Origin of the sequence: Micromonospora sp. DT229 (assembly GCF_049844505.1) — a bacterium.
GTDB lineage: Bacteria > Actinomycetota > Actinomycetes > Mycobacteriales > Micromonosporaceae > Micromonospora.
This window is the reverse complement of the sequence record NZ_JBNCLD010000018.1, coordinates 57,672-111,961: the sequence shown is the minus strand read 5'-3', so window position 1 is coordinate 111,961 and position 54,290 is coordinate 57,672. Positions and strand designations below refer to the sequence as shown.

The following is a 54,290-nucleotide window of genomic DNA, read 5'->3' as shown; positions in this document are numbered from 1 at the left end:
GATGGTGAAGGCCAGAAAGAGCAGCAGGAAGCCGTAGATGGCACGTAGTACGGCCGCGCCGACCAGGTTGGAGATCACCAGACGGCCGGCGGGTCGGCCCCGTCCGAGCGGGCGGTCGCCGGTGGCTCGCCGCAGAGCCCGCAGCGGTCGGGGTACCCGCTCCGGCGGTTCGGAGTCGGCCTTGGGCGGCAACCGTAGGGCGATCACCATGCCGACCAGGAAGATGATCGAGGCGACCCGTAACGGCCACTGCGCCCCGAACCAGAAGGCGGCCAGCCCGATCGGCGCGACCAGGGCACCGGCGACCGTGCCGTACACGCTGGCCCGCGCGCCGACCTGGGACAGGCCGAGCCCTTCGGGCAGCAGCCGGGGGACGGCGGCGGAGCGGGCCACCCCGTACGCCCGGGACAGCGCCAGCACCCCGAAGGCCGCCGGATACAGCCCGAAGCCGTGGATGTAGTCCGAGATCATCCAGGCCAGGAAGGCGCGGCCCAGCATGGTCGTCGCCAGGGCGTACCGGCGGCCGTGCCGGAAGTGGTCGAGCAGCGGACCGACCACCGGGGCGAGCATGGCGAACGGCACCATGGTCACCAGCAGATATAGGGCGACCTTGCTGCGGGCCTCGCCGAGCGGCACGTTGAAGAAGATCGTTCCGGCCAGGCCGATGGCGATCAGGGTGTCCCCGGCGCAGGAGACCGCGTGCAGATCGAACATGCGGACCATGCCGGTCTCCCCGCCGGCCCCCCGGGTCCGCGCCCGGGCGGCGCTGCGGGTCACCCACCGGCCCCCGCTGAGGGAGCCACGGAGCAGCAGCCGAATGGCACGGATGCCGGTGCCGACGGTCCGCCCCAGGAGGGACCGCTCGGAGTGGGAGGACAGCGGCATGGCACCCATCCTGACCTATCGGCCGCCCGGATGCCGCACCACCTTCGGAGAACACCTCTGGGGAGTGCCTCACGGTCCGGCCCACCCATGGGGAACAATGGTTGGGTGACCAGGCCTGTCTCCGCCCGCGCCGCTCGTCTCGACCAGGTCTGCGCCGCCGCCGTAGAGGTGGCGCGTGCCGGCATCACCGAGGTGGAAGCCACCGAAGTCGGTGAACATCTCCAGGCTGTCGCCGAGGGCGATCGGCTCGTCACCCACTACTTCGAATGCCTGCTGGCCGGCTATCGCGGCTGGCGGTGGGCGGTCACCGTCACCCGGGTGCCGCGCAGCCGTACGGTGACCATCTGCGAGGCCGTGCTGCTACCCGGGCCGGATGCGCTGCTGGCACCCGGCTGGTTGCCCTGGCAGGAGCGACTCAAGCCGGGTGATCTCGGTCCCGGTGATCTGCTGCTCACGCCCCCGGACGACGAGCGGCTCCAGCCTGGCTATCTGCTCTCCGACGACCCGGTGGTGGAGGAGACCGCCTGGGAGTTGGGGCTGGGCCGGGCCCGGGTGTTGTCGCGGGAGGGGCGTGCCGAGACGGCCCAGCGCTGGTACGACGGCGACCATGGCCCGACGGCACCGATCTCGGTCTCCGCTCCGGCCGCCGCCCGCTGCGGCACCTGCGGCTTCTACCTCCCGCTCGCCGGGCAGTTGCGGCAGTGCTTCGGGGTCTGCGGCAACTTCTACGCCCCGGACGACGGCCGGGTGGTCAGCACCGACCACGGCTGTGGCGCCCACTCGGAGACCTTGATCGAGGCCGAGACGGCGGTGGAGGAGGTCCCCGCCATCTACGACGACAGCGCGGTGGAGCCGATGTCGGTGTCACGGGCACCCGGGTCGGTCGAGTCGGGTGAGCCCTCGGAGCCGTACGGCCACCCCTGATCGGGCGGGCCGGAGCGGTCGGTCGCGGTCAGCCGGTGGCGCGGCGGCGGCGTCGGTGGGCGTCGTGCCGCATCATCGCGGCCAAACCGGGGAAGCCCCACAGGAAACCGGCCAGGCAGATCCAGAGCCAGTCTTCGTGACCGCTCGCGGCCAGCCGGTCTCGGAACAACAGCAGCACCAGACCGGCCACTGCCCACGCCGCCATGCCGACCAACGCGAATGGAACCATCGGCGGGTCTAGTGGTTCAGGTCTGGGCTGCGGCTTCGGCACCTGGTCAGGGTACGCGACCGACGTTTGCGGGTTGCCGATCATCTGGGACGATGCGCGCGACGACCTGATCATCCGCTGTGAGGTTTCTGATGGCAGTAGCCCCGCTCGACAACAGCACACCCCCTGACCCGAGTCAGCCGCGCAACGGCTTCGACCGGTACTTCGAGGTCACCGCCCGCGGCTCGACGATGAGCCGCGAGGTACGGGGTGGTCTGGCCACTTTCTTCACGATGGCGTACATCGTGGTGCTCAACCCGCTGATCCTCGGTGGTGCCGTCGACGGTGACGGCAAGGCCCTGGCCATTCCGGCGATCGCCGCGGCGACCGCGCTGGTCGCCGGTCTGATGACCATTTTGATGGGCGTGGTCGGCCGGTTCCCGCTCGCCGTCGCCGCCGGTCTAGGCGTCAACGCCCTGGTGGCGTACGAGATCGCGCCGGAGATGACCTGGGCCGACGCCATGGGTCTGGTGGTCATCGAGGGTCTGATCATCGCGGTGCTGGTGTTGACCGGCCTGCGTACCGCCGTGTTCCGCTCGGTGCCGACCCAGATGAAGACCGCGATCGGGGTCGGTATCGGCCTGTTCCTGACCATCATCGGTCTGGTCGACGCCGGCTTCGTCCGGCGGATCCCGGATGCGGCGAACAGCACCGTGCCGCTGGGCCTGGGCATCGGCGGCAAGCTGGCCAGCTGGCCGACCCTGGTCTTCGTGCTGGGTCTGCTGCTGACCCTGGTGCTGGTGGTACGCCGGGTCAAGGGCGCGATCCTGATCGGCATCTTCGCCTCCACCGTGCTGGCCATGATCGTTGAGGCGCTGGGCAACATCGGCCCGTCCTTCGTCAACGGGGAGCCGAACCCCAAGGGCTGGTCGCTGAACGTCCCGGTCCTGCCCAGCAATCCCATCGACGTGCCGGACCTGTCGCTGCTCGGCCAGTTCAACGTGCTCGGCTCCTGGGAGCGGGCTGGCTGGCTGGTCGTGTTGATGTTCATCTTCACCCTGCTCATCACGGACTTCTTCGACACCATGGGCACGATGGTCGCGGTCGGGCAGGAAGGCAGCATGCTCGACGAGCAGGGCACTCCGCCGCGGACCAAGGAGATCCTGCTGGTCGACTCGATCGGCGCGGCGGCCGGTGGCGCGGCCAGCGTCTCCAGCAACACGGCGTTCGTCGAGAGTGCCGCCGGTGTCGCGGAGGGCGCCCGGACCGGGGTGGCCAACCTGGTCACCGGGACGCTGTTCCTGCTGGCCATGTTCCTGGCCCCGCTGGTCGTGGTCGTACCGTTCGAGGCGGCCTCCGTCGCCCTGGTGGTGGTCGGTTTCCTGATGATGACCGCGGTACGGACCATCGACTGGGCCGACTACGAGATCGCCATCCCGGCGTTCCTCACCATCGTGTTGATGCCGTTCACCTACTCGATCTCCAACGGCATCGGCGGCGGCTTGATCGCCTACGTGGTGATCAAGCTGGCCAAGGGCAAGGCCCGTGAGGTCCACCCGTTGCTGTACGGAGTGGCGGCACTGTTCGTGGTGTACTTCCTGCGCGGTCCGATCGAGGCGCTGGTGTTCTGACATCCCAGGCTCGGGCCGGGTGTGGGTTCGCCACACCCGGCCGGGGTGGGGTGAGGGTGGTCATATTCCCTGCGGTCCGGCCAGCTCATTAGTTAGGCTAACTATCGTGACGGAGCGGACGGTGACGGCGCAGAGCATGCCACCGGCGCAGCTGGCCCATCAGCTGCGTGATGCGATCACCCGGCTCAACCGGCGGGTCCGCCAGGCCCGGCCGGTAGGTGACCTGACGGTCACCCAGTTGTCCGCGCTCACCAGCATCCGGCTGGGCGGAGCGCTCACGCCGCGGGAACTCGCCGACGTCGAACGGGTGCAGCCACCGACGATGACCAAGATCGTCGCGAAGCTGGAGGAGCGCGGCCTCGTGCAGCGCACCCCGCACCCGACCGACGGGCGGCAGGTGATCCTCGCGGTGACCGCGGGAGGTCAGGACGTGCTCGACCAGTTCGAGCGGGTCCGAGACGAATGGCTAGCCCGCCGGCTGACCGAGCTGAGCGATACCGACCGGGAGACCCTGCAACACGCCGCAGAGATTCTCCAGCGACTCTCCCGCGCCTGACGCCGCACACCCGGTGTGCGCCGCGCCGTCCGACGACGACGACGCGTACCACCGCGAGGAGGCGCACCGAGAGTGCAGGCACGGTTGAGCACGATGTTCCAGTCCCTACAGGTCCGCAACTACCGGCTTTTCGCATCCGGGCAACTGGTCAAACTGATCGGCGTCTGGATGATGTTCATCGCCCAGGACTGGCTGGTCCTCGAGCTTTCCGATGATTCGGCCACCGCCCTCGGCGTGGTGGTCGCGCTCCAGTTCACCCCCGTACTGCTGCTCACGCTGATCTCCGGCCGGCTGGCCGACCGGTACGACAAGCGGATGCTCCTGTTCGTGGCCAACGCCTTCTGGACCGTGCTGTCCCTGGCGATGAGCCTGCTGGTCGTCACCGGCCTGGTGCAGCTCTGGCACGTCTTCGTCTTCGCCGCGCTGCTCGGTACGGCCAACGCGGTGGAAACCCCGGTTCGGCAGGCGTTCGTCTCCGAACTGGTCGGCACCCGACTGCTTCCCAACGCGCTCTCCCTCAACGCGGCCGTGTTCAACTCGGCCCGCATCGTCGGGCCGGCCGTCGCCGGCCTGGCCATCGCCGCCTTCGACGTCGGGCCGGTCTTCATGGTCACCGCGCTCAGCTCGATCGCACCCCTGGTCACGGTGGTGCAGATGCGAAGCTCCGAGCTGCACCGCGCACCCCTGCTGCCGCGTGAGGAGCGGGCCGCCGCCACCGTGCTGGACGGACTGCGGTACGTCGGCCGTCGCCCCGACCTGTTGCTGCCGATGGTGGTGATGTCGGTGATCGGGATGGCGCTGTTCAACTTCCAGCTGACCCTGGCGGCGCTGGCGAAGACCGTGTTCAACACCGGCGCGGCCTCCTTCGGCCTACTCAGCACGACCCTGGCGGTCGGTGCCCTGGTCGGCGCGCTGGCCGGTACGGGTCGGCGTAGTCGCCCGTCGGTCTGGCTGGTGCTCGGCGCCGCCATCGCCTGCGCGGTCTTCGGCACCCTCGTCGGGCTGGCACCCACGTACTGGATGGTCGTGGCCCTGCTGCCGCCGACCGGCTTCTTCATGGTCTACTTCGCCCAGGCCGCCAACCAGCGGGTCCAACTCGGCACCGACGCGGCCTTTCGGGGACGGGTCATGGCGCTGTGGGTGCTGGTGTTCCTCGGCACCAACCCGGTCGGTGCGCCCGTGATCGGCTGGATCGCGGAGACCTTTGGTGCCGGTGTCAGCATCTGGGCCGGCGGCCTGGTCTCCCTGGTCACCGCCCTGCTCGCGCTGGCCTGGCAGCTCCGCCGCGACGGCGCCCGACTGCGGTTCCGGATCCTGCCCATGCCGCGCTTCTATGTCACCGAGGTCTGAGCGCCCGGGCGGCCGGATACTGGAAAAACAGCGACGTCACTGTCCGAAGCGGCATAACTTCGTTGGGTGGAGGTCCTGCGCTTACTGCTGCTGTCCCTGGCCCTGATCGCCGTGGTCTTCGTACCGGTGCTGATCGCGCTCGTGGTCTGCACCGACGAGGTCCTCGCCCGCTTCACCTGCGGATTCGACGAGTGGCGCACCCGGCGACGGGAACGGCGCCTGATCCGACAGCTCGATCAGGCGGTAACGGCCGGCGGGGAGGCCCTCGACGCCCTCGACAGCCCCGACCGGCGTCCCCTGGAGCAGCTCGCGGCGGATCTGCGGTGCCTGCGTCGGAACCGGCTGGGCGGCGCCGCCGTAGTGTGGCACAGCAGCGTGCTCGACGCGTACGACGACCGGCTCCGGCGGGCCTGTCGGGCGCTGGGCATCACCGAACACCTGGTCGAGTTGACCGGTATCGACCGGCAGCTCGAACGGGTCCGGATCGAGGGTGAACTGGACGCCGCCGGTCTCCGCCTGCCGGCCGCCCGCCCCGGCCAACATCAGCGCCACCACTAGCCCGGGTGCGCCGGGGGCCGGGCCTGCGGCCTGAAATCCTGCGTCGATGCGACTCTTCATCGCGGTCTACCCGCCCGCCGAGGCGATCGGACACCTGTTCCGTACGGTCGCCGGGCTCAGACTCAGCGCGGCGGCAGCCGCCGGGGCGAAGGTACGCCTGGTCGCCCCCGACCGCGCCCACCTCACCCTCGCCTTTCTCGGTGAGGTCGACCCCACCCGGCTGCCGGCCGTGCAGCAGGCGCTGCGGCTAGCCGTCGACATGGTCCATAGCGGTCCACCCGTGCTCCGGCCACCCGTGCTCCGGCCACCCGTGCTCCGGCTCGGCGGCGGTGGTCGGTTCGGCCAGGGCCGCAGCACGGTGGTCTGGACCGACGTCCACGGCGAGGTCGACGGCCTGGTGACCTTGGCCGGTGCGGTCCGCGCCGAACTGGCCGCGATCGGGGTGCCCACTGACGACAAGCCGCTGCGGCCCCATCTGACCATCGCCCGCCCCGGTGACCGACTGCCCCCCACCGACCTGGACGCCGACCTGGCCACCCTCGACGGCTACCGTGGCCCACCCTGGCCCGTAGCCGAACTGGTGCTGGTACAGACCTGTCCCGGCCCTCCCCCCACCCACCACCCCCTAACCACCCACCCCCTCTAACCCACCCACCCCTGCGCCCTGCCACCCGCCCCCGCTGCCGCCGCCCTCGACCGCCCGCCGATCTTGCACTTTCGGTCGCCGATTCGCACCGGTATGCGCGTTTTGCGGGGACAGAAAGTGCAAGATCGGCGCGGCGTGCGCTCGACGCGGCGTGCGTTCGGCGGGCGGGGTGCGGGTGACGCCCGGGTGGGTCAGGAGGATTCGCGGGCGGCGGGGCCGGTGCCGAACAGGACGTCGTCCCAGCTGGGCAGGCGCTTGCGCGGCTTGCTGCCGGCCTCGGTCGACTCGGCGGCACCCGCGGCGGGCGTGCTGGTGCGACGAGGACGCAGCACCGCCAGCGAGGGTACGGCCGGCACCTCCTTCGGCGCGTCCGCGTCGTCGTCGAAGGCGGAGCCCTGACCACCACCGAGCAACGCCGCAGCGCCACCGGAGACGGCCCGCTGCCGAGGGGAATCCGGGGTGCCGGCCAGCGCGGCCGGGGTGCGGGGTTCGAGGCCCCGACCCGAGGTCGAGCCGAGTGGCCGATCGAGGGAGGCGAGCAGGGCGTCCCGGCCCGCGCGGATCGGGTCACGACCAGCGCGGCCCGACTCGGCCGGTGCCGGCAGCCCGTGGCCACCCCGGGTGGGCTCGCCGCGCGAGGGACCGGGCAGCCCGTGGCCGCCCCGCTCCGGTGCCGGCTCCTGCCCGAGGATCGGGGTGGGGCGTTCGGCGCAGAGGTACTGCGCCATGTCGTCGTGCGGGGTGACCGACTGGCGGGTCTTGTCCAGATCCCAGACCGCCTGGGCGGTGGCCTTGCCGGACGGCCAGGTGGCGACGATCCGCCAGGTGCCGTCGTCGCGACGCCATGCGTCCCAGGAGATCTTCTCGGTGTCGATGCCGTGCTGGGCGAGTCGCCCGTTTACCACCTCGGCCAGCGGGGTCGGCTTGTCGGCACCCTTGAGTCGGGTACGCCGGGCGTGCTGGGCGAGCATGGCCCGCTCCTGAAGCACCGGACCGGCGTAGCGGAGCACCCGGTCGACCGGAACCCCCGCGATGCGGGCGACGTCCTCGGCGGACTCGCCGGAGCGGATCCGGGCCTGAATGTCCCGAGGGGACAGGGACGGAATCGGATCGGCGGTGGTCGGTGCCACCGTCAGCGTCGGTGCACCCGGCTCGGCGTGCAGCACTCCGGCGACACGCTCGTCGATGGGCAGGGCGAGTAGCCGCCCGACCTCGTCGGCGAGCACCAGGGCCTGGCCGTCCTCGGAGAGGGCGACGAAGCGTACTGGGCGCATCGCGTTGCCTCCGTCCCGCTTCGCTGGCCGTTACGCCACGAGCCGGCCACCCGGGGCGTTGAGGACCACGGTACGCCCATCCGGGTCCAGGTGGGAGACGCCACGCCCGAGCAACTCGTGCTGAGCAGCCTTGTCCGGTGCTGGTGGGGGCTGTGCGGCCGGTCAGTCGCCAGGGGCCGACAGGGGCGGTTCGACCCCGACGGTACGACCATCGCACGGCCGGTCCGTTCAGCGTAGCGGGCCCGGCCGACCGCGCAGGGTCGACCGGGCCCGGTGTCTCAGCGGCGGGTCAGAGCCGCTCGACCACGTAGTCGATGGAGGCGGTCAGGGCCTCCACATCGGCCGGCTCGACGGCCGGGAAGAGCGCGATGCGCAGCTGGTTGCGGCCCAGCTTGCGGTACGGCTCGGTGTCCACGATGCCGTTGGCCCGCAGCGCCTTGGCGATCGCGGTCGCGTCCACCCCGTCGGCGAAGTCGATGGTGGCGACCACGTTGGACCGCAGGGCCGGGTCGGCGACGAACGGGGTGGCCACGGCGGAGCGCTCGGCCCAGCCGTACACGATCCCGGCGCTCTCGGCCGTGCGCTTGGCTGCCCAGGCCAGCCCACCCTGGGAGTTCATCCAGTCGGTCTGCTCGGCGGCCAGGAAGACGGTGGCCAGCGCCGGGGTGTTGTAGGTCTGTTCCAGCCGCGAGTTGTCGATCGCGGTGACCAGGTCCAGGAAGGCGGGGATGTACCGGCCGGAGGCCTTGATCTCGGTGGCCCGCTCAAGGGCGGCCGGCGACATCAGGGCCAGCCACAGGCCACCGTCGGAGCCGAAGCACTTCTGCGGGGCGAAGTAGTAGACGTCGGTCTCGCCGACGTTGACCTCCAGGCCACCGGCGCCGGAGGTGGCGTCGACCAGCAGCAGCGAGCCCGGGTCGGCGTCGGCCACCCGGCTGATCGGTACGGCGACACCGGTCGAGGTCTCGTTGTGCGGGGTGGCGTAGACGTCCACCCCGGCCTCGGCGACCAGGGTCGGGGCGCTGCCCGCGTCCGCCTTGCGGATGGTGGGCTCGCCCAGGAAGGGGGCGTCCTTGACGGACTTGGCGAACTTGGCCCCGAACTCGCCGAAGCTGGCGAACTGGGCCCGGTCGCGGATCAGGCCGAAGGTCGCGACCTCCCAGAAGGCGGTGGCGCCCCCGTTGCCGATGATGACCTCGTAGCCCTCGGGCAGGGAGAAGAACTCGGCGATGCCGGAGCGCAGCCGGGCCACCTGGTCACGGACGGTCTTCTGCCGGTGCGAGGTGCCCAGGTAGCTGGTGGCCACCTCGGCGAGCGCGGAGACCGCCGCCGGACGGACCTTGGACGGCCCGCAGCCGAATCGGCCGTCGGCGGGCTTGATCTCGTCGGGAATCCGGATGGTCGGAGCGTCAGCCACGGTTTTCAAGATCCTTCCGCATGGGTCGGGGCCCGAGTGAGCAGGTGGGAGTGGACCGATCGGCGGGCGCGTGCTGGGTGGACCGTGGAGCCGGTCGAACCCACCGGCGGCGCTGCCGGCCTTCATCCTCGCACCCGTCGCCGCCGCTCCGGGCGTTCGTCATGCCCCGAACCGTGAGTCGTCTGCCACAGCCCGTGGCCTGGCCCACACCGGAACCTTTTGCGGTACGTCGACCTTCGCCGACCCGGGGGCCCGAGTGTTAACAAGGGGCCCCTGCTCTACCGGAAACGTTAAGCAGGGGCCCTTCCTTACACCTCAGACGCCGTGCGGGACGGCGTCCCAGCCTTCGACCTCGTGCGGCTTGCGGGGGCTCGGGCCGACGTAGCGGGCGGAGGGCCGCACCAGGCGCTGGAGCTTCTTCTGCTCCAGGATGTGCGCGCTCCAACCACCCATCCGGGCGCAGGTGAACATGGAGGTGAACATGTGGGCCGGAACCTCGGCGAAGTCGAGGACGACCGCCGACCAGAACTCGACATTGGTGGCCAGCACCCGGTCCGGCCGGCGGGCCTGCAACTCGGTCAGCGCCGCCTTCTCCAGCGCCTCGGCGACCTCGAACCGGGGTGCCCCCAGCTCCTTGGCGGTACGCCGCAGCACCCGGGCCCGGGGGTCCTCGGCCCGGTACACCCGGTGGCCGAAGCCCATCAGCCGCTCACCCCGGTCGAGGACGCCCTTGACGTAGCTCTCGGCGTCCCCGCTGCGCTCGACGGCTTCCAACATGCTGAGCACCCGCGACGGCGCTCCGCCGTGCAGCGGGCCGGAGAGGGCCCCGATGCCCGAGGAGATGCAGGCGGCGGCGTCCGCCCCGGTGGAGGCGACGATCCGGGCGGTGAAGGTGGAGGCGTTCAGGCCGTGCTCGGCGGCCGAGATGAAGTACGCGTCGACCGCCTTGACGTGCCGGGGGTCGGGCTCCCCGCGCCACCGCTTCATGAAGCGCTCGACCACGGTCGAGGCCTTGTCGATCTCCTTCTGCGGCACCGCCGGCAGGCCGAGGCCCCGGGCGGACTGGGCGACGAAGGACAGCGCGGTGACCGAGACTCGGGCGAGGTCCTCGCGGGCCTGCTGGTCGGAGATGTCGAGCATCTGCTGGAGCCCCCAGTACGGGGCGAGCATCGCCACGGCGGACTGCACATCGACCCGGATGTCACCGGAGTGCACCGGCACCGGGAACGGCTCGGCCGGGGGCAGACCGGGCCCGAACCGACCGTCGACCAGCAGGGCCCAGACGTTGCCGAAGGAGACCTGGCCGATCAGATCCTCGATGTCGACCCCGCGATAACGCAGCGCACCGCCCTCGCGGTCGGGTTCGGCGATAGCGGTTTCGAACGCTACGACGCCTTCGAGTCCGGGTTTGAAATCGGCCATCTCACTACTCCTGGTGTGTGGTCGGTGCGCCCGCCCGGGCTCGATGACCCGGCCCCGGCCGGGTGAGCGCCTTAGGCGACCCTCAGGGATGTGTTCGTGACATCTTGCCTGCTGGTAATCGGGTACGCGACCCACTGTCGATGTGCTGCACACGACATCCCCGGATGCGGCGGCCGTGGCTGATTGGGTGAGACTTGACCGTACGGGCTGGTCGGGGGCGGATCAGCCGGATGGACAGGGGAGGGTACGTGACGGGGGACACACCGCCACCGGCCGACATGCGTAACGAGTACACGGCCGGATCCGGGCTGGTCGAGGCCGACCTGGCCGAGAACTGGTACACCCAGTTCGATCGTTGGTTCGCCGAGGCGGTGGCTGCCGGGCTGCCCGAGCCGAACGCCATGGTGGTGGGCACGGCCGACGCCAGCGGCCGGCCGAGTGGGCGGACGGTGCTGCTCAAGGGGTACGACCCGGAGGGCTTCGTCTTCTTCACCAACTACCACTCCCGCAAGGGCACCGAGGTGGCCGCCAACGCGTACGCCAGCCTGGTGTTTCCCTGGTTTCCCATCCAACGGCAGGTGATCGTGACCGGGGCGGTGGAGCGGATCGACCGGGCCACGACCGAGGAGTACTTCGCCAGCCGGCCGCGCGGCTCGCAGCTCGGCGCGTGGGCCAGCACCCAGTCGTCCGTACTGCCGGACCGGGCCGCCCTGGACGACTCCTACCGGGTGGCGGCGCAGCGGTTCGCCGACGTGGAGCCGATCCCCGCCCCGGAGCACTGGGGCGGGCTGCGGGTACGCCCCGACTCGGTGGAGTTCTGGCAGGGACGGGCCAGCCGGCTGCACGACCGATTGCGGTTCCGCCGTACCGACACCGACTGGGTCGTGGAGCGGCTGGCCCCGTGACCAAGACCGACACCTCCCGGGGGCGCGAGCGGCGCCGCTGGGCCATCGACCTGCGCCCACTGCGGGTGCCGGCGTACCGGCGGCTGTGGAGCGGCAACGCCATCGCGATGTTCGGGTACCAGCTCACCGCGGTCGCCGTACCGGTGGAGATGTACGCGCTGACCCAGGACTCCCTGTGGGTGGGGCTGCTCGGGGTGGCTGCCTTCGTACCGTTGCTGGTCTTCGGGTTGTGGGGCGGCGCGGTCGCCGACGCCCTCGACCGGCGTCGGGTGTTGCTCGGTGGGTCGGTGCTGCTCTGGGTGTCCGTACTCGGTCTGCTGGCGCAGGCCGTGCTGGATGTCGGCAGCCCGGTGCTCCTGCTGGCCCTGGTGGCGCTGAGTTCGGTGTCGTTCGCGATCGCCAGTCCGGCCCGCGCCGCCCTGGTCGGCCGGCTGGTCCCGACCGAGCTGGTGCCCGCAGCCACCACCCTGAACTTCACCACGGCGATGGCCACCTCGGTGCTCGGGCCGTTGACCGCCGGTCTGATCCTCGCCACCTTCGAACTCGGGGTCGCCCTGCCGGTGGCCTACGGCCTGGATGCCGTGCTGTTCGTCGCGCTGATCTGGGCGGCCCTGCGGCTGCCCGCGATGCCGCCTGAGCCGGATCCCGACGGCGGTCCCCGGCAGGTCGGCCTGCGCAGCATCGTCGACGGGGTCCGGTACCTGGCCGGCGCCCCCGTGCTGCTGCTCTCCTTCGCGGTCGACCTGATCGCGATGGTGTTCGCCTTCCCCCGGGCCCTGTTTCCCGAGGTCGCGACCGAGCGGTTCGGTGGTGGCGCGGCGGTGGGCTGGCTCTACAGCTCCATCGCGATCGGGTCTCTGCTCGCCGGGCTGCTCTCCGGCTGGATCGGCCGGGTCCGTCGGCAGGGACTGGTGCTGGTGCTGGCCGTCGTCGGCTGGGGGGTCGCGGTGGCGTTGGCCGGGCTGGCCCGTCAGCTCTGGCTGATGGTCGCGTTGCTGGTGCTGGCGGGTGCGGCCGACCTGGTCAGCGCGGTGGTGCGGCAGTCGATGCTGATCGTGTACGCCCCGGACCGGATGCGCGGACGCCTCCAAGGGGTCAACACCGTCGTGGTGGCCGGCGGGCCCCGCCTGGGTGACCTGCGGGCGGGAGCCATGGCGGCCGGTTTCGGCAGCGGGGTGGCCTGGGTGGGCGGCGGCCTGGCCGCAGCGGTGCTGGCGGTGCTGCTGGCGGTGGCGTTCCCGGCGCTGACCCGGTACCGGGCCTCCGGGGGAGCTCGATGATCGTCGACCGTGGTGAGCGGGCGGCGCACCCGGAAGCTAGGGTCTGGCGACATGGATAACCACGAGCCGCGTCCCCTCTCCGGGGCACAGTGGACCATCTCCGCCGCCGGACACGAGGCGGTCATCGTCGAGGTGGGCGGCGGGCTGCGCGCCTACCGGCAGGACGGCGTCGAGCACCTGGACGGGTACGGCACCGACGAGGTCTGCCCCGGTTCCGCCGGTCAGGTGCTCGCCCCCTGGCCCAACCGGATCCGGGACGGGGACTACACCTTCGACGGGCAGTCGTTGCAGCTCAACATCACCGAGCCGGAGCGCGGCACCGCCATCCACGGCCTGGTCAACTGGTCGGCCTGGCACCTGATCGAGCAGCGGCCGGACGAGGTCACGATCGGGTTCGACCTGCCGCCCCAGCCGGGTTATCCGTGGCCGCTGCGGCTGCGTACCCGATGGAGTGTGGGGCCGGACGGGCTGCGGGCCGAGCACGAGGTGACCAACATTGGCGGGCAGTCGGCACCCTTCGGCTTCTCCGTGCATCCCTACCTGCAACTGCCCGGGGTGTCGGTGGAGGAGATCGCGTTGCAGGTGCCCGCGCAGACCCGGGTGGTGGTGGACGGGCGGTTGCTGCCGGTCGGGGTGACCCCGGTCAGCGGCACGGAGTACGACTACACCCAGCCGCGACGCATCGGCGACGCGGTACTGGATACCGCTTTCGGGCAGGTGGACCGGGACGACGACGGCGGTTCCGCGGTCACCCTGAGCGGGCCGGAGGCGACCAGCGGGTTGCGGATCTGGGCGGACGCCCAGTTCGGCTGGTGGCAGGTCTACACCGGTGACACCCTGACCGGTGAGCGGTTCCGGCGTTCGGTGGCGGTCGAGCCGATGACCTGCCCGCCGGATGCCTTCCGCTCCGGCCGGGATCTGATCGTCCTGGCACCCGGCGACACCTGGCGGGGAGTCTGGGGCATCCAGCCCACCAGCTGAGGCCGCCGCCCGGACCAGCGTGGAGGAGAGTGCAGGTGGAGTTCGCGGAGGTGGTCCGGCGCCGCCGGATGGTGCGCAACTACGACCCGGACCGCCCGGTTCCCCCGGCCGTGGTGGACCGGTTGCTGGACCATGCGGTACGGGCCCCGTCGGCGGGATTCTCCCAGGGCTGGGGGTTCCTGGTGCTGGAGGAGCCGGCGGACCGGGAGCGTTTCTGGGCGGCCAGCACCCCGGCCGGCGGCGGCCGGGAACGCTGGCTGACCGGGATGCGCCGGGCCCCGCTGATCGTGGTGCCGCACGCCAACCGCTCGGTCTACCTGGAGCGGTACGCCGAGGCGGACAAGGGCTGGGCGGACCGCTCGACGGAACGCTGGCCGGTGCCCTACTGGTACATCGACACCGGCTTCGCCGCCCTGCTGATGATGCTGACCGCGGTCGACGAGGGACTGGGGGCGTGCTTCTTCGGGATACCGCCCCAGCGGTGGGACTCCTACCGGGAGGCGTTCGGGGTGCCGGAGGAGTACCACCCGATCGGTGCTATCACTGTCGGTTATCGGGCCCCCGACCATCGGTCACCCTCATTGCGCCGAGGGCGGCGTCCGGTGGAGGAAGTGGTCCGCCGAGGGCGGTGGAGCTGACCCGTACGGGCGGTTTCGTCCGGTTGAGAACCGGACTCCCGGTGGCGAAACTGGCGCCGGGGAGCAGAACGCGGGGTGCGGGGTGCCGCTACGCTGGCACGGACATCGGTGCTGCGGGGGTCGCGGTACCGTGCCGCGACCCTCGTCGGTGTCGTGGTACGAATCGGGTAGGGAGGGGAGCGTGCCGTCGTGATCTTCAGAGCGGTCCGGGACGGGCGTCCCTACCCGGAACACAACCTGACTCTCAAGCAGTGGGCGGAGATCCCGCCCCGACCGCTGCGGCTGGACCAGCTCATCACCACCAAGCGTGAGCTGGCCCTGGACAAGCTCCTGGCGGAGGACTCGACCTTCTACGGAGACCTGTTCCCGCACGTGGTGCAGTGGAACGGGGGCCTCTACCTGGAGGACGGCCTGCACCGCGCGCTGCGCGCCGCACTGCAACAGCGCAACCAGATCCACGCCCGGGTGCTCGTGCTCGCCGAAGCGATCGAGTGACAGTGCCTCTTCCCGCCGGGTCCTGACCCGTACTGAGCTGCGGAAACACGCGATCGGGTGACTCGGCGAGCGGGTGTCGTACGGGGGGCTTACCGTCATCACAGACAACGCGTCTGACAAGGACGGTGAGGGCGATGGCACGCGACGGCGACATCAACGAGCCCACCAGCAGTTTTTCCGACACTGACCTGCGAGCGGACGACCGGTCCGAGGTTCCACCCGCGCCCCCGTCCAGTGGCGGCGCCGCCCGCGCCCTGCTCTGGGTACTCGGCGCGGCGGCACTGGCCGTGGTGGTCCTGCTCGGCGTGCAGACCACCGGGCTCCTGCCCGAGTTCCGCAATCCCTTCAGCAAGGAGCAGACCGACCGTAGCCAGCCGGCGCTGCTGGAGTCGATGCGGGACCTCAGCCGATACGTGGCCGCCGAAGGCAACTTCCAGGTCGTCGTCGACCTGCAGAACGACCGCCGCAACGTGCCGGACTGGCTGCTCAACCAGCGCACCCTGTTCGTCGGATCGGGCAGTGTCGAGGCGTACGTCGATTTCGGGGCCCTCACCGAGGGAGCGATCGTGCAGTCGGCCGACGGAAAATCCGTAGAAGTCAAGCTGCCGGCACCGCAGCTCGGCAAGACCAATCTCGACCTGGACAAGAGCTACGTCTTCGCGGAGGAGCGCGGCCTGCTCAACCGGGTAGGTGACCTGATCGGCAATGACCCGAACCGGCAGCAGCAGGTCTACCAGCTCGCCGAGGATCGGATCACCGCTGCGGCACGGGACAGTGGGCTGGCCGCCCGGGCCGAGGAGAACACCCGCAAGATGCTCGTCGGTCTGCTCGTCTCCCTGGGCTTCGAGCAGGTCACCGTCACCTACGTGGCCCCCTGACCTGCCGGGCGGCTTCACCCGTTCGATAGGGCGACTTCGGGGATCGCCGCCTCCGGCAGTCGGCCGGCGGGCAGCATCCCCGAAGTCGGCTGCGCTGGTTGCCGTGCAGTTGGTTGCTTGCAAATAGCTGCTTGAGGTTGGCTGCGCCGGGCTCGGGCGGGAGCCCGGCGTGGGGAGGTCAGCGACCGGCCATCACGTAGCGGTCCTCGTTGGGCATGATGATCCACAGGGCCAGGTAGATGATCACCTGGGTGCCGGGCAGTAGCAGCGACAGCAGGAACAGCAGCCGGACGAATCCGGCCGACATGCCGAAACGCTGGGCCAGACCGGCGCAGACGCCGGCGAACATGCGCCCCTGCCGGGGCCGAACAAGCTTGCGACTCATCGTGGTGGTTCCCCTCTGCGGCGATCCGCCGCTCCGGTAATCAACGCTAGGGACACGGTCCGCCCTCGCCCTCCGTCCCGAGAACGAATCCCGCCCCGCCCACCCGTAGGTACTTACCCGCGCCCCCCGCACCCCACCCTTCCCCTCCCGCGCGCCCTAGCGCCCGCCCCGCCCCGCCCCGCCCCGCCCCGCCCCGCCCCGCCCCGCCCCGCCCCGCCCCGTCGATCATGGAGTTTTGGTCGGGGCATAATACTCTTAAACGGTCAAATCGGCGACCATAAGTGCATGATCGACGAGGAAGGGGCGGAGGGCGGGGGGAGGGTGGGGTCGGGGTGGAAGTCGGGGTATCGAGCGGGGTGCAGGGGCTAGCATCGGGGCGACCGCTGTCGGCCGGGTGGTGTGGCGCGGTGACGGGGGGCGGGCGTGTCGCTCGACCAGGGGGTCAGGACCGTGGGCGAGACTGGCGCCGATCCGAATGTCGGGTACGGGGCGGCGGGAAGATCCTCGGCGGGGAGTACCCGGATGGTGGGGAGACGACGCGCGGGCCTGGTGGTCGACGCGATCTAGGGCTGAACGGACGGCCTCCACCGGCTGCTAACCTGGCGTCCGTTCGGTAGGCGGGAGAACGACGGTGACCTCTGGCGTGGGGCCGTTGTGGTCGCACCGCAACTCGCTGCGCATCCTGGTCCGGCGCGATCTGGCGGTCAAGTATCAGCAGTCGGTGCTGGGCTACTTCTGGTCCCTGATCGAGCCCCTGGGGATGGGGGCCATCTACTGGTTCGTCTTCGGGGTGCTCTACTCCCGGGACACCAACCGACACCTGGGCGAGGCCGCCGGGTCGTACCCCCTGTTTCTGATCACCGGGATCTTCGCCTGGATGTGGACCAGTTCGGCGCTGAGTGAGGCGACGAACGCCCTGACCGGACAGTCCCGGTTGATCACCACGATGAACGTACCCCGGCAGGTGTTTCCGATCGGTCGGGTGGCCGGCCGGTTCGCCGAGTACGCCGCCGGTCTGCCGATCCTGGCCGGCATCGCGATCTGGTACGCCGCCCAGGGCCGGATCGAGCCGGGTTGGTCGCTGCTGGCCCTGCCCCTGGCCGTGCTGGTGCAGGCCACCCTGTTGATCGGGGTGGCCCTGCTACTGTCCGCCTGGAACGTGCTGATGCGCGACGTGGAGCGGTTCATGCGGTTGGTCATCCGGGTGCTGTTCTACGCCACCCCGATCATCTATCCGCTGAGTCTGGTCCGGGACTCCGGCCTGCCGGGCTGGCTGAAGCTGGGCTACGAACTCAACCCGCTGGTCGGCATCTTCCAACTGCACCACTCGGTGTGGTACCCGGAGGAGTTTCCGTCAGCCCGGATGCTGGCCACCACCGTCGGCATCAGTCTGTTGCTGCTCGTGGTCGGCTGGTGGTCGTTCCGTCGGCTCGAACCCGCCGTGCTCAAGGAGCTCTGATGGGCGAATCGATAATCGAGGCGGAGGGGCTCGGCATCCGGTTCGTCCGCAACCGTCGGCGGCAACTGCGACTGCGGGAACTGCTCATCCACCGGGGGCGGCGCAGCGCGGCCGACGGCCAGTTCTGGCCGCTGCGCGACCTGACCTTTTCGATCGCACCCGGGGAGACCGTCGGGGTGATCGGCCGCAACGGCACCGGCAAGAGCACCCTGTTGCGGCTGATCGCCGGGGTGCTGATTCCCGACGAGGGGCGGATCAGGGTTTCCGGCGATGTGGCGCCGCTGCTGGAACTGTCCGCCGGTTTCTCCAACGACCTGACCGGTCGGGAGAACCTGTACCTGGTGGGGGGCCTGCACGGGCTGTCGTCGGGCTACCTGAAGCGGCACTTCGAGGAGATCGTCTCGTTCGCCGGGGAACAGGTGGAACGGGCCATCGACACCTCGGTGCGACACTACTCGTCCGGTATGAAGGTGCGGCTGGGCTTCGCCATCATCTCCCACCTGCCACACCCGATCCTGCTGATGGACGAGGTGACGGCGGTCGGGGACGCCGAGTTCCGCGCGAAGTGCTACACGACCATCGATCGTCTGCTCGGGGAGGGGCGCACTCTGGTGCTGGTGTCACACAACGAAAAGGACCTGACCCGGTTCTGCCGTCGAGGATTGTTCCTCGACGCGGGCCGGCTGAGCGTCGACGGCACGATCGCCGAGGCGCTGGCCGCGTACCACGACGCGGTTCCCCGGTGACGCTCGCGATCGTGCTCGCCGCCGGTTCTCCGGCCGCGGGCCTGCCGACGGGCGACGGTACGGCGCTGACCGACCGACTGGCCGCGCAGTGGCGGGCGGCCGGGGTCACGGAGGTACGGTTCGCGGCCGACCTCGACGAGTTGGCCGACCTGGCCGGGACATCCGCGGGTCCGGTGGTGGTCAGCGGTGCCGACCTGGTCGCGCACACCGCCGTACTGCGGCATCTGTTGACAAGTCCGGTCGGGCCGACGGTGGCCTTGGTGCTCACCGACCCGCCGACCGGTGGCCGCACCACGGTCCGTGAGGAACGCGGCCAGGTGGTCGGCGCGGGTCCCGCCCATCGGCTGGACGGCGAGGCCACCGGGGTCTTCGGTGGCGCGGTGCGGGTCGGCCGGGACGACCTCCCGGCGCTGGTCGCCGCCGCCCGGGCCGCGGCTACCGGTCGGCTGGCCGATGTGGCCGCCGGGCACGGGGACGGGGGCGGTGCGCCGGTGGAGCCCTCGGGACCGGCGGTGGACCAGGTCTTCGCCGGGCTCACCGCCCAGGGTGTGCTGGTCTTCGCCCAGCGGGTACGCCTGCTGGTGGCGCACCGGGTGGACGAGGTGAGCGAACTGCACGCGGCGCAGGCCGCGATCGCCGAGGTGGACGAGGACCGGGCCGAGTTGCGGCTGTCGGTCAAGGAGAAGGACGACTTCTTCACTACCTATTTCGTCAGCACCTGGTCCCCGTACGTCACGAAGGCGGCGGCCCGGTTGGGTCTTAGCCCGACCGGGGTGACCATGCTGTCGGTGGGGTTCGCGGTGGCCGCGGCGGCGTTGTTCGCCACCGGCGGCCGGGTGGCCCTGGTCGCCGGTGGGGTGCTGCTCTACCTCGGGTTCGTGTTGGACTGTGTGGACGGCCAACTGGCCCGGTACACCCGCAACTTCAGCGCCTGGGGCGGCTGGCTGGACACCATGGCCGACCGGGCCAAGGAGTACCTGGTCTACGCCGGTCTGGGGTGGGGGGCCACGGCGGCCGGGGTCCGATACGGGTGGGCCCTGGCCATCGCCGCGATGACCCTACAAACCGTCCGGCACATGACCGATGCCTGGTACGGCGTCCTGCACGACGAGGCGGCCCGACGGCCGAAGACCGTCGGCACCGGGGGCGGCGGCATCGGGGACCGGCTGAACGCCGCCTCCACGAAGGTGCAGGCCGACACCGGCTCGGTGTCGTACTGGCTCAAGCGCACCGTGGTCTTCCCGATCGGGGAGCGGTGGGCCCTGATCGCGTTGGCCGCCGCCCTGTTCAACCAGCGGATCGCGCTGCTGGCCGTACTGACCTGGGGGGTGCTGGCGTTCGCGTACACCGGGGCGCTGCGTACCCTGCGGGCCCGGTGGATGCGGGTGCCGGTGCTGGACACCCTAGACGCCCTCCTGCACCGCGACGACGGCCTGCTGGCGGCCCGGCTACCGACGCTGCGTCGCCCGGGGCCGCTGGTGCTAGCGGTGTTCGCCGCCCTGGGTGCGGGGGTCCTGCTGCTGGTGGCGTTGCTGGCGGGCGAGGGTGCGGATCGGCTGCGCTGGACGGTGCCGGTGGTGCTGTTGGTGTTGCTGGTGGGCGCGGCCGGTGCCCGGGCGGCCCACAACGGTCCGCTGGACTGGCTGGTGCCGGCGGCCCTGCGGGCCGCGGAGTACCTGTTCGCCATCGCGGTAGGGGTGATCGGCGGGGCCCCGGCCTGGCTGATCTTCGGGTACGTCTTCGTGCTCACCCTGCACCACTACGACCTGGTGGCCCGGCTGGAGAAGCGGCAACCGGCACCACCGTTGCACCCGGCGACCCTCGGCTGGGAGGGGCGGTCGGTGTTGCTGGGGCTGACGGCGATTGTCGGAATCGTCAGTATTGGTCTCGCTACACTCGGTATCTACCTGTTGGTGCTCTTCGCGGCGAGCGTGGTGCTGGCCTGGTTCGTCCGGCCGGCCCGGGTGCCGACAGGTGCCGGGGGGAACGCGACAACCTGACGGGGGCCGGGACGATGACGCTGATCAGCTTCGTCGTCCCGGCCTATCGGGTGCAGGGCTACCTGCGGGAATGCCTGGACTCGATCCTCGCCCAGCCGGTCGTCGACATCGAGGTGATCGGGGTCGACGACTGCTCACCCGACGCCAGCGGCGACATCCTCGACGAGTACGCGGCCCGCGACGATCGGGTACGCCCCCTCCGGCTGGACCGCAACGTCGGGCTGGGGCCGGCCCGCAACGCCGGGCTGGACCGGGCGGTCGGGGAGTACGTCTGGTTCATCGACGGAGACGACTGGCTGGTGCCGGAGTGCCTGATCGAGGTGGCCGAGCGGCTGCGCACCACCCGCCCGGACGTGCTGCTGGTCGACCACGTCCGCGCCCATTGGAACGACACGGTCACCCGCAGCGCCATGGCCGAGGTGTTCCCGCAGCCGCCCGGGCCGGTCACCTTCCGGCTGCGGGAGCGACCGGAGACCCTGAACCTGCTGCACACCGCCTGGAACCGGCTGGTCCGTCGACAGTTCCTGGCCGAGACCGGGCTGCGCTTCGCCCCCGGCTGGTACGAGGACGTGTCCTTCAGCTATCCGATGCTGCTGGCCGCCGACCGGATCGGGGTACTCGACACGGTCTGTGTCAACTATCGGCAGCGGCGGGCGGGGGCGATCACGAAGACCCGGGGTGAGCGGCACTTCGAGCTGTTCGAGCAGTGGCACCGGGTGTTCCGGTACGCCGATCGGCTCGGCGCCCAGGAGCTGCGGGCGGCGCTGTTCGAACGGATGATGTGGCACTACCTGACCGTGCTCGGCAACCCCGATCGGCTCCCCGCGCACCTGCGGCCGACCTTCTTCGCCCGGATGTCGATCGAGTACGCCCGGTACCGGCCGCCGGGTGGATACCGGGTCCCGCCGGGGGTGGAGGGGCTCAAGCACCGGCTGGTGGCGGCCGGGCGGTGGCGGGCCTACTCGGCGCTGCGGGCCACCAGCCGCAGGGGGGAGACCGCTCGCCGCGCCGTCCGGCAGGTAAGACGTCGGGCGGTGCCACCGGTGCGGGCCACCGTGCGGGCGGCCAGGGATGTCGCGCTGCACGGGTACCACCGGGCCGAACTGCACCGACCCCTGGACGAGAACCTGGCCGTCTACGCGGCCTACTGGTACCGCGGCTACGCCTGCAACCCGGCGGCGATCTACGAGGCGGCCCGGCGGCTGGCCCCCCAGATCCGGGGGGTGTGGATCGTACGGAGGGACCGGGTGCACACCCTGCCGGCGGGTGTCGAGTACGTGGTGGCCGGCAGTCCCGCGTACCACCGGGTGCTGGCCCGGGCCAAGTGGCTGATCAACAACGTCAACTTCCCGGACTCGGTGCGCAAACGGCCCGGTTCGGTGCATGTGCAGACCCACCACGGCACCCCGGTCAAGGTGATGGGGCTGGACCAGCAGCGTTATCCACTGGGGGCGGTCGGGATGGATTTCGCCGGGCTGCTGCGTCGGGTGGACCGCTGGGACTACAGCATCTCCGCCAACAGCTTCTCCACCCAGATGTGGGAGCGGGCCTATCCGGCCGCGTACACCACCGTGGAGGTGGGTTATCCGCGCAACGACCGGCTGGTCACCGCGACCCCCGAGGAGGTGCTACGGCTGCGGGCCCAGTTCGGTGCCGGTCTCGGTGAGCAGGTGATGCTGTACGCGCCGACCCACCGGGAGCACCTGCCCGGCTACCGGCCGCCGTTCGACCCGGAGCGGGTGCTCGACGCCCTGGGCCCCTCCGGGCTGCTGCTGATCCGCAGCCACTACTTCCATGACCGCAACCGGAGAGGGTGGCCCCCGGCGGGCCGGGACCGGATCATCGACGTCAGCTCTCATCCTCAGGTCGAGGATCTCTACCTGGCGGCGGACCTGCTGGTCACGGACTATTCCTCCGCGATGTTCGACTACGCGGTGCTGGACCGGCCGATCGTCATCTACGCGCCGGACTGGGACGCCTACCGGTTGACCCGGGGGGTCTACTTCGACCTCCTGGCCGAGCCGCCCGGACCGGTGACGCAGACCTTCTCCGAGTTGCTGGAGGTGTTGCGGGACCGGCGATTCGACACCGTGGCGGCCGACCGGACGCGGGCGCGGTTCCGGGAGCGGTTCTGCGCCCTGGAGGACGGCCAGGCCGCAGAGCGGGCGGTTCGGCAGATATTCCTGGCCGACATCTCCGGCTGATATGGAAGATTCAGCCGATAGCCACTACTCGATGGAACGTATTGCGTCTGTCACGACTTGAACATGACACGTTTACCCGATGTGCGGCTGACATGATCCTGGCCACAGTCATTGCCGGGTTCGGCAGACGAGGGGTCGGGGGAGGAGACGGGTGAGCACCGTCGCGCTCAAGGATGTCACGAAGGTCTTCCGGGACGGCACGGTCGCGGTGGACAGCATCAATCTCGAGGTCAACGACGGCGAGTTCATGGTGCTGCTCGGGCCATCCGGCTGCGGCAAGTCGACGGTGTTGCGCATGGTCGCCGGGTTGGAGGAGCCGACTGCGGGCAAGGTGATGCTCGACGGAGAGGTCGCCAACGACCTGCCGCCCCGGGAGCGTGGGATCGCCATGGTCTTCCAGGACTTCGCGCTCTACCCGCACATGAGCGTCGGCGACAACATCGCCTTCCCCCTCAAGCTGGCCGGGGTCGAACCGGCCCCGCGCGGCGAACGGGTCACCGATGTGGCCAGCGCCCTCGGCATCGGTGACGTGCTGGCCCGGCGACCCAGTCAACTCTCCGGCGGGCAGCGGCAGCGGGTGGCGATGGGCCGGGCCATCGTGCGCCGCCCGAAGCTGTTCCTGATGGATGAACCCCTGTCCAACCTGGACAGCGGGCTGCGGGCGGAGCTACGGGCGGAGATCTCCGCCCTGACCCGCGAGCTGGGGGTCACCACCATCTACGTGACGCACGACCAGGCCGAGGCACTGACCATGGCCGACCGGGTGGCCATCATGCGCAAGGGGGTCCTCCAGGACGTGGGCACCCCGACCCAGGTGTACGGCCGTCCGGCCACCCTCTACGTGGCCGCCTTCCTGGGCAGCCCCCGGATGAACCTGCTGGAGGCCTCGGTCTACGTCCACCTCGACCGGTACGTCACCCTCACCCTCGGGGATCAGGCGCTCTACCTGCCCTGGGACGACATCCGCAGTCGCGCGGTGGCGCACTACCACGGTGAGCGGATCGTGGTCGGGATGCGAGCCGAGGCCCTCACCCCGGTGGCCCCGGACTCACCGGGCGACGTCCTGCAAGGCCGGATCCGCTACCTGGAGCACCACGGGCACGAGTCGTTGGCCTTCCTGGACATCGGGGCCACCGCGATCGTGGTGGACGAGGTGGGCGCGGCACCGGAGGGCGACACCCCGCTGGGCCAGCGTGGCCTGCGCCGCTTCGGTCAGGTGATGCAGCGGTTCGCCGGCCGGGCCCCGGTGCCGCAGGCGAACCCGAACAGCGGTCAGGCCAGCGTCCTGCCCGACCCGGGTCGGCATCACCGCCGCCCGGCCGAACTGGCCGTCCGGCTCGCGCCGTACCCTGCGGTCTCCGCCGGTCACCCGCTGGCCATCAAGGTACGCATGGACGCCCTGCACTTCTTCGACGAGCGCGGCGACCGCATCGACGTCGGCTGGCGCTGAGGCCACCTGCGGCGCGCCGGGTTGAGCGAAGTACGTTTGCCGGCCGGTGACCATGGATAGATTGGGGCGATGCTCGGTCTGCCGGATCACGTGACCGCGTGTCTCTTCGACCTGGACGGTGTGCTCACGCAGACCGCCCGGGTCCACAACGCCGCCTGGACCGAGACCTTCGACGACTTCCTGCGCCGGCACGCCGAGGCAGCCGGGAGCGAGGTGGCCGATACGGCGTACCGGCCGTTCGACCCGGGGCCGGACTACCACCGCTACGTCGACGGGCGGCCCCGACTCGACGGGGTCCGCACCTTCCTCGCCTCGCGCGGCATCACCCTGCCTGAGGGGACCCCTGAGGATCCCCCTGGTACCCAGACCGTGCACGGCCTGGGAAACCAGAAGAACGCTCTGGTTCTGGAGCGGATCCGCAGCATCGGGGTGGACGTCTACCCCGGCTCGGTGACCTATCTCAAGGCGGTGGCCGAGGCCGGGCTGCGTCGGGCGGTCGTCACGGCCAGCGCCAACGGCCGGGAGGTCCTCGCCGCCGCCGGGCTCGAACCCTTGTTGGAGGAACGGGTGGACGGACTGAGCGCACGGGCCGAGGGGTTGCGGGGCAAACCGCACCCGGACACCTTCCTCGCCGGGGCGAAGCTGCTCGGCGTACAGCCGGAACAGGCGGCCGTCTTCGAGGACGCCCTCGCCGGAGTCGAGGCCGGACGGGCCGGGGGATTCGGGTACGTCGTCGGGGTCGACCGTGCGGGTCAGGCCGACGAGTTGCGTGCCCACGGCGCTGACGTGGTGGTCACCGACCTGGCCGAACTGCTCGACCCCGGACGACCGGAGTGATCCGGGAGCGGGCCTATCCGGTCGAGCCGTGGCACATCCGGGAGACCCAACTCGACGTGGACGTGCTCGCCCAGTCCGAGTCGGTCTTCGCACTCTCCAACGGGCACATCGGGCTGCGCGGCAACCTGGACGAGGGGGAGCCGCACGGGCTGCCCGGCACGTACCTCAACTCGTTCTACGAACTGCGTCCCCTGCCGTACGCGGAGGCGGGTTACGGGTTTCCGGAGTCCGGTCAGACCGTCGTCAACGTGACCAACGGCAAGCTGATCCGGCTGCTGGTCGACGACGAGCCGCTCGATGTGCGCTACGGCGAGCTGCTCGCCCACGAACGGATTTTGGACCTGCGTGCCGGCACCCTCCATCGGACCCTGCACTGGCGTTCCCCGGCCGGGCGGGAGGTCCGGGTGCACAGCACCCGACTGGTCTCCTTCCGGCAGCGCTCGGTGGCCGCCATCCGGTTCGAGGTGGAGGTCGCCGACGACCAGCCACTGCGGTTGATCGTCCAGTCGGAGTTGGTGGCCAACGAGACCCTGCCGCCGCAGAGCCGCGATCCCCGGGTCGCCGCCGTACTGGAATCGCCGTTGCAGGCGGAGGAGGAGCTGACCACCGCCGACGGGGGACTGCTGATCCACCGGACCAAGGTCTCCGGGCTGCGGGTCGCTGCGGCGATGGAGCACGAGATCGACTCACCCTCGCGTACCACGATCGAGTCCGAGGGGTACGAGGACTGGGTGCGTACCACCATCGGGTGCGTGCTGGAGCCGGGCCAGCGGCTGCGGGTGGTGAAGTACCTGACGTACGGCTGGTCCAGCCGGCGCTCCCTGCCCGCCCTGCGCGATCAGGTCGGCGCCGCCCTGGCCGCCGCCCGCCTGGACGGCTGGGACGGCCTGGTCCGTGAACAGCAGGAATACCTGGACGAGTTCTGGGACGCCGCCGACGTGCAGATCGACGGCGACCCGGAGGTGCAGCAGGCCGTCCGGTTCGGGCTGTTCCACGTGCTTCAGGCCGGGGCCCGCGCGGAACGTCGGCCCATCGCCGCCAAGGGCCTCACCGGTCCGGGGTACGACGGGCACGCCTTCTGGGACACCGAGATGTTCGTGCTGCCGGTGCTGACGTACACCCATCCGGCCGCCGTGCGCGACGCCCTGTACTGGCGGTACTCCACCCTGGAACAGGCCTACGAGCGAGCCCGGACCCTCAACCTGTCCGGGGCTACCTTCCCCTGGCGCACCATCGAGGGCCCGGAGTCCTCCGGCTACTGGCCGGCTGGCACAGCCGCCTTCCACGTCGCGGCCGACATCGCGGACGCGCTGCGGCGCTACGTACTGGTCAGCGGCGACATTGAGCTGGAACGCGAGATCGGGCTCACCCTGCTGGTGGAGACGGCCCGGCTGTGGCGCTCGCTGGGGCACCACGACCGCGACGGCCAGTTCCACATCGACGGGGTTACCGGCCCGGACGAGTACACCGCCGTCAAGAACGACAACATCTACACCAACCTGATGGCGCAGCGGAACCTGCGGGTCGCCGCCGAGGTGGCGATGCGCCACCGGGACGACGCGTTCCACCTGGGAGTCACCGACGAGGAGGCCGCCGCGTGGCGGGACGCCGCTGCGGCCATGCACATCCCGTACGACCAGGAGATCGACGTACACCAGCAGGTCGAGGGCTTCACCCGGTTGGAGGAGTGGGACTTCGCGCACACCCCGCAGGACAAGTACCCGCTGCTGCTGCACTACCCGTACTTCGACCTGTACCGCAAGCAGGTGGTCAAGCAGGCCGACCTGGTGCTGGCCATGCACTGGCGGGGTGACGCCTTCACCCCCGAGGAGAAGCTGCGCAACTTCCTCTACTACGAGCGGCGTACGGTGCGGGATTCCTCGCTGTCGGCCTGCACCCAGTCGGTGCTGGCGGCCGAGGTGGGCTACCTGGAGCTGGCGCACAGCTATCTGCGCGAGGCGGCGCTGATGGACCTGCACGACCTGAACGAGAACACCCGCGACGGCGTGCACATGGCCTCGCTGGCCGGCTCGTGGATCGCGCTGGTCGCCGGGTTCGGTGGGCTGCGGGACGACGAGGACGTGCCCTCGTTCGCCCCCCGCCTGCCCAGCCGGATCGGCCGGTTGGAGTTCTCACTGCAATGGCGCGGGACACGGCTGCGGGTCACCGTACGCCCCGACGAGACGACGTACGCCCTGCATCATGCCGAGCCGGATGCGGTGATGGATGTCCGTCACCACGGCGAGTCGGTGCGGGTCACCTGCACCGAGCCGGTGACCCTACCGATCCCGCCCGCGCCGGAGAATCTGCCCCCGGTGGAGCAGCCCCCCGGACGGGCCCCGCTGCTCCGCCTGCCTGAGCGGGTGTCCTGAGCGGAGGCGGCCGGCCCGATCCGGTCTAGATCGGCTCCCCCTGCGAGGGGCGGCCGCTGGTGTCGTGGGGTGTCCGGGCCCGACGATCGTCCGCCGACCGGGCCTGGGCTGCCTCGTCCGCCCAGTCCCTACCTCCCCGGGGATTCTGTTCCCGCCGCTCGCGATCGGCGGCCTGGTCGACGGGCTCACGGTGGTGATGGGGCATGACGGTCCTCGCGATCTGATCGCCGGCACCGAGCGGCCGGTCCGTCTGCTGGTTCCGCGAGGGCTACCCGACCCGACCCCCGACAAACCCGGGCGGCGCGCGGGGAGGCACGGCGTGACCCCCGCCCGACGGGGTATGCCGGGCGCGGGGTTCGCCGGGTCTGCCGAGTCGATCGGCGCGCCGTGGCCCGGCTGTGGGTCTGGCCCGGCTGTGGGTCTGGCCCGGCTGTGGGTCTGGCCCGGCCGTGGGTCTGGAGGATGAGGATGGACGTGCGGGAAGAGGCGGTGACGATCCCGGCCGGCGGGGCCGACCTGCCGGCGGATCTGCTGGTGCCGACCGAACCGGTGGGGGCGGTACTGTTCGCGCACGGCAGCGGCAGTTCGCGGCACAGTCCGCGTAACGTCGCCGTGGCGAGGACCCTCAGCGCGGGCGGGCTGGGCACCGTCCTGGTCGACCTGCTCACCCCGGCGGAGGCCGAGGCGGACGCCGTCACCGCGGAACTGCGCTTCGACATCGACCTGCTGGCCGCCCGGCTGGCCGGGATCGTGGACTGGCTGGACTCGGCGCGACCCTTCGACCGGGCCCGGATCGGCATCTTCGGGGCCAGTACGGGTGCCGCCGCCGCCCTGGTCGCGGCGGCCCGACGGCCGGAGCAGGTGCACGCCGTGGTGTCCCGAGGCGGTCGCCCCGACCTGGCCGGTGCAGCCCTGGGCCAGGTACGCGCCCCCACCCTGCTGCTCGTCGGCGGCCTCGACGAGCAGGTCCTCTCGCTCAACCGGCAGGCGCGCGGCCAACTGACCGCCCCGGCCGACCTGCGGGTGATCCCCGGTGCGACACATCTCTTCGAGGAGCCCGGCACCCTGGAACAGGTGGCCGAGGCGGCGGCCGACTGGTTCCGCGAGCACCTACACCCCCAGCCCGCCCCGGCCTGACACTGTCGGCGGCGGACGTGGTGGGCGGGGCCGGTGATGCCGGGGGACTCCTGGTTGCGCCGACTTTCGGACCTCAGGCCCTCAACGCCACCTCGCGCCAGGCCCGCGACGGCACCCCCATCACCCACCCCTCGCGCCCTTTGCTCTGCTTCAACCCACGCAACGGATTGTGGTCGTAAACGGTGCGTCCGTTGAAGGGCCCTGGCTCACATCCGGTGGTAGCAGCGAGTAGTGGCCTCGCGGATCGAGTGGCTACGTTGGCCGATAAGCGCAATTGCTGCATGTGCGGCGGCAAGCTGAGTTGCGACCTTCCCGCGAGAGCTTCTCGGATGCCTGCATCACTGTCTGGCTACAGGACAACCCTACGACCCCGAGAAGGCCTTTCCCGGCTCCCGCTGTCGTGTCACTGCACCGACAGCGGCTTGGCCCATCGAGACCACTCAGGCTGTGGCTGATAACCCAAAGCCCGCCACGCCGGATGGGCGGCGGTGTTCTCGTCGAGAACCATCGCATCGACGCGGATACCGCCGAGCCGCCGAAACCGCTCCTCCGCAGCTTCCACCAACGAACCGGCAACCCCCTGCCGGCGGTAAGCGGGAGCTACCGCTAACCGGTACAGGTGACACCGCCATCCGTCCCACCCCGCGATGACCGTGCCCACCAACGCCCCCGCGTCCACAGCGAGGATCAGCGCCTCAGGATCACGAGCGATGAGGGCCGCGACGGCCTGCGCACTGTCCGCCGGACGGTGGGCGTCCTCAGCAGCGGTTCGCCAAAAATCCAGCACCGCCGAATATCCGCGGTGCTCGCCCTACGCAAGGTCATGTCCATCACAGGACCGAAGCGTACTGAACTACCTCGCCTACGAGCGGCCCGCCAAACGCGTGGGCCCGTTGAAGCAGAGCAAAGGGGGCCAGGTGGTAGGTGGTCGGCCCGGGGCGCGGCGGCTCAGCGGGCGCGGCGGGCAGGGTGAGGGCACCTCAGTCGGGTACGGGATGGGGTGGGGGCGGGGGGTCGTCCGGCGCGGGAGGTGCCGGAAGTGCCGGAAGTGCCGGAAGGGCTGCGGCTGCGGCGGCCTGTCGTTGGCGCTGCACGCTGTCGATCACCCGCCAGACAACGGCCGTTATCGGCACTGCGACGAAGGCACCGGCGATGCCGGCGATGAGGGTGCCGGCGGTGACCGCCAACAGGATCACCACCGGGTGCAGCCGTACCTGGCGCTTCATCACCAGCGGCTCCAGCAGGTTTCCCTCGATCTGCTGCACGGCGATCACCGCGGCCAGGGTGAGCAGGGCTGTCGTGGGACCGTTGGCGGCCAGGGCCACCAGCACCGCGACCGCGCCGGCCACGGTCGCCCCGATGATCGGTACGAACCCACCGATGAACGTGATCAAGGCCAGGGGGAAGGCCAGCGGCACCCCGAGCAGTACCAGCGCCAGGCCGATGCCGACCGCGTCGATGCCCGCGATCAGCATGGTGCCTCGGCTGTACGAGCCCAGGGTGCGCCAACCGACCCGGCCGGCCTCGGCGGCGATCTCCCGGTTCGGTCCGGCCGCGCGGCGCAACGTCCAGTGCCACATCGCCCGGCCGTCCTTGAGGAGGAAGAACAGCAACACCAGGGCTAGCAGGGCGGAGCCGAACACCTCGGTGACCGTGCGGGCGCTGGCGACCGGGTCGACCTTCTGGCTGGTGGCCGCCTCGCGTAACTGGGCGAGCAGACCGTCGAGCTGCTGGTCGGTCACCGGCAGGGTCGAGGTGATCAGGTCACGGGTCCGCCCGACCCCCTGCCGCAGTTCGTCACCCAGCTCGCTGAACTGGCTGGCGGTCAGGTTCCAGACCAGCACCCCCAGACCGCCCAGGATGCCGAGCAGCAGCAGGACGGTGAGCAGGGCGGCCAGTGAGGCGGGTAGCCGCAGCCGACGCAGCGCGAGTTGCACCGGGTCGAGCAGCGCGGCGAGGAAGAAGGTGGCGGCCAGGGCGATGGCCAGCGGTGTGACCAGGATGATGATCCGGGCCAGCAGGTAGAGGCCGGCGGCGATCACCACCAGACAGGCGCTCCACACCACGGCGGTACGCACCAGCCAGGGCAGGCTCGCCCACGCCTGTCGTGGTCCGGCTCCCCGGTCCGCTGCCTCCTCGGTCCCGCGCCCGGCACCCGCTGCGACCACGTCGCCCTCCTCGCGTCCGCGAGGAGGTACCCATCCGACCCCCACCCGACACCGCCCACCCGACCTCAGCCTGGGTGATCAAGAGGTTTCGGTCGGAATTCAGGCCGATCCAGACCAAAACTTCTTGATCAACGCCCCGAGCGGCGGGGTGGGGTGGGGGTGAGGTGGGTGGGTGGGTGGGTGTTAGTAGGCGGTGGCGGGGGTTCGGGGGGTGGCTACGGGAGCGACGGGGGGGACGGCGGGGAGGTCGCGGGTGTGGTCGGTGTCGGGTTCGGGTTCGGTGAAGGGGAGTAGGGAATCGTGGGGTTCGGCTGCCGGGAGGAGGGCGGAGACGGTCTCCGCTCGGAGGCTGCGGGCGGCTGCGGCGGCCACCTCGGCGGCGTGCCAGGCTTCCTGCTCCCGATCGCGGGCGATGCGCTGCTGGGCCAGCAGGTGGTCGCGGATCGCCCGGCGCAGCACCATCTCCTGCTCGACCGGGTGCAGGCGGGGATCCCAGCCCCGGTGCGCGAAGACGTCACTGAGCTGCTCCACCGACAGCTCCCGCCGCCAGTACGCCTCCAGGGCCGCCCGGTGCAACCAGCGTTCCCGGTCGGCGTACTCGGCCGGGGTGCGGGGGGTCTGCGGCAGCGGCATGCTCGCGGCCTCGGCCAACCGGCGAACGTCCGCCTCCGCCGCCTGGTACGCCTGCCACGCCTGCTCGGCCGCGTCCTGCGCGGCCGTCCACTCCTCGCGTCGGCGCCGAGCGGTCGCCTCGGCCCGCTCGGCGGCCACCATGACCTCCTGGGCCCACCGGTCTTCCTCGTCTGACTCCGGCGGACTCGGCAGGGCGGCCTCGCGGATGCGGGCACCCACGTCGAACCGGAGCCGCCGGGGACGCAGCAGCAGGGCGGAGACGGCGAGCGTGACGATGCCCAACAGGCTCAGCCAGATCGCGGCGGCCCGGGGCACGTCGGGAAGGACGGCGGAGAGAGTGGTCTGCATCATCAGCACCTCGTGGGCGGATAGGGTTCGTCGACTGTGCTGCCAGGGTGGGAACGAGGCCGGGAGGCGGTGGCACGGGCTCTGGACTTCGGCCCTGGCCGGGAGGGCGGGACGGGCCGGTTACCGGCGCTGGTCAGCCCGCCGATCGGCCGATGGTTTCTCAGCCCGACCCGGTCGGGCGGCGCGCTCCTCGGCTCGCTCCGGTCAGGCGCCAGGTGGGCCGCGCCGGGTCGGTTCACCGGCACCGGTGGCGAGGTGTACGACGGCAGGCCGGGGCGCGACGGCGGCGGTCGGGGCAGCCTCGGAGGTCTCGGGGTACGGCACTGCGGCTGCGGCCAATGCCCGGACGGGCTGTGTCGGCGTGTGACCGGTGGCGGACGCAACGGAGACCGCAGACCCGGTAGCGGGCGCAACGGTGACCGCAGACCCGGTGGAGGTCGACACCTCTCGTCCCGGCCACCCGGTCAGGGGGCCCTCCACGGCTCGGCTGGCGAGCCCGGTGCTGGTCGGTGCCGCCGGTAGCTCGGTGGTGTCGGGGCGGCCTCCGGTGGCCCCGCCGAGACCGACCGCGAGGATGAGTGCCACCAGCGCCAGGCGGGTCAGATCCGTCAGTGCGCAGCGCCCGACCGGCCACAGTGGACGGGCGAACGCGAGAGTCGGCACGCGGTCAAACCTATCGCCCCTGCCGCAGGATCGCAGCGGTCCGTTCGGCCCGGGATGGTGAAGCCGACCACGCCGGCCCTGCCGCAGCGAGCGGTTCGCCGGGACCGCACAGCGTGTCAGGGTGTGGGGCCGGACACCGGCTCCTTGGTGAACAGCGCCAGCAGGTCGCCGACCTGGCGATCGGCCTCGGCGGGGTGCCGGAACCGGCCGGCCGGGTTGAGGGTGTACTCGTTGCGTCGTCCGACCCGGGTGCGGTGCAGATAACCACCGGCCTCCAGGTCGGCCACGATGGCCTGGGCGGCCCGCTCGGTCACCCCCACCTCTTCGGCGACGTCCCGCAACCGCGCGGTGGGGTTGCGGGCGATGGCGAGCAGCACATGTGCATGATTGGTGAGAAAAGTCCAGTTACGGGCGTTCTCCCGCTCGCCGGTGGATGCCATGCCGCCCATCGTATGGGCCTTTCGGCTTCTTCGGGCCACGCCGTCCGGCCCGAGCACCCTGACCTGCGCGAAGGCAAGTGACCGGCGATACCTGAAATGCATATCACGCATTGCTTGACGCGGCTTGCAGTGCGTGTGACGGTTGGAGCAGCCCGCGACCAGCGTCGGCCGGGGTGACCAGGCATCGCATGAGCAGCGAGGAGACGCCGGATGAGCCGACCCGCGATCGGAACACACCCAGGGCTGGAGCGTGAACTGCTCACCGCGGATCTTCCGGGTGCCCCGCAGCGGGCGCTCGCCGAGCTGATCGCCGGCAACCGACGGTTCGTCACCGACACCCCGTGGCATCCGAACCAGAACGCCGGGCGTCGGACCGCCGTGGCGGCCGAGCAGCATCCCTTCGCGGTGATCGTGGGCTGCTCCGACTCCCGACTGGCCGCCGAGATCATCTTTGATCGTGGGCTGGGGGACCTCTTCGTGGTCCGTACCGCCGGGCACACCATCGGCCCCGAGGTGCTGGGCAGCGTCGAGTACGCGGTGGCCGTCCTGCGTACGCCGTTGGTGGTGGTGCTCGGGCACGACTCGTGCGGTGCCGTGCAGGCGGCCCGGGCGGCCCTGGCCACCGGCACCACCCCCGCCGGGCACCTGGGCGCGGTGGTGGACGCCGTGGTGCCCAGCCTGCGCCGGGCGCAGGCCGCCGGGGTGGAGGAGCTGGACCAGATCGTCGACATCCACATCGCGCAGACCGTGACGGCGATGCTGGAGGCCTCCACCGCGCTGGCCGCCGAGGTGTCCGCCGGGCGCTGCGCGGTGGTCGGCATGTCGTACCGGCTGGCCGCCGGGGAGGCACGGGCGGTGGCCGCGGAGCCCGCCGACCTGGTCGCCACCGCCGCCCTCGCCGCCTGACGGCGAGGAGCGCCCCACCGGACGGCGTGAGCCGCGCGCCCACACAACCTGACGGCGAAGGCCACCCACCCACACGACCTACGACGAGGGCCGCCCCACCCAGACGGCGGGACGGCCCTCGAAGTGGTGTCGGGGACGCTAGAGCATCGAGACGTGCACGTGGTCGGTGTGGTTCGACGGGCCGCTGTAGGAACTCCAGCCGGTCGCCGGGAACCAGATCTGCCGGTTCCAGATCACGTAGTAGACACCCAGCCGGTCGGCATTACGGACCAGGAACGCGGCCAGGTTGTTGCCGTAGATCCGGGTGTCGTCGTTGTACCAGGGTCGGAAACCGCTGTTCTGCAACGACCAGTCACAGGCCCGCCCCTTGGGGTGCTCCCACTTGTCACCCGGGCGGTAGCAGCCGACGAACCGGTTGAACCCGGCCCGCTTGACCTCCTTGTACATGTGCAGGGTGCGCGCGGTGATGCAGCCCGAGGTGGTCGGGTCGTCCTGGTTGCACGACTCGGGCTTCCAGCCGCCGTCGGAGGCCCGGTTGGGGCCGGGGCGGGCTACCGGGGAGGTGGCGGCCACCAGGCCACCGGTGAGGCCTACCCCACCGACCAGTCGGAGGGACTTCTCCGCGTCGCTCTTCTTGCGGGCCATGTCGTTGGTCAGCTTCTGCTGCTCGCGTACCTCGGCGTCGAGCGCCAGCTTGGCCGTCTCGGCGCGGCGCTTGACCGCGTTGACCTCGGCCAGCTTCTTGCTGTTGACCAGGTTCAGCTCGTCCAGGGCGGAGGCCCGGTGGATGAAGGAGTCCGGTGCGTCGGTCTGCAACAGCATGGCGATCGCGCCCACCCGACCGGTCCGGTACGACTGGGTGGCGATCTCGGCGACCTGTGGGGCGAGGGAGTCCAGGTCGGCCTCCGCGCGGCGGAGTTCGACGGCCAGCTTGAGCTGCTTCTTCTTGGACTTCTCCAGCTTCGACTTGGCCTTGGTGTAGTCCCGGTTGGTCGCCTCGATCAGCTCGTTGAGCATTGGCGGGTCGTCATCATGACCGGCTGGTTTGGGGGCGTTCGGCGCAGCCGTCGCCGGCAGGGGACCGGCGAAGACGGCGAACGCGGCGAACACGGCCACCACGGGCGTCAACCAGCGGCGTAGGGGTGCCGTCACTGTCTTCCCTTCCATCGACCGCCGACCGGGTTAGCTGACGGGTTCGGGACGGAAGTGGCCCCTACCGCTGGTGCGGATTCACCCCAGGTACCTGGGTCCCCGGCTCGCCTGGCGGCGATTGGGCGGTGGCACCGCAGGCGCTGGTGCGCGCCTTCGGCGGTGACCGGCAGTGAGGTTACCCGAGAGTCCGTCTGGGCTTCTACGTACCGAACCCGGCGAGATACGTCATTTCGTAATCGCAATGGGTGACGAGCGCCACGCATATCGACCGATGTGGTCGGCGTGCTCACGTTGAGCAGTGTCACCATGGGGTGTCGGTGCTCCTGTCCGGTTCGGGCCACTCCGAACGGGTGGCGGGGGGTGTGTGACGGGTACGCGGATCGCTGAGGGCCCGCAGTGCATCGGCCCGGTCCGTCGTCGGCCGGGGGATCCGGGGCCGGCCTTCGCCGACGGCGGCCACCTCGTCGGGGGCGGTGGCCGCGAGGTCCGTCCCGCCACGCTGCCGACCGGCGGTGGTCACCACGGTGGCCAGGGCGGTGGTCAGGGGTACGGCGGCGATCAGCCCGAGGGTGGCCACCACGCTGCGGACGATCTCCTGGGCCAGGAACTCGCTGGTGAGGATCTGCCCCAGGGCGCGGGAGTCGGCCGTCAGCAGGAGCAGCAGGGGCAGTGAGGCGCCGGCGTACGCCAGGACGATGGTGTTCACCACCGAGGCGATGTGCGCCCGGCCTACCCGGGTGGCCGAGCGGTACAGCTGGCGGCGGGACAGGTTGGGGTTGGCGTGGGCCAGCTCGGTGACCGCCGCGGCCTGGGTGACGGTGACGTCGTCGAGGACCCCCAGTGAGCCGATGATGATGCCGGCCAGCAGCAGGCCGTGCAGGTCGACATCGCCCCGGAACATCGACAGGGTGGTGGCGTCCTCGCTGCCGAAACCCGTCAGGTGGGTGGCGTTCGTCGCGGCCAGGCCGAGCAGCCCGGTGAGCACCAGGGCACCGAGGGTGCCGAGTACGGCCACCGAGGTCTGCGCGGACACCCCGTGGGTCAGGTACAGCACCACGAACATGATCAACGCGGCGCCGACGATGGCCACCACCAACGGCGGCTGACCGGCGCTGATGCCCGGCAGCACGAAGGTGAGCAGGATGGCGAAGCTGGCCGCCAGTCCGGCCAGGGCCGCCAGCCCGCGCAGTCGTCCGAAGGCCACGATGGCGGCGGCGAAGAGCACCCCCAGCCAGATCAGTGGCATACCGCGCTGGTGTTCGGCGATGTTGTAGGTGCTGATCGAGGGGTCTTCCGGGTCGATCAGCGAGACCAGGATGACCTCGTCGTCGACGCTCACCGAGGGGGCGCCCGGCCCGGCCGGGATGGGGGTGTCGACCTGCTGCCCGGCGTCCGGGCCGTCCTGGATCCGTACCGTGACGGTGCCGCAGGGGCCCCCGCCGGTGGTCGGGGTGCCCTCCGGCACCGCAGGGTTGGGCGGGCAGGGTTCGGTGACCACCCGGGTAACCGTGCCCTGGTAGCGGGGCAGGTCGTCGGCGGCCTCCGGGCGAGGGGCGTCGCGGGGCCAGAGCACCAGGGCGGCGATCAACGTGACGAGGAAGAGGGGGACGACCGTCACGATGAGGATCCGCCGCACCCCGGGCGGGGTGGGCGGAGCGGCCCGGCTGTGATCGGCGCCCATTCGATAGTCTCCCAACGATCTCTTCAGCGGAGTACGTGTCGGCGGGCGAGTCGGTTCAGCCCGGTCGTACGACTGTCGCGGTGGGCGGCCGAGGTGGCCGGAATGTGGCGGACCCGCTGCGTACGGTGATTGCCGGGGTGGGCCTGGCCGGACGCCGGACAGTGGCGGCGGATGCGGGTGCGCCGCCGGTGGCGGACGCAGGCCGGTGGGCCCGGATGTCGGCAGACCATCGTCTGCGAATCGTAGCCAGCCCGGGAATGGATCGCAGGCCGCGCCGGTTCCTCGGCGGTTCGCGGCCGGGGACCGGGGTGCCGGTGGGTGGGGTTCAGCCGCGCTTCATCAGGCGGCCGACGGCGGCCATCATCTCGGTGGCCATCTCGTCGGCGCGGCCCTCGGCGGCGCCGGTGTGCATGCAGTGCCGGGCGTGCCCGTCGAGCAGGCCCAGGGCGACCTTGTCCAGTGCGGCCTGGATGGCGGAGATCTGGGTCAGCACGTCGATGCAGTAGCGATCCTCGTCGACCATCTTCTCGACGCCGCGTACCTGACCCTCGACCCGCCGCAGCCGGGCAAGCAGTTGGTCCTTGCTGGCGGTGTAGCCACGGATCGGCGCGGGTGTGGTCATGGTAACGAGGATAACCTACCCCCAGGGGGTATGTTAGGGTCGCTCTTGGGTACCCCCCGTGGGTATTCTTCCAGACGCCGGCCGCCCCTCGGCCGGGTCACCGGAGAAGGAGAGTTCCATGGTCACCACGACGTACCAGGTGCAGGGCATGACCTGCGGACACTGCGTCAGCGCGGTCAGCGCCGAGGTCACCGCGCTGCCCGGCGTCACCGAGGTCGCGGTCGACCTGGCCGCCGGTCAGGTCAAGGTCACCAGCGAACAGCCGCTGGACGACGACGCGGTCCGCGCGGCCGTCGACGAGGCCGGATACGAGCTGGTCGGCGCCTGAGGCGACCGGCGGCGGAAACCCGAGGTGCGACGATGAACGCAGCGACGAAGCTGGCCGGCTTCGCGCTAGGCCTGGCGGCGGTGTTCGGCGCGGCGTACGGGGTCGGTCAGCTGGCCGGCCCGGCCGCCCCGATCGTCGCCGAGGGCCACGAGGCGGGCGACGGGTCGCACGACACGACCGCACCCGGGCACGACGCGCCGGATCCCGGTGGGCACCTGCCGGGCGGTCTGCTCGTCTCCGACCGGGGCTACACCCTGGTGCCGATCGCCGCCCCCGAGGGCGAATTCGCCTTCCGGATCACCGGCCCTGACGGTGAGCCGGTGACCCGGTACGAGGTGACCCACGACAAGCCGATGCACCTGATCGTCGCCCGGCGGGATCTCGGCGGCTTCCAGCACGTGCACCCGGAGATGGCCGCCGACGGCACCTGGCGGGTCGCCTCGCCGTTGAGTTCCCCCGGGGTGTGGCGGGCCTTCGCCGACTTCACCCCGACCGGCGGCGAGGCCCTGACCCTCGGGGTAGACCTGACCGTGCCGGGCGAGTTGACCGAGCAGCTCCTGCCCGCCCCGGCCAGCAGCACCCGGGTCCACGACTACACCGTCGACTTCCACGGCACCCCCCAGCCGGGCGGCAGCACCGCCCTGACCTTCACCGTCAGCCGCGACGGGGTGCCGGTCCGGGATCTCGAACCGTACCTGGGGGCCTTCGGCCATCTGGTCGCACTACGCCAGGGGGACCTGGCCTACCTGCACGTGCACCCCGAGGGTCGGCCGGGGGACGGGCGGACGGCACCCGGGCCCCAGGTGCGCTTCGGCGCCGAGTTCCCTTCGGCCGGGGCGTACCGGCTCTATCTCGACTTCCGCCACGACGGGGTGGTACGCACCGCCGAGTTCACCGTGCACGTAGGTGACCCGGGCGCCATCCCCAGCCCGGAGGGCCTGATCGCCGACGCGCACGGCACCCCCGGACACGAGCACAACTGACGGGACCAGCGATGACCACCAGCAGCCCGCTGCCCACCGCGACCAATCAGATCGAGCTGTCGATCGGCGGGATGACCTGCGCCGCCTGCGCCGCCCGCATCGAGAAGAAGCTGAACCGGCTGGAGGGGGTGCAGGCCAGCGTCAACTACGCCACCGAGAAGGCCAGCGTCTCCTACCCGGAGTCGCTCACCCCGCAGGACCTGATCGCCACGGTGGAGAAGACCGGCTACCAGGCCAGGCTGCCCGAGCCGCCCGCCGCGGAAGCCACCGGCGAGGAGCCGGTGGACGAACTGCGGAGCCTGCGTACCCGGCTGTGGGTCTCGGTGGCACTGGCCGTGCCGGTGATCGTGCTGGCCATGGTGCCGGCCTGGCAGTTCACCTACTGGCAGTGGCTGTCGCTGGTGCTGGCCGCCCCGGTCGTGGTCTACGGCGGGTTGCCGTTCCACCGGGCCGCCCTGGTCAACCTGCGACACGGCGCCGCGACCATGGACACCCTGGTCTCGGTGGGCACCCTGGCCGCCTTCGGCTGGTCGGTGTGGGCCTTGCTCCTCGGCACCGCCGGCACCCCCGGAATGACCCACCCCTTCAGCTTCGACATCAGCCGTACCGACGGCGCCGGCAACATCTACCTGGAGGCGGCGGCCGGGGTGACCGCCTTCATCCTCGCCGGGCGGTACTTCGAGGCCCGGTCCAAGCGCACCGCCGGAGCGGCCCTGCGGGCCCTGCTCGAACTCGGTGCCAAGGACGTGTCCGTGCTGCGTGACGGGGTGGAGACCCGGATCCCGGTCGAGCAGCTGACGGTGGGGGACCGGTTCGTGGTGCGGCCCGGCGAGAAGATCGCCACCGACGGCAAGGTGGAGGAGGGCTCCTCGGCGGTCGACACCAGCCTGGTCACCGGGGAGTCGGTGCCGGTCGAGGTCGGGGTCGGTGATCCCGTGGTCGGCGGCTGCGTCAACGCCGGCGGCCGACTGGTGATCATCGCCACCCGGGTCGGCGGCGACACCCAACTGGCCCAGATGGCCCGGCTGGTCGAGCGGGCGCAGTCCGGCAAGGCCGCCGCCCAACGGCTGGCGGACCGCATCTCCGGGATCTTCGTACCGGTCGTGCTGCTGCTGGCGGCCGGCACCCTGGGCTGGTGGCTGGGCTCCGGGGCCGGACCGACCGCGGCCTTCACCGCCGCCGTGGCGGTACTGATCATCGCCTGCCCCTGCGCCCTGGGCCTGGCCACCCCGACCGCCCTGCTGGTCGGCACGGGACGCGGAGCCCAGCTCGGTGTGCTGATCAAGGGGCCGGAGGTGCTGGAGTCCACCAAGCGGGTGGACACGGTAGTGCTGGACAAGACCGGCACGGTCACCACCGGACGGATGACCCTGCTGGAGGTGACCCCGGGCGCGGGCGAGCAGCGGGACGAGGTGCTCCGGCTGGCCGCCGCCCTGGAGGCCGGCTCGGAGCATCCGGTGGCCCGGGCCGTGGTCGCCGGGGCCGCCGAGGTCGGCGAGTTGCCGCCGGTCACCGGCTTCGCGAACGTCGCCGGGCTGGGCGTCACCGGCACGGTGGAGGGCCGCGAGCTGCTGCTCGGTCGACCCCGGCTGTTGCGGGAGCGGGGTCTGGTCGTACCGGAGGATCTGGCGCGGGCGGCGACCGAGGCGGAGGCGGCCGGGCGTACGGCGGTGCTCGTCGGTTGGGAGAACCGGGCCCGCGCCGTGCTCGCGGTGGCCGACCAGGTCAAGCCGACCAGCGGGGAGGCGGTACGCCGACTGCGGGCTCTCGGCCTGACCCCGGTGCTGCTCACCGGTGACAACGCCACCGTCGCGGCGGCGGTGGCCGCCGAGGTGGGCATCGACGAGGTGATCGCGGAGGTGCTGCCGGCGGAGAAGGTCGAGGTCGTCTCCCGGTTGCAGGCCGAGGGTCGGGTGGTGGCGATGGTCGGTGACGGGGTCAACGACGCCGCTGCCCTGGCCCAGGCCGACCTCGGCCTGGCGATGGGTACCGGCACGGACGCGGCGATCGAGGCCTCCGACCTGACCCTGGTCCGGGACGACCTGCTGGCCGCGGTGGACGCCATCCGGCTGGCCCGGCGCACCCTGGGCACCATCAAGGGCAACCTGTTCTGGGCCTTCGCGTACAACGTGGCGGCGCTGCCGCTGGCCGCCGCCGGGCTGCTCAACCCGATGATCGCCGGAGCGGCGATGGCCTTCTCCTCGGTCTTCGTGGTGGCCAACAGTCTGCGGCTGCGTCGGTTCCGGACGGTCAGCTGACTTCGGTGGTTCGGCGGCGCTCGGCTGGGTATCTGATGGAGGTAGCCAACGAACGAGCCCGGGAGGCTGACATGGGTGTCGAGGACAAGTTCAACAACAGCACCGAGAACACCACCGGCAAGGTCAAGGAGGGTGTCGGCCGGGTCACCGACAACGAGCGTCTGGAGACCGAGGGCCGTGCCGATCAGACCCGCGCCAACGTCAAGCAGGCCGGTGAGAAGATCAAGGACGCGTTCCGGAGCTGACCTGCTGATCCACCGAACCGCCGGGCCGACTGTCGTCGCCCGGCGGTTCGGCGTGTACGGCCATGCCCGGCACCGGGGGTTGACCGGCGGTGAGCCGGAGGGTGAAGCCTTCGGCGTCCCGATAGTGGGTGACGTGGTTGCACGACTGGTGGGTGATCCACAGGCCCAGTCCGCCCGGCTTGCCGTCGGTCGGCGGCAGCAGGCCCGCGTAGGGATCCTCCGGCCCCTTGCCGGTGTCGCTGACGGTGGCCACGATGCGGTCCGGGGCCGTCCACAGGCGCAGCCGCACGGGAGGAGACCCGTGCCGCAGCCCGTTGGTCACGATCTCGCTGACCGCGATCACGAAGTCGTCGAAATCCTCCGCCGGCAGCTGCCCGGGACCCGCCCGGTGCACCGCCGAGCGGGCCTGGGCGGCGGTCGGGTCGGTCAGTTCGAGCACCGGCGGGTACGCCTGGATCGGGTCGGGAGGCATCGGACGGTTGCCCCGCAGGAAGGTCTCCGGAGGCAGAAAGCCGGGGCTGGGCAGGTGCCCCTGGTCGGCGGTGGCGAAATGGGGGTGGGTGGCGGCGACATCGGCCAACACCTCGGCCGGGGTGATCCGGGTGTCGTACGCGCACATGCTCCACAACGGCCAGTCGTCGTACGCGCGGTTGATCGCCGCCTCGTACCGGGCCCACCAGTCCCAGGTCGGCCCGAGTGACGGCAGCGGTACCTCGCCGATGATCCGGATCTGTTCCGCGCCGTCAGCCACCAGGTCGGCCAGGAGCTTGCGGTACATCCGGATCGCGGCGGTGGGCCGGGCGTACACCCCGGTGCCGGTGAGGAACTGCACCCCGCTGTCGGCCGGCAACGCCGAGCGGACCAGGCCGCCGGTGCGCTCGCCGAGCGCCACGAAGGTCGGCTCGCCGGCCGCCACCCCGTCGAGCAGGAAGGGCACCGTGACGGCCAGCAACTCCTCGTCCGAGGCGTAGCACAGGGCCTCGTGGAAGTAGCCGGACCGTCCAACGGCCGGACCCGTTCTCACCGGGTCACCTCCACACACAGAGCGGGTAGATCCAACAGGGCGGCAAGTCGTGCGGTGCCGGCCGGGGCGCCGCGCAGCACCAGTCTCGCCTCCCGTTGCTGGGCGTACTCACTGAGGTGGACCAGCGTACGGTGATCTAGGAAACGTAGCCCACCGGCATCCATTATCAACTCACCGTCGACAGGTCGCAGTTCGGTGCGTTCCAGAGCGTCCCGGAACAGGTCGTGGTTGGCCGGGTCGAGTTCCCCGACGAGCACTGCGTGACCCTGGTGTGCCGTCGGCGCGTACAGCCGGAACAGCACGTTCGCGACATTGTGCTCCGGATGCAGGCAGGCCAGTTCGGCGACCGCCCGATCACCCAACTCGGGCCGGTGATACCCGCACATGCCGTGGAAGGCCGCCCCGTGCATCATCCGGTTGAACCGCTGTTCGTAGCGGGCGAAGGCCTCGCGCTGGGCCGGGGTACGGACCAGATCGGTGCAGTCCGCGGCGACCCGCAGGCCACGGTAGCCGGCGTCCAACGCCGCCTGGATGGCCGACTGGTACGCCGACACCTGATCGGCCGGGTCGATCACCGCCAGACCGGAGTAGGCCGTGTCCAGGGTGAGCACCTCGGCGGCACCGGTGGGCAGCGCATCGGCGAACAGGTCCAGCTCGCGCCACCGGTCGCGGACCGGTTCGGGTGAGTCCGGGACGACGTACCAGACCCGCTCGCCGGCGGCCAGGCCGGCGCGGAGGAAGTCCTCCGCCCGGCTGGTGAACTCGGCGGGATCGTCGTAGGCCCAGCACGTATGCCCGTGCCCTCGGGCTTGCTCAATCACCTCACGCGCCTCATCGTCGCAGTTTACGACCCATGCCGGCCGACCGCGCCAGTCAAGGGCGTCGATCGGTGCACCAGGTCGGGCGGTCAGGCGGCACGGCGAGAGGTCTGCCCCGAGACGTGCCGGGCCTGAGCCGAGTACGGGGGCAGCAGGCGCAGGGTGGCGGGCTCCTCGGTCTCGTCGAGTCGCAGCCGCCAACGGGACCGTTCCGGGCGCTGCCGATCGCTCGGGTCACCCGGCTGCCGCATGCTGCGCGCCAGCAGCAGGGTGATCAGATAACCGACCACCAGGAAGCCGTGGCTGACCAGGCGTTCCACCGCGACCTGGGAGGCGACGAGATCGTTGATCGACAGCAGGACGAGGGTCGCCACGAAGGCACTGAGCATCGGCAGCAGGCCGGAGGGACGGGTCCGGCGCAGCGCCACGAAGAGGAAGCCGGCCCCGACCGCCACGTTCCAGGCGGCGGACTCATGCCAGAGGTGTTGCCCGCTGGCGTGCAGGTGTTGGGCGACCTCGGCCCGCCCGACCTGGGCCAGCCCGAGGATCAACTGCACCGCGCCGAGCAGCCCCAGGGCCGTCCGCAGGGCGGCCACCCGGGTGACCCGACCGGCGAGCGGGGCGAACCAGCGCCGCGGGAGGACGACCGGGGTACGCCCACCCTGCGGTGGCGCCGCGCTGAGGATGGCCCCGGTCAGGTCCGGTAGCTCCGACACCACCTGGGTACGCGCCCGCCGGGTCACCGTGGTGACCTGCTCCAACCAGCCCTGGCAAGGCACACAGGTGTCGAGGTGGCGGTCGGCCGCACCTTCCTCATCCGGCGTCGCCTCGCCGTCCAACTGCGCCGACAGAATCTCCCGCCACTGCTCGCACCCCATGTACCGATAGTCGCTCATCAGGCCGGCATGGTTCCCCACCGGGCGGGGACGTAGGGGCCTCTGCCTCTACGACTACCCCGCGAGGTGCGGGGTAAGCGCCTGCGCGGGTAAGTGGAGGGAGAGGTGAGGTGTCCCGTCCGTTCGTGAACTGGTCCGGCAGCCTCTCCTTCACCCCGGCCGAGCGCGTCGAACCGGCCGGTGAGGACGAGGTGCGGGAGGTGATCCTGCGCGCCCGTGAGTCGGGCCGCACCCTGCGGCCGGTGGGTTCCGGACACTCGTCGAGCCCACTTGTGCGTACCGACGGCATCCTGGTCAGCCTGGACCGGATGGTGGGGGTGGTCGACCAGGCCGGCGAACGGGCCACCGTCCGGGGCGGTACCCGGCTCAAGGCGCTCGGCGAAGGTCTCTACGAGGCCGGTCTGGCGATGGACAACCTCGGCGACGTCGACTATCAGTCGATCGCCGGTGCCACCGCGACCGGTACCCACGGCACCGGCCTCGGCTTCGGCAACCTGTCCACCCAGGTGACCGAGGCGCGGCTGGTCACCGGCACCGGGGAGACGCTCGACATCTCGGCGGAGTCCAACGCCGACCTGCTGCCCGCCGCCCGGCTGTCGCTGGGCGTGCTGGGTGTGGTCACCCAGCTGACTCTCGACGTGCAGCCCCGCTACGAGTTGCACCGACGGGCCTGGTGCGCGCCGGTCGAGTGGACCTTGGACCACCTGGCCGAGTTGCAGCACACCAACCGCAACATGGACTTCTACTGGTATCCGCGCAGCGACCTGACCCAGGTCCGGACCATGAACCGGGCGGACGAGGCACCGGACGATCAGCGGTGGGCGACGCGACAGCGGTTGGAGGCCGGCCCGGAGGGTGCGTTCCGGGAGGTCGACGTGGGGCCGACCCACCAGACCATCCCGCAGAGCCGGGAGCTGCGCTTCGAGGAGATCGAGTACATGCTGCCCTCGGAGGCGTTCCCGGCCTGCTTCGCCGAGGTCCGACGGCGCATCCTGACCCGGCACCGCCGCTACGTGGGCTGGCGGGTGCTGGTCCGTACCATCGCCGCCGACGACATCTGGCTGAGCAACGCGTACGGCCGTTCCACCACCACCATCGCCTGTCTGCAGAACACCTCCCTGCCGTACGAGGACTACTTCCGGGACATGGAAGCGGTCTTCCGGCAGCACGGTGGCCGGCCGCACTGGGGCAAGAAGCACTGGTTGACCGCCCGCGAGCTGCGCCCGCTGCTGCCCCGGTGGGACGACTTCCAGGCGGCGCGTCGTCGCCTCGACCCCGACGGGGTGTTCCTCACCCCCGATCTGGCCCGGCTGCTGGAGGAGACCTGATGACGCAGCTCGGGGCGCGGGTGTGGATGGTGCCGGGCGGCCGCATCCCGTTCGGCGGCACCGCCCCGGAGCCCGAATACACCAGCTTCGACCAGCTGTGCGTGCTCAACCCCGGTGACGCCGAGGCGGACCTGCGGCTCGACTTCTACTACGAGGACACCGAGCCGGTCGGGCCGTACCGGCTGGTCGTCGGCGCTCGGCGGATCCGGCACGTACGGGTCAACGACCTGATCGACCCGGAGGCCGTCCGCCTCGACCGTCCGTACGGTTGCGTGCTCCGCTCCCCGGTGCCGGTGGTGGTGCAGTTCCTGCGGCAGGACACCCGACTGCCCGGCGCGGTGGCTCTCGCCACCACGATGGCCCACCCGATCGACTAACCCACCGCCGGGGGCGTCCGTCCCCGGGTCAACCTGCGCCGCAGTTCGTCGGCCCCGACACGACGACGGGGAGCGCCTCGGCCAGGGTGACGCCGACGAACGCGGCACCGAGCGCGGCGGCCACACTGACCACGACGTTGGCCAGGGCGTACCGACGGGCACCCGTCTCGACGAGGCGGATCGTCTCGTAACCGAAGGTCGAGTAGGTGGTCAGCGCCCCGCACAGGCCGCTACCGAGCAGGGCGACCAGGGAACCGGGCACCGCGCCGGCTCCCGCGCCACCGATCAGCACCCCGAGGATCAGGGAGCCCAGCACGTTGACGGTGAGGGTGCCCCACGGGAACGCCGAGCCGTGCCGGGCCTGCACCGCCCGGTCGAGCAGGTAGCGCAGTGGTGCGCCGACGGCCGCGCCGAGCGCCACGAGCAGGACTGTCACCCGCTGCTCCGCAGGCGTCGCATGCCGGTCGCCAGCCGGGTGAGTGTGAGTCCGACGCGGACGGCGACGAGCGCGGCGACCAGGGTGCCGGCCAGGTACAGCAGCGCGGTGCGTGCCGCGCCGACCGCCATCGCCTGCTGCACCTCCACGGCGTACGTGGAGAAGGTGGTGTATCCGCCGAGCACCCCGACGCCGAGGAAGGGCCGGACCAGTCGAGGCGCGGTCCACACCTCGGTGATCAAGACCATCAGTACGCCGATGAGCAGGCAGCCCGAGACGTTGACCGCGAAGGTGGCCCACGGAAAGCCGGTGGGGGAGTGTGGAAACGCCACCGCCAAGCCGTGCCGCAGGACGGCACCGATCATGCCGCCGAGGGCGATCGCCGCCAGCAGGCTGGGGGTGCCGCCGCGCAACTCGGCACGCTGGCGCGGGACGCGGAGGTCGACGTCCGGATCGACCGGTGGCTGCTCGGGCGGCACGGTCACCACCTCCTCAACGGGGGACGAGGATAGCTCCGGCAACTCATCGCCGCCCCGGCGACGCGCAGTAGGGTGCGCGGGTGACCGTGCTGCGTTCCGTCGTGCTGTTCGTGCTGGCCGCCGTCGCCGAGATCGGTGGGGCCTGGCTGGTGTGGCAGGGCTGGCGGGAGCACCGAGGGCTGTGGTTCGTCGCCGCCGGGGTGCTGGCCCTCGGCGCGTACGGGTTCGTCGCCACCTTCCAGCCGGATCCCAACTTCGGGCGCATCCTGGCCGCGTACGGCGGGGTCTTCGTCGCCGGCTCCCTGGCCTGGGGAATGATCTTCGACGGCTTCCGCCCGGACCGGTGGGACCTGACCGGAGCGGCGATCTGCCTGCTCGGGGTGGCCGTCATCATGTACGCCCCGCGCGGCGCCTGACCCCGCCCGAGAAATTTCTCGAAGAAAGTTGGGCCGTGGTGTCGAATTCCGGTCTTCCCGTTCGAGCTTCCTGGTAGCGGGGCCGAACGGCGCGCCCCGGACAGCGAAGGGAGCCGGGAGATGTCCCGCACCAGCAACCCGGTCAGCGTCGGACAGGCGACCGCACCACCCCGCGAACCCGTCACCGGGACGAGCCCGCGACACCTTCCAGGAGCCGACCCGAGGACGCGGCTGCTGCTGATGCTCGGCCTGCTCGCCGGCCCCGGCTACGTGGTGGTGTCGCTGACCCAGGCGCTGACCCGCGAAGGGTTCGATCTCACCCGGCACGCCTGGAGCCTGCTAGCCAACGGTGACTGGGGCTGGATCCAGGTCACCAACCTGATCATCACCGGCCTGCTGGTGATCGCGGGTGCGCTCGGCCTGCGGCGGATACTGCGACCCGGCGTCGGCAGCACCTGGCCGCCCCGGCTCCTGGCCGCCTACGGCCTCAGCATGATCGCCGCAGGGATCTTCCGCGCCGATCCGGCCCTCGGCTTCCCCGCCGGCACACCCGCTGACACCGGCACCATGAGTTGGCACGGACTGCTGCACTTCGGGGCCGGAGCGATCGGCTTCAGCTGCCTCGCCGCCGCCTGCCTCGGCCTGGCTCGCCGCTTCACCGCTGACCGGCGGCGCGGTTGGGCGGCCCTGTCGCGTACCACAGGGGTGTTGTTCCTGGCCGGGTTCGTCGCGATGGCCGCCGGCGGCGGGCACGTCGCCACGAACCTGGCGTTCACCGCCGCCATGCTGCTGGTCTGGGCCTGGCTGTCGTTGACGATGTGGCACCACCGCAGCAGCATGACCCACTGACGTCCGTCAAATAGGAGATCGACATGCGGTACCTGGCACTGCTCAAGGCCATCCAGCCCGACACCCCGGCCCCGCCGGAGCTGATGGAAGCGATCATGAAGCTCGGCGAGGAGGCCACCACCGCCGGCGTCTTACTCGACCAGGGTGGGCTGCTGCCGAGCGCAGCCGGCTGGCGGGTCGACGTCTCCGCCGGGAAGCTGGCCGTCACCGACGGGCCGTTCGCCGAGGCCAAGGAGATCATCAGCTACGCGGTCTGGGAGGTACGCGATCGGGAGGAGGCGGTGGAATGGACCTCGCGGTTCATGAAGCTGCACCGGGACATGTGGTCCGGCTGGTCGGGTGAGACCGAGGTGCGCAAGGTGTTCGGGCCGGAGGACTTCCCGCCGGCAGCCTGACGAGATGGTGGAATCGGTACCGTGACGGCTACCGATTCCACAATCGACGACGCGAGGCGGGCCACCCACCGGGCGGTCGAGGCGGTCTGGCGGATCGAGTCGGCCCGGCTGATCGCCCGCCTGGCCCGGCTCGTCGCCGACGTCGGGCTGGCCGAGGAGTTGGCCCAGGACGCGCTGGTCGTGGCCCTGGAACGCTGGCCGCAGACCGGGGTGCCGGAGAATCCCGGGCCGTGGCTGCTGGCGACCGCCAAGCATCGGGCCATCGACCGGCTGCGCCGCCAGGAACGGTACGCGCGCAAGCTCGCCCTGCTGACCCGGGACATACAGATCCGGCAGGAGTACGCCGAGGCGGACCGGGACGCCGAGTTGGACGACCACATCGGCGACGACCTGCTGCGGCTGGTCTTCACCGCCGCCCATCCGGTGCTCTCCGGCGAGGCCAAGGTCGCGTTGACGTTGCGGCTGCTCGGCGGCCTGACCACCCCGGAGATCGCTCGGGCGTTCCTGGTCTCCGAATCCACCGCCGCCCAACGCATCGTCCGGGCGAAACGGACCCTCGCCGCGGCGAACGTGCGGTTCGAACTGCCCACCCGCGCCCAGCTGCCGGAGCGGCTCGCGGCGGTGCTGGAGGTCGTCTACCTGATCTTCAACGAGGGGTACGCGGCGACCAGCGGCCCGGACTGGGCGCGTCCGGAGCTGTGCCACGAAGCGCTGCGGCTGGGGCGGCTGCTGGCCGGGCTGCTTCCCGCCGAGCCCGAGGTGCACGGCCTGCTGGCCCTGATGGAACTCCAGGCCTCGCGGCTGCGCGCCCGGGTCGACGCCGCCGGTCAGCCGGTGCCCCTGCTCGACCAGGACCGCCGGTCGTGGGACCGGCTGCTGATCCGGCGCGGACTGGACGGGCTGGCCCGCGCCGAGGCGCTGGGCATCGGCAGCTACACCCTCCAGGCCGCGATCGCGGCGTGCCATGCCCGGGCGACCCGCGCCGAGCAGACCGACTGGCCCCGCATCGTGGCCCTGTACGAGGTCCTCGCCCACCTCCAGCCGACCCCGGTGGTGCTGCTCAACCGGGCTGCCGCGGTGGGGCTGGCGGGTGATCCGAGGCGGGGCCTGTCGCTTGTCGACGAGCTGGCGCAGGAACGGGCGCTGCGTGACTATCCGCAGCTGCCGGCGGTGCGCGGCGAACTGCTGGCCCGGCTGGGCCACGCCGGGCCGGCTCGCGACGAGTTCCTCCGGGCCGCCGAACTCACCGGCAACGACGGCGCTGTTCCGGCGCCGCGCCGACGGGCTGGTCACCTGACCGACACGCGGCGCGGCCAGCGCCTCGGGCCACCCCGGTGTGGGCTCGATGCGCAGGTCACGCCGGTGTGATGCCTACGCCGCGCTGCCACCGGAGCGGCGGCGGCGCAGCAGGACGACCACCGCGCCGATCGCCAGGGCGGCCAGCAGGACGGCGCCGGTCAGCAGCGCGGCCGTACCCGCACCGCCACCGGAGGAGTCGCCGGCGGCAGGGCTGGCAGGCGCGACGGAGGTCTGCTCGGCGGTCGGGCTGGGGCTCTCCGTCGGCTCGGTCGGCTCCGGGCTCGGGCTGGGGCTCGGCTCGGCGGTGGCGCTCGGGTCGGCCACGGTGAACTTGTACGACCCCTGCACCGGGTGCCCGTCGCTGGAGACCACCCGGTACGCCACCGTGTAGACGCCGTTGGGCAGGGTCGAGTCGATCGTGACGGTGCCCTTGGTGCCCTCGACCTCCGGTTCGCTGGTGGCCACCGGCTGCTTGTCGGCATCGCTGAGGGTGATCGTGGTGAACGCCGGGTTCAGCTTCTGCAGGAAGTCCAGCGTGATCTTCTTGGGTGCCTTGGTCAGCTCGGCGTCCTGGGCCGGGGTGGCCTTGCGCAGCACGTTGTGCGCGTGGGCCGGGGTGGCCGGCGCGACCAGCAGGGCGGTGGCGGCCAGCAGGGCGGCTACCAGGCCCAGGGCGGACAGGTGGCGGAGTCGGGTGCGCATGATGACGATTCTCCTCCTCAGCCGAGCAGCTGCTGGCCGACCCAGCCGCCCTCGGGACAACCGGGCGCAATGGCGAAGACGGCGGAGCCGATCGGGGTGGTCCATTCGTTGAGCAGGTCCCGCTCGGCGAGCCGCTGCTGGATGGGCAGGAACTGTCGGGTGATGTCGGCCTGGTACGAGGCGAAGATCAGCCCGCTGTCGGCGGTACCGTCGGCGCCCGGCACCCCGTCGTAGTTGTAGGGGCGGCGCAGAATCCGGAACCGGTCGTCGCTGACGTGGGCCCGGGTGAGGTGGGAGAAGTCCGGAATCACCGTCAGCCCGTCCGGGCCGACGGCGGCGAAGTCCGGCTCGTCGTGTTCGCCGGTGCCGGTCAGCGGGGCACCGGTGTCCAGCCGTCGGCCGACACTGAACTCCCGGTCGGAACGGCCCAGCAGGTCCCAGGTCTCCAGGTCCATGCTGATCCGCCGGAGCACCAGGGTGGTGCCGTGGCGCAACCAGTCCGGCCCGTCCGGGATCCACACCGCCGTCTCCAACGGCCCGCCCGGCTTGGGATTGGCGGTGCCGTCCAGTTGGCCGAAGAGGTTGCGCTGCGTGCGGCCCGGTTCGGCCCCGGCGGCCCGCCGGAAGCCCTGCTGCACCCAGCGGACGGTGGCGAAGGGTCGACTGTCCTTGATCAGGACCCGCTGGGCGTGGGCGACCGTGACCGGGTCGTCGGCGCAGATCTGCACCAGCAGATCCCCACCGGACCAGCGCGGTTGCAGCCGGTCGATCGGGAACGACGGCAGGTCCGCCACCGAGGGGGGCCGCCGGTCGTCCAGACCGGCCGCGGTGAACAGGCCGGGACCGAAACCGAAGGTGACCGTCAGCCGGGCTGGCAGCAGCCCCAGTTCCGGCTCGGTGTCGGCAAGCGCGGGTCGACCCTGGGTCAGGCGGGCGGCGTCGTCGGAGAGCAGGCGCATCATCCGGCCCAGAGCGGCCCGGTCGGTGCCGGGACGCAGGGTGAAGGCCACGAAGGCCGCGTGCGCCTGGGGTTCGGTGGCGACACCGGCCTGGTGTACGCCGTGGAACGGCTCGACCGCCTCGCCGAGGGTAGCCACCGGCACCTGGGCCGGGGTGCCGGTGGTACCCGCCTCGCGGGTGGCGGCGACCGCGGCGGCGCCCACCAGGGTGCCCCCGGCGGCCAACGCGCCCCCGGTGAGCAGGCCGCGTCGGCTCACCGGCCGGCTCGTCGAGGTCATGGTGCCGGGCTGTGGCTGGCCGACGGGGCGTGCGACGGCGCACCGTGCGGGGCGTGCGACGGCTCACCGTGACCGGGGGCGTAGCTCTCCTGGGCGCCGGTGAACGGCTTGGCCACGGCGGTGAAGGTCTGGGTCCGACCGTCGGCGAAGGTCAGGGTGAAGCTGACCTCGTCACCGGCCCGTACCGGCTGGGCCAGGTTCATCAACATCAGGTGGTCGCCGCCGGGCTCCAGCCGGTACTCGCTGCGCGCCTTGACCACCACGCCGCCCTCCTTGGCCTGCATGACCATCTGCCCGTCACGCATGGTCATCTCGTGCACCTCCATCGGCGAAACGGAGGAGGTCGCGCCGGTGATGGTGACATCGGTGTCGGTGTTGTTGACCAGGGTGACGAAGGCCCCGGTCATCCCCGAGTCGGCCGCCTTGACCCACGGGTCCTGGACGGTCAGCACACCCTCGGCCGCAGCCTGGGTCGCGGAGGGAGAGGCGGTAGCTGACGGGCCGCTGGCGGCCGTCGAGTCGTCGTCGGACGAGCCGCAACCGGCGATCAGGCCGGCGAGGAGAACCCCGGTGAGCAGTACGGCCGGGCGCGCGAACCGACCGAAGGTGGCGCTGGACATAGGTTTCCTCTCAACGGGCGACGTCGTGAAGTTGGTCGCTCGTGATCAGCTACTAGTTCCAGGTACTTCGAAAGTGCGTTCCTCAACGGTCCGAGGCGTTCCAAGCCGGTCCGGGGGCGACCCGCGCACCCGTCGATACGACTCAGGTCGTCGCGCGTCGGCTGGGAGCCCTCTTACGCCTCGGTTGCCCGACCACCACGGGTGCCGGGGCGGCCCGCAGTCCGGCCTTCATCACGAAGATGGACCGCCGCGCCACGGCGTCACCTCGGGAATCGAGCTGGTAGCCCTCCAGCCAGATCCACCCGTCGTAGGTGGTCCAGTCAAGCACCCGGATCACCCGGAACATGATCGGCTTGTGGAACTGCACGCTGGCAGATCGGGTTACATGCAGCAGGTCACCGGCTTGGAGCGTGATCACCGCAGGTGCCTGACCTTGCGCCAGGCCAAGACCCGGGCACGCGAGACCGCGACGCGCGGGCACCAGCCGTCCGGATAGCACCGGTCGCAGCGTTTGACGGTGTGGTCATCGAGAACAACCCAGGCCACCTGGACGAAGTACGGAACCTCGGTCATGGCAGCCATCCGAGAAACCTGCGATGAAGAACGCCAGCGGGAGCCCAGCCCATGTCCTGCGCAGCGGACACCAGTTGCGTGCCCATGTAGAGGGCGAGGGACACCGGAGCGTTTTCGTACTCGATCAGCAGCTCGCGGCGTCGGGTGCGACAGGGCCAGGGCAATTCACATCCCGCGCACGTCCAGAACGGAAGGACAGGCCCGTGTGTGGTCATCGAACCCCACCCGGCCAGTGACCCCGGTTAATCGGCACGCGATGCTTGGCCCGGCAGGGTAGTTCGCCCCCGCACCGGCAGACCCGCCGCCACTTCTCCCACGACCACACGGGCCGATGTCGTCGGGCCAGCGTGAGAGCTACGGCTACCACGTACTGGTCGTAGCTGACGTGCCTGCCCATCCCGCCTCCTCTCGTAAGCGGCATGGCGGCCAGGCCACTCACGGTCATCTGACCGCCACACCCGGCAACACCGTCCCATGCACAAGGGCAATCCGCAATATGCGGATAACAAGATTGCGGACTGCGTGTCTGCGAAAGGAATTTTTGGTCTTCCGCGTGGCAAGATGACGACATGCCTCAACGTCAGAGCCCTACCGTCAGGCGCCGGCGCTTGGCGCTGACCCTCCGGCAGCTCCGCGAGACGGCGGGGATCACGTCAGCCGACGCAGCAAGGCGCGTCGACCACGACGCGAGCTGGCTCAGCCGGATCGAGACGGCAGAGGTCCGGCCACACCCGAACGACGTGCGAGCGCTTTTGGCGTTGTACGGCGTGGCTGGAGACCAGGCCGAGGCCGTGATTGCGGTGGCTCGCCAGGCGAAGCAGCGCGGATGGTGGCAGCGGTACAGCGACGTCTTGCCGGACTGGTTCGCGGCGTATGTCGGGATGGAGTCCGAGGCGTCTGTCATCCGCACCTACGAGTGCCAGATGGTTCCCGGCCTGTTGCAAACCGAGGAGTACGCGAGAGCGGCGTTCGAAGGCGCGCCCGTCCCGATGCGAGGTGACGAAGTAGACCGACAGGTAGCGCTGCGGATGGAGCGGCAAGCCATTCTGACCGGGGACGACCCGCCGATGCTGCGTGTGGTCATCGACGAGGGCGCGGCCCGCCGGATGGTCGGCGGTCCCGAGGTGCTGCAACGGCAGCTCGCGCGGCTGATCGAAGAATCGACGCGGAGCACCGTCCAGATTCAGTTGCTGCCGTACTCGGCTGGAGTCGGGTTCGACGGCAGCTTCGTGATCCTCGACTTCCCGCCGATGCCCGACCCGTATCCGCACGCAGCCGAAGAGCGGATGGTGTACGTCGACACCCTGACCGGAGCGCTATACCTGGAACGGCCCGGCGAGGTTGCTGCGTACGCGGCGGCACACGAGCAACTGCAAGCCCTTGCGCTGGCACCCAAGCCCACGCGAGATACGCTGCGTGCGATTGCGGCAGACCTCACCTAGGAGGGCACGGGATGGACCTGACTCGCGTCACTTGGCGCAAGAGCAGCAGGTCCGGCTCAAGCGGCAACTGCGTCGAGGTCGCCACACCGCCCCAGGCCGTCATGGTCCGCGACAGCAAGGACCGACAGGGGTCGATGCTGTCCTTCAACGCCGACCAGTGGGCCGGCTTCGTGCAGGGCATCAAGGCGGGCAACTTCAACGCCTGAGCAACGGGCCGGAACGCAGAGCGCCCCCAACGCGAGCGGACAGCAATCGCACGTTTGCTGTCCATACCGCCGGTCACGCTCCGTGTTGGTGGCCGTCAGGTCACTGGAGACGGCTCCCGAGGCCGGG

The 54,290-nt window shown here is 71.1% G+C and carries 59 protein-coding genes and 1 riboswitch (1 of these 60 only partly in view); of the genes, 33 read left to right on the top strand and 26 right to left on the bottom strand.

The genetic code is table 11. The annotated features are described in order from the left end of the window. On the bottom strand, nt 1–885 hold the 5' portion of the coding sequence (locus ACLQ2T_RS23735; RefSeq protein WP_425768562.1) for an MFS transporter. It extends 768 nt beyond the left edge of the window; the window shows 885 of its 1,653 coding nt (coding positions 1–885); its start codon is at nt 883–885; the stop codon falls past the left edge of the window. 87 nt (nt 886–972) lie between these two features. Here ACLQ2T_RS23735 and ACLQ2T_RS23730 point away from each other — a divergent pair, with 87 nt between their 5' ends. Next, a complete protein-coding gene (locus ACLQ2T_RS23730) occupies nt 973–1,809 on the top strand; it encodes a DUF3027 domain-containing protein (protein ID WP_425768561.1) in 837 nt (278 codons plus the stop codon). A 28-nt stretch (nt 1,810–1,837) separates the two neighbouring features. Here ACLQ2T_RS23730 and ACLQ2T_RS23725 read toward each other — a convergent pair whose 3' ends face one another. Beyond that, nucleotides 1,838–2,122 (bottom strand): DUF2530 domain-containing protein, encoded by a 285-nt coding sequence (locus ACLQ2T_RS23725; protein ID WP_425768560.1) that lies wholly within the window; start codon nt 2,120–2,122, stop codon nt 1,838–1,840. A gap of 47 nt (nt 2,123–2,169) precedes the next feature. Between ACLQ2T_RS23725 and ACLQ2T_RS23720 the strand changes: the two genes are divergently transcribed. From ACLQ2T_RS23720 to thpR, 5 genes are all read left to right on the top strand, one after another. Further along, nucleotides 2,170–3,648, top strand: a complete 1,479-nt coding sequence (locus ACLQ2T_RS23720; protein WP_425768559.1) for an NCS2 family permease — start codon at nt 2,170–2,172, stop codon at nt 3,646–3,648. 106 nt (nt 3,649–3,754) lie between these two features. Continuing rightward, complete coding sequence (locus tag ACLQ2T_RS23715; RefSeq protein WP_327023149.1) at nt 3,755–4,204, top strand: MarR family winged helix-turn-helix transcriptional regulator; 450 nt, start codon at nt 3,755–3,757, stop codon at nt 4,202–4,204. 72 nt (nt 4,205–4,276) lie between these two features. Then, nucleotides 4,277–5,554 (top strand): MFS transporter, encoded by a 1,278-nt coding sequence (locus ACLQ2T_RS23710; RefSeq protein WP_425768558.1) that lies wholly within the window; start codon nt 4,277–4,279, stop codon nt 5,552–5,554. Nucleotides 5,555–5,620: 66 nt separating this feature from the next. After that, complete coding sequence (locus tag ACLQ2T_RS23705; protein WP_425768557.1) at nt 5,621–6,112, top strand: hypothetical protein; 492 nt, start codon at nt 5,621–5,623, stop codon at nt 6,110–6,112. Nucleotides 6,113–6,158: 46 nt separating this feature from the next. Beyond that, a complete protein-coding gene (gene thpR, locus ACLQ2T_RS23700; protein WP_425768556.1) occupies nt 6,159–6,758 on the top strand; it encodes an RNA 2',3'-cyclic phosphodiesterase in 600 nt (199 codons plus the stop codon). A gap of 191 nt (nt 6,759–6,949) precedes the next feature. Here the strand turns inward: thpR and sepH are convergent, their stop codons facing one another. The 3 genes from sepH to ACLQ2T_RS23685 form a co-directional block, all read right to left on the bottom strand. Beyond that, on the bottom strand, nt 6,950–8,032 hold the full coding sequence (gene sepH, locus ACLQ2T_RS23695) for a septation protein SepH (RefSeq protein WP_425768555.1): 1,083 nt from the start codon (nt 8,030–8,032) through the stop codon (nt 6,950–6,952). 289 nt (nt 8,033–8,321) lie between these two features. Further along, nucleotides 8,322–9,449, bottom strand: a complete 1,128-nt coding sequence (serC, locus tag ACLQ2T_RS23690; RefSeq protein ID WP_425768554.1) for a phosphoserine transaminase — start codon at nt 9,447–9,449, stop codon at nt 8,322–8,324. 315 nt (nt 9,450–9,764) lie between these two features. Further along, the gene (locus ACLQ2T_RS23685; RefSeq protein ID WP_425768553.1) at nt 9,765–10,871 is read right to left on the bottom strand and encodes a citrate synthase 2; all 1,107 of its coding nucleotides are present in this window, start codon (nt 10,869–10,871) and stop codon (nt 9,765–9,767) included. 278 nt (nt 10,872–11,149) lie between these two features. Here ACLQ2T_RS23685 and pdxH point away from each other — a divergent pair, with 278 nt between their 5' ends. The 6 genes from pdxH (at nt 11,150) to ACLQ2T_RS23655 (ending at nt 16,048) form a co-directional block, all read left to right on the top strand. Next, nucleotides 11,150–11,776, top strand: a complete 627-nt coding sequence (gene pdxH / locus ACLQ2T_RS23680; protein WP_425768581.1) for a pyridoxamine 5'-phosphate oxidase — start codon at nt 11,150–11,152, stop codon at nt 11,774–11,776. Next, a complete protein-coding gene (locus ACLQ2T_RS23675; RefSeq protein WP_425768552.1) occupies nt 11,773–13,056 on the top strand; it encodes an MFS transporter in 1,284 nt (427 codons plus the stop codon). Before pdxH ends, ACLQ2T_RS23675 begins: the two co-directional genes overlap by 4 nt. A gap of 51 nt (nt 13,057–13,107) precedes the next feature. Further along, nucleotides 13,108–14,037 carry an aldose 1-epimerase family protein gene (locus ACLQ2T_RS23670; RefSeq protein WP_425768551.1) on the top strand — a complete coding sequence of 310 codons (930 nt, stop codon included), beginning with the start codon at nt 13,108–13,110 and terminating at the stop codon, nt 14,035–14,037. A gap of 35 nt (nt 14,038–14,072) precedes the next feature. Then, a complete protein-coding gene (locus ACLQ2T_RS23665) occupies nt 14,073–14,675 on the top strand; it encodes a nitroreductase family protein (RefSeq protein WP_425768550.1) in 603 nt (200 codons plus the stop codon). Between the two features lie 189 nt (nt 14,676–14,864). Continuing rightward, nucleotides 14,865–15,170 carry a type II toxin-antitoxin system VapB family antitoxin gene (locus ACLQ2T_RS23660; protein ID WP_425768549.1) on the top strand — a complete coding sequence of 102 codons (306 nt, stop codon included), beginning with the start codon at nt 14,865–14,867 and terminating at the stop codon, nt 15,168–15,170. A 134-nt stretch (nt 15,171–15,304) separates the two neighbouring features. Further along, on the top strand, nt 15,305–16,048 hold the full coding sequence (locus tag ACLQ2T_RS23655; RefSeq protein WP_425768548.1) for a DUF4230 domain-containing protein: 744 nt from the start codon (nt 15,305–15,307) through the stop codon (nt 16,046–16,048). Nucleotides 16,049–16,226: 178 nt separating this feature from the next. On the opposite strand, the gene ACLQ2T_RS23650 is transcribed toward ACLQ2T_RS23655, so the two are convergent. Next, the gene (locus ACLQ2T_RS23650) at nt 16,227–16,433 is read right to left on the bottom strand and encodes a PspC domain-containing protein (protein ID WP_327023137.1); all 207 of its coding nucleotides are present in this window, start codon (nt 16,431–16,433) and stop codon (nt 16,227–16,229) included. A 631-nt stretch (nt 16,434–17,064) separates the two neighbouring features. Between ACLQ2T_RS23650 and ACLQ2T_RS23645 the strand changes: the two genes are divergently transcribed. The 7 genes from ACLQ2T_RS23645 to ACLQ2T_RS23615 all read left to right on the top strand — a co-directional run bounded on the left by ACLQ2T_RS23645 (nt 17,065) and on the right by ACLQ2T_RS23615 (nt 27,501). Beyond that, nucleotides 17,065–17,892 carry an ABC transporter permease gene (locus ACLQ2T_RS23645; RefSeq protein WP_425768547.1) on the top strand — a complete coding sequence of 276 codons (828 nt, stop codon included), beginning with the start codon at nt 17,065–17,067 and terminating at the stop codon, nt 17,890–17,892. Beyond that, nucleotides 17,892–18,638: an ABC transporter ATP-binding protein gene (locus tag ACLQ2T_RS23640; protein WP_425768546.1), complete on the top strand. Its 747-nt coding sequence runs from the start codon at nt 17,892–17,894 to the stop codon at nt 18,636–18,638. The genes ACLQ2T_RS23645 and ACLQ2T_RS23640 overlap by 1 nt, the downstream gene beginning before the upstream one ends. Beyond that, nucleotides 18,635–20,638 (top strand): DUF5941 domain-containing protein, encoded by a 2,004-nt coding sequence (locus ACLQ2T_RS23635; protein ID WP_425768545.1) that lies wholly within the window; start codon nt 18,635–18,637, stop codon nt 20,636–20,638. The genes ACLQ2T_RS23640 and ACLQ2T_RS23635 overlap by 4 nt, the downstream gene beginning before the upstream one ends. A 14-nt stretch (nt 20,639–20,652) precedes the next feature. Further along, nucleotides 20,653–22,842, top strand: a complete 2,190-nt coding sequence (locus tag ACLQ2T_RS23630; protein ID WP_425768544.1) for a bifunctional glycosyltransferase/CDP-glycerol:glycerophosphate glycerophosphotransferase — start codon at nt 20,653–20,655, stop codon at nt 22,840–22,842. Between the two features lie 151 nt (nt 22,843–22,993). Next, on the top strand, nt 22,994–24,292 hold the full coding sequence (locus tag ACLQ2T_RS23625) for an ABC transporter ATP-binding protein (RefSeq protein ID WP_425768543.1): 1,299 nt from the start codon (nt 22,994–22,996) through the stop codon (nt 24,290–24,292). A 69-nt stretch (nt 24,293–24,361) separates the two neighbouring features. Further along, on the top strand, nt 24,362–25,129 hold the full coding sequence (locus tag ACLQ2T_RS23620) for an HAD family hydrolase (protein WP_425768542.1): 768 nt from the start codon (nt 24,362–24,364) through the stop codon (nt 25,127–25,129). Then, on the top strand, nt 25,126–27,501 hold the full coding sequence (locus ACLQ2T_RS23615) for a glycoside hydrolase family 65 protein (protein WP_425768541.1): 2,376 nt from the start codon (nt 25,126–25,128) through the stop codon (nt 27,499–27,501). Before ACLQ2T_RS23620 ends, ACLQ2T_RS23615 begins: the two co-directional genes overlap by 4 nt. A 25-nt stretch (nt 27,502–27,526) precedes the next feature. On the opposite strand, the gene ACLQ2T_RS23610 is transcribed toward ACLQ2T_RS23615, so the two are convergent. Beyond that, the gene (locus tag ACLQ2T_RS23610) at nt 27,527–27,706 is read right to left on the bottom strand and encodes a hypothetical protein (RefSeq protein WP_425768540.1); all 180 of its coding nucleotides are present in this window, start codon (nt 27,704–27,706) and stop codon (nt 27,527–27,529) included. Between the two features lie 263 nt (nt 27,707–27,969). Here ACLQ2T_RS23610 and ACLQ2T_RS23605 point away from each other — a divergent pair, with 263 nt between their 5' ends. Next, nucleotides 27,970–28,638, top strand: coding sequence for a dienelactone hydrolase family protein (locus ACLQ2T_RS23605; RefSeq protein WP_425768539.1), 669 nt, complete (start codon nt 27,970–27,972; stop codon nt 28,636–28,638). A gap of 403 nt (nt 28,639–29,041) precedes the next feature. Here the strand turns inward: ACLQ2T_RS23605 and ACLQ2T_RS23600 are convergent, their stop codons facing one another. The 5 genes from ACLQ2T_RS23600 to ACLQ2T_RS23580 form a co-directional block, all read right to left on the bottom strand. Then, entirely contained in the window at nt 29,042–29,425 is a 384-nt protein-coding gene (locus ACLQ2T_RS23600; protein WP_425768538.1) for a GNAT family N-acetyltransferase, read from the bottom strand. A gap of 193 nt (nt 29,426–29,618) precedes the next feature. Then, nucleotides 29,619–30,806, bottom strand: coding sequence for an AI-2E family transporter (locus ACLQ2T_RS23595; RefSeq protein WP_425768537.1), 1,188 nt, complete (start codon nt 30,804–30,806; stop codon nt 29,619–29,621). A 183-nt stretch (nt 30,807–30,989) separates the two neighbouring features. Next, the gene (locus ACLQ2T_RS23590; protein ID WP_425768536.1) at nt 30,990–31,787 is read right to left on the bottom strand and encodes a hypothetical protein; all 798 of its coding nucleotides are present in this window, start codon (nt 31,785–31,787) and stop codon (nt 30,990–30,992) included. A 204-nt stretch (nt 31,788–31,991) separates the two neighbouring features. Next, nucleotides 31,992–32,450: a hypothetical protein gene (locus ACLQ2T_RS23585; protein ID WP_425768535.1), complete on the bottom strand. Its 459-nt coding sequence runs from the start codon at nt 32,448–32,450 to the stop codon at nt 31,992–31,994. Between the two features lie 116 nt (nt 32,451–32,566). After that, nucleotides 32,567–32,899, bottom strand: coding sequence for a helix-turn-helix transcriptional regulator (locus tag ACLQ2T_RS23580; protein WP_425768534.1), 333 nt, complete (start codon nt 32,897–32,899; stop codon nt 32,567–32,569). 201 nt (nt 32,900–33,100) lie between these two features. Here ACLQ2T_RS23580 and ACLQ2T_RS23575 point away from each other — a divergent pair, with 201 nt between their 5' ends. Further along, nucleotides 33,101–33,796 (top strand): carbonic anhydrase, encoded by a 696-nt coding sequence (locus tag ACLQ2T_RS23575; protein WP_425768533.1) that lies wholly within the window; start codon nt 33,101–33,103, stop codon nt 33,794–33,796. 138 nt (nt 33,797–33,934) lie between these two features. On the opposite strand, the gene ACLQ2T_RS23570 is transcribed toward ACLQ2T_RS23575, so the two are convergent. The 3 genes from ACLQ2T_RS23570 to ACLQ2T_RS23560 all read right to left on the bottom strand — a co-directional run bounded on the left by ACLQ2T_RS23570 (nt 33,935) and on the right by ACLQ2T_RS23560 (nt 37,251). Continuing rightward, nucleotides 33,935–34,948: a coiled-coil domain-containing protein gene (locus tag ACLQ2T_RS23570; RefSeq protein ID WP_425768532.1), complete on the bottom strand. Its 1,014-nt coding sequence runs from the start codon at nt 34,946–34,948 to the stop codon at nt 33,935–33,937. Nucleotides 34,949–34,952: 4 nt separating this feature from the next. Then, a riboswitch (cyclic di-AMP (ydaO/yuaA leader) is annotated at nt 34,953–35,083 on the bottom strand. A 166-nt stretch (nt 35,084–35,249) separates the two neighbouring features. After that, a complete protein-coding gene (locus ACLQ2T_RS23565) occupies nt 35,250–36,629 on the bottom strand; it encodes a YibE/F family protein (RefSeq protein WP_425768531.1) in 1,380 nt (459 codons plus the stop codon). 325 nt (nt 36,630–36,954) lie between these two features. Beyond that, the gene (locus ACLQ2T_RS23560; protein ID WP_425768530.1) at nt 36,955–37,251 is read right to left on the bottom strand and encodes a metal-sensitive transcriptional regulator; all 297 of its coding nucleotides are present in this window, start codon (nt 37,249–37,251) and stop codon (nt 36,955–36,957) included. A 118-nt stretch (nt 37,252–37,369) separates the two neighbouring features. Here ACLQ2T_RS23560 and ACLQ2T_RS23555 point away from each other — a divergent pair, with 118 nt between their 5' ends. From ACLQ2T_RS23555 to ACLQ2T_RS23540, 4 genes are all read left to right on the top strand, one after another. After that, nucleotides 37,370–37,579, top strand: coding sequence for a heavy-metal-associated domain-containing protein (locus ACLQ2T_RS23555; RefSeq protein WP_425768529.1), 210 nt, complete (start codon nt 37,370–37,372; stop codon nt 37,577–37,579). A 32-nt stretch (nt 37,580–37,611) separates the two neighbouring features. Beyond that, complete coding sequence (locus ACLQ2T_RS23550) at nt 37,612–38,562, top strand: hypothetical protein (protein WP_425768528.1); 951 nt, start codon at nt 37,612–37,614, stop codon at nt 38,560–38,562. A gap of 11 nt (nt 38,563–38,573) precedes the next feature. Then, entirely contained in the window at nt 38,574–40,820 is a 2,247-nt protein-coding gene (locus ACLQ2T_RS23545) for a heavy metal translocating P-type ATPase (protein ID WP_425768527.1), read from the top strand. 71 nt (nt 40,821–40,891) lie between these two features. Further along, the gene (locus ACLQ2T_RS23540) at nt 40,892–41,065 is read left to right on the top strand and encodes a CsbD family protein (RefSeq protein ID WP_425768526.1); all 174 of its coding nucleotides are present in this window, start codon (nt 40,892–40,894) and stop codon (nt 41,063–41,065) included. Here ACLQ2T_RS23540 and ACLQ2T_RS23535 read toward each other — a convergent pair. The 3 genes from ACLQ2T_RS23535 to ACLQ2T_RS23525 all read right to left on the bottom strand — a co-directional run bounded on the left by ACLQ2T_RS23535 (nt 41,043) and on the right by ACLQ2T_RS23525 (nt 43,785). Next, nucleotides 41,043–42,089, bottom strand: a complete 1,047-nt coding sequence (locus tag ACLQ2T_RS23535; protein WP_425768525.1) for an anti-sigma factor RsbA family regulatory protein — start codon at nt 42,087–42,089, stop codon at nt 41,043–41,045. The two genes, ACLQ2T_RS23540 and ACLQ2T_RS23535, sit on opposite strands and share 23 nt — an antisense overlap. Next, complete coding sequence (locus ACLQ2T_RS23530; RefSeq protein ID WP_425768524.1) at nt 42,086–42,910, bottom strand: MEDS domain-containing protein; 825 nt, start codon at nt 42,908–42,910, stop codon at nt 42,086–42,088. The genes ACLQ2T_RS23535 and ACLQ2T_RS23530 overlap by 4 nt, the downstream gene beginning before the upstream one ends. Nucleotides 42,911–42,996: 86 nt before the next feature. Further along, entirely contained in the window at nt 42,997–43,785 is a 789-nt protein-coding gene (locus ACLQ2T_RS23525; protein ID WP_425768580.1) for a zf-HC2 domain-containing protein, read from the bottom strand. A gap of 128 nt (nt 43,786–43,913) precedes the next feature. Here ACLQ2T_RS23525 and ACLQ2T_RS23520 point away from each other — a divergent pair, with 128 nt between their 5' ends. Together ACLQ2T_RS23520 and ACLQ2T_RS23515 are read left to right on the top strand one after the other, a co-directional pair. Further along, nucleotides 43,914–45,131 carry a D-arabinono-1,4-lactone oxidase gene (locus ACLQ2T_RS23520; protein WP_425768523.1) on the top strand — a complete coding sequence of 406 codons (1,218 nt, stop codon included), beginning with the start codon at nt 43,914–43,916 and terminating at the stop codon, nt 45,129–45,131. Then, nucleotides 45,131–45,508, top strand: a complete 378-nt coding sequence (locus ACLQ2T_RS23515) for a sensory rhodopsin transducer (protein ID WP_425768522.1) — start codon at nt 45,131–45,133, stop codon at nt 45,506–45,508. The genes ACLQ2T_RS23520 and ACLQ2T_RS23515 overlap by 1 nt, the downstream gene beginning before the upstream one ends. Nucleotides 45,509–45,536: 28 nt before the next feature. On the opposite strand, the gene crcB (ACLQ2T_RS23510) is transcribed toward ACLQ2T_RS23515, so the two are convergent. Further along, nucleotides 45,537–45,944 (bottom strand): fluoride efflux transporter CrcB, encoded by a 408-nt coding sequence (gene crcB / locus ACLQ2T_RS23510; RefSeq protein WP_425768521.1) that lies wholly within the window; start codon nt 45,942–45,944, stop codon nt 45,537–45,539. Next, on the bottom strand, nt 45,941–46,429 hold the full coding sequence (gene crcB / locus ACLQ2T_RS23505; protein ID WP_425768520.1) for a fluoride efflux transporter CrcB: 489 nt from the start codon (nt 46,427–46,429) through the stop codon (nt 45,941–45,943). The genes crcB (ACLQ2T_RS23510) and crcB (ACLQ2T_RS23505) overlap by 4 nt, the downstream gene beginning before the upstream one ends. Before the next feature lie 74 nt (nt 46,430–46,503). Here crcB (ACLQ2T_RS23505) and ACLQ2T_RS23500 point away from each other — a divergent pair, with 74 nt between their 5' ends. The 4 genes from ACLQ2T_RS23500 (at nt 46,504) to ACLQ2T_RS23485 (ending at nt 49,451) form a co-directional block, all read left to right on the top strand. Continuing rightward, nucleotides 46,504–46,839 (top strand): YnfA family protein, encoded by a 336-nt coding sequence (locus ACLQ2T_RS23500; RefSeq protein WP_131300698.1) that lies wholly within the window; start codon nt 46,504–46,506, stop codon nt 46,837–46,839. A gap of 120 nt (nt 46,840–46,959) precedes the next feature. After that, nucleotides 46,960–47,688 carry a DUF998 domain-containing protein gene (locus ACLQ2T_RS23495; protein WP_425768519.1) on the top strand — a complete coding sequence of 243 codons (729 nt, stop codon included), beginning with the start codon at nt 46,960–46,962 and terminating at the stop codon, nt 47,686–47,688. 23 nt (nt 47,689–47,711) lie between these two features. Further along, the gene (locus ACLQ2T_RS23490; protein ID WP_425768518.1) at nt 47,712–48,083 is read left to right on the top strand and encodes a YciI family protein; all 372 of its coding nucleotides are present in this window, start codon (nt 47,712–47,714) and stop codon (nt 48,081–48,083) included. A gap of 21 nt (nt 48,084–48,104) precedes the next feature. Continuing rightward, nucleotides 48,105–49,451: an RNA polymerase sigma factor gene (locus tag ACLQ2T_RS23485; protein WP_425768517.1), complete on the top strand. Its 1,347-nt coding sequence runs from the start codon at nt 48,105–48,107 to the stop codon at nt 49,449–49,451. 3 nt (nt 49,452–49,454) lie between these two features. On the opposite strand, the gene ACLQ2T_RS23480 is transcribed toward ACLQ2T_RS23485, so the two are convergent. The 6 genes from ACLQ2T_RS23480 to ACLQ2T_RS23455 all read right to left on the bottom strand — a co-directional run bounded on the left by ACLQ2T_RS23480 (nt 49,455) and on the right by ACLQ2T_RS23455 (nt 52,730). Beyond that, on the bottom strand, nt 49,455–50,084 hold the full coding sequence (locus tag ACLQ2T_RS23480; RefSeq protein ID WP_425768516.1) for a copper resistance CopC family protein: 630 nt from the start codon (nt 50,082–50,084) through the stop codon (nt 49,455–49,457). A gap of 17 nt (nt 50,085–50,101) precedes the next feature. Continuing rightward, nucleotides 50,102–51,322, bottom strand: coding sequence for a Dyp-type peroxidase (locus ACLQ2T_RS23475; RefSeq protein WP_425768515.1), 1,221 nt, complete (start codon nt 51,320–51,322; stop codon nt 50,102–50,104). Next, nucleotides 51,319–51,942: a copper chaperone PCu(A)C gene (locus tag ACLQ2T_RS23470; protein WP_425768514.1), complete on the bottom strand. Its 624-nt coding sequence runs from the start codon at nt 51,940–51,942 to the stop codon at nt 51,319–51,321. The genes ACLQ2T_RS23475 and ACLQ2T_RS23470 overlap by 4 nt, the downstream gene beginning before the upstream one ends. Before the next feature lie 142 nt (nt 51,943–52,084). Beyond that, nucleotides 52,085–52,357 (bottom strand): hypothetical protein, encoded by a 273-nt coding sequence (locus tag ACLQ2T_RS23465; RefSeq protein ID WP_425768579.1) that lies wholly within the window; start codon nt 52,355–52,357, stop codon nt 52,085–52,087. After that, nucleotides 52,357–52,524 carry a hypothetical protein gene (locus ACLQ2T_RS23460; RefSeq protein WP_425768513.1) on the bottom strand — a complete coding sequence of 56 codons (168 nt, stop codon included), beginning with the start codon at nt 52,522–52,524 and terminating at the stop codon, nt 52,357–52,359. Before ACLQ2T_RS23460 ends, ACLQ2T_RS23465 begins: the two co-directional genes overlap by 1 nt. After that, nucleotides 52,512–52,730 (bottom strand): hypothetical protein, encoded by a 219-nt coding sequence (locus ACLQ2T_RS23455; RefSeq protein ID WP_425768512.1) that lies wholly within the window; start codon nt 52,728–52,730, stop codon nt 52,512–52,514. Before ACLQ2T_RS23455 ends, ACLQ2T_RS23460 begins: the two co-directional genes overlap by 13 nt. A gap of 354 nt (nt 52,731–53,084) precedes the next feature. Here ACLQ2T_RS23455 and ACLQ2T_RS23450 point away from each other — a divergent pair, with 354 nt between their 5' ends. Both ACLQ2T_RS23450 and ACLQ2T_RS23445 read left to right on the top strand, forming a co-directional pair. Continuing rightward, complete coding sequence (locus ACLQ2T_RS23450) at nt 53,085–53,957, top strand: helix-turn-helix domain-containing protein (RefSeq protein ID WP_425768511.1); 873 nt, start codon at nt 53,085–53,087, stop codon at nt 53,955–53,957. 11 nt (nt 53,958–53,968) lie between these two features. Continuing rightward, nucleotides 53,969–54,163 (top strand): DUF397 domain-containing protein, encoded by a 195-nt coding sequence (locus tag ACLQ2T_RS23445; RefSeq protein ID WP_425768510.1) that lies wholly within the window; start codon nt 53,969–53,971, stop codon nt 54,161–54,163. Nucleotides 54,164–54,290 lie beyond the last annotated feature (127 nt).

Excerpts from the sequence above, each read along its gene's own strand:
- ACLQ2T_RS23730 (WP_425768561.1), top strand. The coding sequence starts at position 973 with ATGGGGAACAATGGTTGGGTGACCAGGCCTGTCTCCGCCCGCGCCGCT.
- ACLQ2T_RS23725 (WP_425768560.1), bottom strand. The coding sequence starts at position 2,122 with ATGATCGGCAACCCGCAAACGTCGGTCGCGTACCCTGACCAGGTGCCG.
- ACLQ2T_RS23720 (WP_425768559.1), top strand. The coding sequence starts at position 2,170 with ATGGCAGTAGCCCCGCTCGACAACAGCACACCCCCTGACCCGAGTCAG.
- thpR (WP_425768556.1), top strand. The coding sequence starts at position 6,159 with ATGCGACTCTTCATCGCGGTCTACCCGCCCGCCGAGGCGATCGGACAC.
- sepH (WP_425768555.1), bottom strand. The coding sequence starts at position 8,032 with ATGCGCCCAGTACGCTTCGTCGCCCTCTCCGAGGACGGCCAGGCCCTG.
- ACLQ2T_RS23685 (WP_425768553.1), bottom strand. The coding sequence starts at position 10,871 with ATGGCCGATTTCAAACCCGGACTCGAAGGCGTCGTAGCGTTCGAAACC.
- pdxH (WP_425768581.1), top strand. The coding sequence starts at position 11,150 with ATGCGTAACGAGTACACGGCCGGATCCGGGCTGGTCGAGGCCGACCTG.
- ACLQ2T_RS23670 (WP_425768551.1), top strand. The coding sequence starts at position 13,108 with ATGGATAACCACGAGCCGCGTCCCCTCTCCGGGGCACAGTGGACCATC.
- ACLQ2T_RS23655 (WP_425768548.1), top strand. The coding sequence starts at position 15,305 with ATGGCACGCGACGGCGACATCAACGAGCCCACCAGCAGTTTTTCCGAC.
- ACLQ2T_RS23650 (WP_327023137.1), bottom strand. The coding sequence starts at position 16,433 with ATGAGTCGCAAGCTTGTTCGGCCCCGGCAGGGGCGCATGTTCGCCGGC.
- ACLQ2T_RS23640 (WP_425768546.1), top strand. The coding sequence starts at position 17,892 with ATGGGCGAATCGATAATCGAGGCGGAGGGGCTCGGCATCCGGTTCGTC.
- ACLQ2T_RS23630 (WP_425768544.1), top strand. The coding sequence starts at position 20,653 with ATGACGCTGATCAGCTTCGTCGTCCCGGCCTATCGGGTGCAGGGCTAC.
- ACLQ2T_RS23620 (WP_425768542.1), top strand. The coding sequence starts at position 24,362 with ATGCTCGGTCTGCCGGATCACGTGACCGCGTGTCTCTTCGACCTGGAC.
- ACLQ2T_RS23610 (WP_425768540.1), bottom strand. The coding sequence starts at position 27,706 with ATGCCCCATCACCACCGTGAGCCCGTCGACCAGGCCGCCGATCGCGAG.
- ACLQ2T_RS23605 (WP_425768539.1), top strand. The coding sequence starts at position 27,970 with ATGGACGTGCGGGAAGAGGCGGTGACGATCCCGGCCGGCGGGGCCGAC.
- ACLQ2T_RS23590 (WP_425768536.1), bottom strand. The coding sequence starts at position 31,787 with ATGCAGACCACTCTCTCCGCCGTCCTTCCCGACGTGCCCCGGGCCGCC.
- ACLQ2T_RS23580 (WP_425768534.1), bottom strand. The coding sequence starts at position 32,899 with ATGGGCGGCATGGCATCCACCGGCGAGCGGGAGAACGCCCGTAACTGG.
- ACLQ2T_RS23575 (WP_425768533.1), top strand. The coding sequence starts at position 33,101 with ATGAGCCGACCCGCGATCGGAACACACCCAGGGCTGGAGCGTGAACTG.
- ACLQ2T_RS23565 (WP_425768531.1), bottom strand. The coding sequence starts at position 36,629 with ATGGGCGCCGATCACAGCCGGGCCGCTCCGCCCACCCCGCCCGGGGTG.
- ACLQ2T_RS23560 (WP_425768530.1), bottom strand. The coding sequence starts at position 37,251 with ATGACCACACCCGCGCCGATCCGTGGCTACACCGCCAGCAAGGACCAA.
- ACLQ2T_RS23555 (WP_425768529.1), top strand. The coding sequence starts at position 37,370 with ATGGTCACCACGACGTACCAGGTGCAGGGCATGACCTGCGGACACTGC.
- ACLQ2T_RS23550 (WP_425768528.1), top strand. The coding sequence starts at position 37,612 with ATGAACGCAGCGACGAAGCTGGCCGGCTTCGCGCTAGGCCTGGCGGCG.
- ACLQ2T_RS23545 (WP_425768527.1), top strand. The coding sequence starts at position 38,574 with ATGACCACCAGCAGCCCGCTGCCCACCGCGACCAATCAGATCGAGCTG.
- ACLQ2T_RS23540 (WP_425768526.1), top strand. The coding sequence starts at position 40,892 with ATGGGTGTCGAGGACAAGTTCAACAACAGCACCGAGAACACCACCGGC.
- ACLQ2T_RS23525 (WP_425768580.1), bottom strand. The coding sequence starts at position 43,785 with ATGGGGTGCGAGCAGTGGCGGGAGATTCTGTCGGCGCAGTTGGACGGC.
- ACLQ2T_RS23515 (WP_425768522.1), top strand. The coding sequence starts at position 45,131 with ATGACGCAGCTCGGGGCGCGGGTGTGGATGGTGCCGGGCGGCCGCATC.
- ACLQ2T_RS23495 (WP_425768519.1), top strand. The coding sequence starts at position 46,960 with ATGTCCCGCACCAGCAACCCGGTCAGCGTCGGACAGGCGACCGCACCA.
- ACLQ2T_RS23490 (WP_425768518.1), top strand. The coding sequence starts at position 47,712 with ATGCGGTACCTGGCACTGCTCAAGGCCATCCAGCCCGACACCCCGGCC.
- ACLQ2T_RS23480 (WP_425768516.1), bottom strand. The coding sequence starts at position 50,084 with ATGCGCACCCGACTCCGCCACCTGTCCGCCCTGGGCCTGGTAGCCGCC.
- ACLQ2T_RS23475 (WP_425768515.1), bottom strand. The coding sequence starts at position 51,322 with ATGACCTCGACGAGCCGGCCGGTGAGCCGACGCGGCCTGCTCACCGGG.
- ACLQ2T_RS23470 (WP_425768514.1), bottom strand. The coding sequence starts at position 51,942 with ATGTCCAGCGCCACCTTCGGTCGGTTCGCGCGCCCGGCCGTACTGCTC.
- ACLQ2T_RS23460 (WP_425768513.1), bottom strand. The coding sequence starts at position 52,524 with ATGGCTGCCATGACCGAGGTTCCGTACTTCGTCCAGGTGGCCTGGGTT.
- ACLQ2T_RS23455 (WP_425768512.1), bottom strand. The coding sequence starts at position 52,730 with ATGACCACACACGGGCCTGTCCTTCCGTTCTGGACGTGCGCGGGATGT.
- ACLQ2T_RS23450 (WP_425768511.1), top strand. The coding sequence starts at position 53,085 with ATGCCTCAACGTCAGAGCCCTACCGTCAGGCGCCGGCGCTTGGCGCTG.
- ACLQ2T_RS23445 (WP_425768510.1), top strand. The coding sequence starts at position 53,969 with ATGGACCTGACTCGCGTCACTTGGCGCAAGAGCAGCAGGTCCGGCTCA.